We start from the raw sequence: 47,356 nt of genomic DNA, 5'->3' as shown, positions 1-47,356 counted from the left end.
CCCGGGCGACGGCGGGCCGGCCAGTAGATGATAGCCAGGGCACCGACCATGCCGAAAACGGGCACCAGATACTGTGCCACATTCATGGCCGCATCATCGGCGCTGGCTGATTGCATCGCAAAGCCGACCAGTCGCAATGTCAGCCCGGCCGCGACCGCGATCATCACCCGCCGGCCATATCCCATCCGGGAATGGTCGCCGGCGAGGAAGCAGGCAGCGGCGATCAGCGCGAAGGCCAGATTGTAGAGCGGTCCGGACAGGCGGTAATGCGCTTCCGCCCAAGCCCGTTCCGGCCCTCCGGTACGGGCGACTTCGGCGGCTGACGGCCAGAGGAGTTCGTGCAGATAGCGGTCGGACTCCTTGAAGAACATGGCATCCGCCGGTCCGACGAATTCGCCAAGGTCGAATTCATAGCGGTCGAAATTGGCGTAGTAGAGCTCGCCGGCCGAATCGATCTGCTGCAGATTGCCGTCGATCAACACCATCGCCGAGCGATCACCCGAGCGCACCACAACGCCCTCGCGGGCCGAATAGGTCGATGCGCCGTCGGTGCCGCGACTGTCATGGATGAGAATGTCCTGCATGCGGCCGTCCCGACTGCGTTCGCGGGCATAGATGGTCACGCCCTGGCCCAATTGGGAGAACGCCCCCGGGGTGACCAGGCTGGCAGCAACGTCCGAGCGCAGCGTGTGCAGGGATCGACGCATTTCGCGATAGGCGACCGGCTGGACCAGAAGGTTCACGGCGAGGTTGGCGATGAGGACATAAACGCCCAGACGCATCACCGGTGACAGCAGGCCGAAGCGGCTGACGCCGGCGGCCGAGGCGATCACCAGTTCACTGTCCCCGGTCAACCGGTTGAGGCTGGACAGGACGGCGACGAACAGGGCGATGGGGACGAGCAGGGCGGTCAGATGCGGCAGCGCCAGCGCGGTGACCTTGATGAAGGTCAGCGCAGTCTCCGAATAGCCGGACACAAGGTCGACATTCGACAGGCTCTGCGTCAGCAGGGCCAGTCCGGCAAAGGCTGCGATCGCCGTCATGAACGGCCAGAGCAACTGGTTGAAGAAATACCGCTGAACGAGAATCATGAAGCCGGCTTGTGCTGCGCGTTCAGCCTTCTATCTCACGTCGTGATCGGATACCACTTCCGCGACACAAGTTTTCGGCGCCGGGTGCAGACCTGTGGCGCACCGAACAATCACCAATTGCGACTGGATGAGAGGGAATACCATGAAAATCGAATTCGCTGCCGCTCCGAGCGCTGCCGGCGCGATCGCCGTGCCGGTTTATGCCGACGCTGTCTTGTCGCCGGCTGCCGAAGCCATCGACGCGTCCTCGGGCGGTGCCATCAAGCGCGCCATCGCGGCTTCACGCTTTGCCGGCAAGCCGGCCCAGACGCTGGAAATCATGGCCCCGTCGGGCAGCTCGGCCAGCCGCATCGTGCTGTTCGGCCTGGGTGACAAGGCCAAGCGGACCGGCTCGACGCTGGAGAAAGCTGCCGCGGCCGTCGTTTCCAAGCTGCTGATCAGCGGCGAGACCCGCCTGTCGATCCAGTTTGATGGCGAAACCGATGGCGATGGCGCTGCCCGTGCCGGTCTCGGTGCCCGTCTGGCCGCCTACCGTTACGACCAGTTTCGCACCAAGTTGAAGGACGAGCAGAAACCGTCCCTGACCGAGATCGTCATCGCCGTCGCCGATGTCGAGGGCGCCAAGACGGCCTGGGCTGGCTGGGGCGCTGTGGCCGACGGTGTCGACCTGGCCCGCGAGGTTACCAACCTGCCGCCGAACATCCTCAACCCGGAAACCTATGCCAAGAAGATCGAAGGCATGGCCGAGTGCGGGCTCGAGATCGAGATCCTCGACGAGGTGCAGATGACCGAGCTGGGCATGGGTGCCCTTCTGGGTGTCGGCCAGGCGTCGGAATTCGAAAGCAAGATCGCCATCATGAAATGGTCCGGCGGCAAGGAGGGCGAAAAGCCGCTCCTTTTCGTTGGCAAGGGCCTGACTTTCGACAGTGGCGGTATCTCGCTGAAGCCGGGTGCCGGCATGGATGAGATGCGCGGCGACATGGGCGGTTCGGCCGCTGTTGTCGGCCTGATGCGCGCGCTCGCCGGTCGCAAGGCCAATGTCAACGCAATCGGCATTGTCGGCCTGGTCGAGAACATGCCCGACGGCAATGCTCAGCGTCCTGGCGACATCGTCACCGCGATGTCGGGCACCACGATCGAGATCCTCAACACCGACGCCGAAGGCCGCCTCGTGCTGGCCGACGTGCTGTGGTACGCGCAGGACCGTTTCGATCCCAAGCTGATCATCGATCTGGCGACCCTCACCGGCGCCATCCTGATCGGTCTCGGCAATACCCGCGCCGGCATCTTTTCCAATTCCGACGAGATCGCCGCCCAGCTGTCCTCGGCCGGTGATGCTTCCGACGAGCCGGTCTGGCGCATGCCGCTCGGCCCGGATTACGAAAAGCACATCGAGACCAAGAATGCCGACATCAAGAATGTCGGTGAGGGCCGTCTCGCCGGTTCGATCTCGGCGGCGGAATTCCTCAAATGCTTCGTCAATGACAAGCCTTGGTGCCATATCGACATCGCCGGCACGGCGATGGGCGGCATGGGCGGCAAGGATGATCCGCGCCAGCCGAGCTGGGGCACGGGCTGGGGTGTGCGCATCCTCGACCGCTTCGTGCGTGACAATTACGAGGGCTGAGCCCTTTGCTGATCAGGGCGGCCCGCGCGGCCGCCCTTTTCATATCGGCGATCGGAGAGGACGATGAGCGGCGATCTCTGGTTCTACCATCTCGAGCGCTCCTCGCTGGACGAGGTCTTGCCCGAGCTGCTGGAAAAGACGCTGGCGCGCGGCTGGCGGGCGCTGGTGCGCTCTCCTGATGCCAAGCGCCGCGAGGCCATCGACCAGCTGTTGTGGACCTGGCGCGAGGACTCATTCCTGCCGCATGGTCAGGTCGAGGCCGACTCGCCCGAGCGCCAGCCGGTCCTCATTGCCGAGGACGAAGCCAATCCGAACGGGGCGCAATGCCTCTTCCTGCTGGATGGCGCCGAGCCCGAAAAACCGTCATCCTTTGACCGCATGATCGTCATGTTTGACGGGCAGGACGAGATGGCCGTGCAGGACGCGCGCGCGCTGTGGAAGAAAGCCTCGGCTGAGGGCTGTACGGTATCCTACTGGCGCCAGTCGCCGGAAGGTCGATGGGAGAAGAAGGCATGACACGTTATTTGCTGATTGCGCTGGCCGGGCTGTCCGTCGCCGCCTGCACCACCGGTGGCAGCGCCATTGATGGCGGCGAGACCGTCATGCCGACGCCGGATTTCGCGGACGACTCGATGGGCGATAACAGCGTTGATCCCGATGCCTGGTGCGGCGCCAGTGCGATGGGCTATCTCGTCGGCCAATCCATCGAGGAGGTCGATCTGGAGAGCCTGCATGGCAATATCCGGGTCATCCATCCGGGCATGCCGATCACCCGCGATTATCGCCGCGAACGGCTCAATCTTGACCTCGACGAGGCGGGTGTCATCCTGCGGCCTTGGTGTGGTTGAGCGAGTGGTGCCGATGAGAGCTGTTTTGATTGCGCTGAGCTGTTCGCTGGTTGGCGTAAGCCTGACAGGGTGCGGCCTGACCGGACGCGGCAATAGCGCGCCGCCGCAGACCGTCGCCGAACTGCCGCCGTTGGGCGCCGCCGAAGACGTGCAGGACAGTGAGGTTCGCGCGCCGATCACCGGCACATGCGGCATGGAAGACCTGCAACACTATGTCGGCCAGCCGCGCGTCAACGTCCCACGGGGCGCCATGCCCGACACCTATCGCGTCGTCGGTCCCAATTCGGTTGTGACCATGGATTACCGGCCCGACCGGCTGACCATCCGTGTCAATGAAAGCGATGTCGTGGAAAGCATGGCCTGCGGCTGAGCGCCTCGTGCCAATCATGGTCAGCCATCAACCCGCGAACAGGTGCTGCAGCCGGGCGACGTGATGGTCGGTCAGGGACAGCGCATCACGCGCCAGCCAGCTACCCACAGCTTCGGCGGTCGACAGGGCATCCTCTCGGCTCAACAGGTTTTCGTCGTCTTCTGCGTCCAGTGAGGCATCATCATGCGCATCCGCGTCGGTGGGCATGACGACATCAACCCGGATCTCATCAGGACTGTGAAAGCTGTGATCCGGCCGTGACGCGGCCGGGCCCGGCTTCATCGGGCTGGCCTGTTTGCGAAAACCGGCGGGGCGGGGCGGCAGCGATCCTTCGACCTTCATGACCCGCTCCTGCCATTCCGCCCGCGCGAAGCAACAAGTCCGCCGGACCACAAGGGTCCGGCAGGGGGCATATCGACCAGGTTATGTGCCACCGGGCGATCAGACTGTCGGTGAATGACGCCCGGCAGCGCGCCTTCGGATCCCATCGATCCATCCACCTCATTCCAGTGTGCTCATATTATATGAGCGCAAATACGAATGGTTTCTTAATGGGACGAGCTGACTTTGGTGCTTGGGTAAGTGTCAGACAAGGCTAAGCTTTGGCCGTCCCAACGCCCGCAACGCACGAACATCTTCTTCATGGCAGGCGACTTGTCGACAAGCCTTGTTGAAGCGCTTGCGGAGCCGCGCCTTGAGATGCGGGAGCGCAATTGCGGGCGACGATCCGGCGATTGCCATGAATATGGCTAGGGCAAACAGACGCGAGTCTTCAGGCAGACTGCCGTGTTGTTGAGAACTCCACCCGAATTCGAGCGCGCTGTGAAAAGCGGCGCTTTCGAAGGCGCAATTGGCGGAGAAAATGCCAAATCCGAGATAGATGGTAATCAGGTCAGCAATGAGGTGGGCTTCATCCGCCTGGAACTCGTCCGGCCAGTCAGATGATTGCATTAGTTTCCAGGCGATCTGGTGGCTGTAGGACCAGATCATGACCTCGGCTCGCTGCGATGCGACAAATTCAATTGGGATATACGGGCTTTCTGCGTTCGGATCGTCAAGCTCTGCTTGTGTCAGCGGCTGAAGAAGCATGCCCGGGCCAACAGGTTTTGGCTCGTTGATGGTGACTTCCTGAAGCCCAAACTTCCAGTCTTCAACGCCGCAGAAGGTCTGCACGATCCGAAAAAGGTGATGGCTGAGTTCTCTGCCCTCGTCGCCCGGCGGAAAGTGGTCTGCCGTTGGCAGAACGAGTTCGGTCTCCTGAACACTCTTCTCTATTGAAAAGGTTTCGATGACCCAGCCGAAGCGGTCAAAGATCCAGGCTGCGCTGGCCTTGTCGATCAATTTGGGTTTGCCGAACACAATGTCCCCGAAATCGCGTTGGGAGGAGTTTAGCTACCCCGCCTGCGCCGCTTCCAGCTTTTCTTCCGCTTCCAGCCAGCTCAGCTCCGCCGCGTCGAGCAGCTCGACCGCCTTGGCGCGCTTGATCTGGAGGTCGGTGGCGGTCTTGGGGTCTTTTTGATAGAGGCCGGGGGCGGCGAGGGCGGTGTCGATGACGTCGATAATGCCGCGCAGGCGGTCGGCTTCCTTGTCCCAGCGGGCGATTTCGTCGCGCAGGGGTTTGAGCGCCTTGCGCTGGTCGGCGGCGGAGCGGCGGGCGACGCTCTTTTCGTCGGTGGCGGCGGTTTTCTTCTTCGGGCCGTCCTTGGGCGCGCGGCCGAGCAGGGATTGGCGATAGGTCTCGATATCCTCGTCATAGGGTTTGACCGTGCCATCGCCGACCACCCAGAGCCGGTCGACACAACTCTCGATCAGATGGCGGTCGTGCGAGATCAGGACAACGGCGCCTTCATACTCATTGATCGCCTGGATCAGGGCGGCGCGGCTGTCCATGTCGAGATGGTTGGTCGGTTCGTCGAGGATGAGGAGGTGCGGGCCCTCAAAGGTGATCAGGTTGAACAGGAGGCGGGCCTTCTCGCCGCCGGACAGTGTGTCGGCCGGGGTTTCCTGGCGGTCACCGGGCAGGCCGAATGTCGCCAGGCGGGCCCGGCGCTGGGCCTCGGTGGCGTCGGGCATCAGCTCGATAATGTGCTGATAGGCCGACATCTCCGGTGACAGGCTGTCGATCTGGTGCTGGGCGAAATAGGCGATCTGCATCTTCTTGTGCTTGCGCAGATGCCCGTCCAGCGGATCGAGCCGGTCGCACAGGAGTTTCGCCATGGTCGATTTGCCGGCGCCATTGCGGCCGAGAATGCCGATCCGGTCCTCGGTGTCGATATTGAGATTGACGTCGCGCAGGACCGGCTTGCCCGGCGCATAGCCAGCTTGGAGATTGACCATGCGCACGATCGGCGGCGCCATGCGGCGCTGCGGGCTGGGGAAGTTGAAGGGCGCCACCGGGTCCTCGACCTGGGTCGCCACGATTTGCATTTTCTCCAGCCGCTTGACCCGCGACTGGGCCTGTTTGGCCTTGGAGGCCTTGGCCTTGAAGCGGTCGACAAAGGATTGCAGATGGCGCCGCTCGACCTCCTGCTTTTCGACCATCTTCATCTGCAGGCGTTGCCGCTCGGCCAGCGCTTTTTCAAAATCATCATAGCCGCCATCCCAGACGGTCAGCTTCCCCTGTTTGAGATGGGCGATCTTCTGCATGGCGCCGTTCAGGAGGTCGCGGTCGTGCGAGATCACCAGGGCGGCGCCGGGGAAGGTCTTGAGATAGGCCTGCAGCCACATCACCCCTTCCAGATCGAGATAATTGGTCGGCTCGTCGAGCAGCAACAGGTCGGGCCGGGCGAACAGCGTCGCCGCCAGGGCCACCCGCATGCGCCAGCCACCGGAGAACTCCCGGCACGGCCGGCGTTGTTCCTCACCCGTAAAGCCCAGCCCGGCCAGGATGGAGCCGGCGCGGGCTTCGGCGGTGTGGCTGTCGATATCGGCCAGCCGGGTCTGGATCTCGGCAATGCGATTGGGCTCGGTCGCCGTTTCCGCTTCGGCCAGCAGGGCGGCCCGCTCGGTATCAGCGGCCATCACCACATCAATCAGGCTGTCATCCCCGCCCGGCGCTTCCTGGGCGACCGAGCCAACACGGGCCCCCTTTTGCACACTGGTATCACCGCCTTCCGAGCCGATCTCGCCGCGGATCAGCCGGAACAGGGTCGATTTGCCCGTCCCGTTACGCCCCACCAGACCCATCTTGGTCTTGGCCGGCAGGAAGAGCGTCGCCTGATCAAAGAGCATCCGCCCTTCAATGCGATAGGTGAGATCGTTGATGTGCAACATGGTGCATGGCGGTTAGCGCGGGATTTCCCCCGGCGCAACAGATTCGCGCTGAGCTCGGGGGGGGGGCCGGCGGGTGCGGTAGCAGAGAGGCTGGTGTCGACGGGACGCGCCTGGCGCGCACCCCTCCATAAACCGCTTGCCGGGATGTCGCCGTATCCGCGTCTTCAGGTCAAGGGCCGCAGGGCGGGCGCTCCGCGGTTTCACCCTTGAGCTGAAGAAGCGGATACGGCCTGCTGGCTGACAAGCAATCCATGGATCACTCCGCGACAAGTCGCGACTGCCGCCGACATGACTTCCCATCCTCGTCGCTGCCCGCTATAAGCCGCGCGAATCCACAGGCCGGGTATGTGCCCGGACAATCATAGTTTCAGTCTCAAGGACTTCTCCCATGGCGATCCAACGCACCTTCTCCATCATCAAGCCCGACGCCACTGCCCGTAACCTGACCGGCGCCATCAACGCCAAGATCGAGGCTGCCGGCCTGCGCATCATCGCGCAAAAGCGCATCCGTCTGTCGCGTGAGCAGGCTGAGGGTTTCTACGGCGTCCACAAGGAGCGTCCCTTCTTCAACGACCTCGTCACCTTCATGATCTCCGGCCCGGTCGTGGTCCAGGTCCTGGAAGGCGAAGACGCCATCGCCAAATACCGCACCGTGATGGGCGCCACCAACCCTGAGCAGGCTGACGCCGGCACCATCCGCAAGGACTTCGCCGAGTCGATCGAAGCCAACTCGGTGCACGGTTCCGACGCCCCGGAAACCGCAGCAGAAGAAATTCCCTTCTTCTTCTCGGACGACGAAATCGTCGGCTGATCCGAGCCGCAAAATCAGACAAAAAAGGCCCGGTATCCTGCCGGGCCTTTCTTTTTTGTGCATAACGCGTTGCGCGGGCGCGGGGCGCTGCCTAACTGCGCTCGCAGAGTGGTGTGAGGAGACGCGCGATGGACATGGCCTTGTTTGCCAGCCTGGTGACCTTCGTCGTGATCATGTCCGTCACGCCCGGCCCCAATAATATCATGATGATGTCGTCCAGCGCCCTGTTTGGGGTGCGGGCAACGCTGCCGCACTGGCTGGGAGTCAATTTCGGCTTCAACCTGTTGCTGGTCGCCTCGGTATTCGGGCTGGGTGAGTTGATCGAGCGCTTTCCGGTCATGCTCGACATGGTCCGCATTGGCGGTTCGCTCTGGTTGGCCTGGATGGCGTGGAAGTTCGCCCATGCCGGCTGGGCGATAGGGCGTGCTGGCAGTCGTGCCGCGACCGCCAAGGCCGACCGCTCGCGGCCTTTCCGGTCATGGGAGGCGGCCCTGTTCCAGGCGATCAATCCCAAGGCGATCCTGATGACGGTCTCGACGGCGGGCGCCTACGTGGCGCTGGCCGACACGCCGATTGAACGGGTCGGTATTTTTGTGACCGCCTTCGTCCTGTTCGGCGCACCCTGCGGTTTGCTCTGGATCTTCGTCGGAGGTGGTCTGAAGCGCCTGCTGGCCGAAGGCGCCTCGGCGCGCTGGCTGAACTATGCCATTGCCGGCATCCTGATGTTCACGATCTGGTTGATCCTGTCCGCCTGAGCCGCAGGCGGCCCCTTGCGTGGAGCGGTAACGCAGCAGACCATGGCGCTCCCCCAAGCGCCGGAGAGCTGCCATGTCCGATATCGCCCGTCTCGTCAAAGCCCTGCCCAAGGCCGAGCTTCATCTTCACATTGAAGGCTCGCTCGAGCCGGAATTGATGTTCGAGCTGGCCCGTCGCAACGGGATCGAGATCCCGTTCAAGTCGGTCGATGAAATCCGCGCCGCCTACGACTTCTCGAACCTGCAGGACTTTCTGGACGTCTATTATGTCGGCATGAATGTGCTGATCACCGATGCCGATTTCTTTGATCTGACCTGGGCCTATCTGCAGCGCGTCCACGCCGAGAATGTCCGCCATGTCGAGATCTTCTTCGACCCGCAGGGCCATACCGATCGCGGCATCGCCTTCGCCACGGTGGTGGACGGTATCACCCGGGCGCTGGACAGGGCCAAGTCGGAGCTCGGCATCACTTCAAAGCTCATCCTGTGTTTCCTGCGCCACCTGTCCGAGGAAGCGGCTTTTGAAACTCTGGAAATGGCCAAGCCGCACCTGGAGCGGATCGATGGCGTCGGTCTGGACAGCTCTGAACTCGGTCACCCGCCGTCAAAATTCCAGCGCGTCTTCACCGCTGCCGGCGAGCTGGGCCTGCTGCGGGTCGCCCATGCTGGCGAGGAGGGGCCGCCGGAATACATCCATGAAGCGCTGGACCTGCTGAAGGTCGACCGTCTTGATCACGGCAATCGCGCCCTGGAAGACGGCACGCTGGTCGCCCGTCTCGGGCGAGAGCAGATGACCCTCACGGTCTGTCCCCTGTCCAATTTGCGCCTGTGCGGTATCAAGCGGCTGGAAGACCATCCCTTGAAGCGCATGCTGGCACTGGGTCTGCGGGCCACGGTCAATTCCGACGATCCGGCCTATTTCGGCGGCTATGTGAATGACAACTACATCCGCACCGCCGCCGCCATCGACCTGACCGCCGACGAGATCATCGAACTGGCGAAGAATTCCTTCCGGGGGGCTTTCCTGCCAGAAGCGGAGATCGAGCGGCACCTGGCGGAAATTGATGCAGTGGTCGAGGGCGTGGCCTAATCGTCCGACCCGGGCTTGCGCCGCCTCGATTTTACCTGTGACTTCTGGGCCTTGGCCGCTTTGACCCGTTTGATTGACGCCAGGGATGGCCGCGCTTTCTTGCGCGGTTTCGGGGCGATCAGCGCCTGTTCGATCAGCTTGCGCAGGCGGTCGCGGGCGTCGGCGCGGTTGCGCTCGCGTTCGCGGTGAGTGTCGGCTTTCAGGACCAGGCTGCCATCCTTGGTCATGCGTGAGCCGGCCAGCCGCACCAGACGGCGCTTGGCGGCGTCGGGCAGGGTGGTGTTGGCGGCGAGGTCGAAGCGCAGCTGGACGGCGCTCTCGGTCTTGTTGACATGCTGGCCGCCGGGACCGGAGGCGCGGATGAAACGCTCCTCGATCTCGGCCTCGTCGATCAGGATGGTCTGGGCAATCAGCATGACAGGCTCCGCAAGCACGCCTCCTTATTGCCGTGCTTGCGGGTCTGATCGCAAGTGAGCTTGCCCGGTCATGCGAGGGCGGCGAGCAGGAAGCAGACACAGGTGAAGACGGCCCCGGCTGTGCGGACATGGTTCCAGCCGGTCCAGCGCGCGACATATTGCGGCCAGTAGGCGGATGTACCGTCCGGGTCACCGGCGAGGGACTGCAAGCGGTTGTTCATGGGTATGTTGCGCAGCCCGGTGACCAGCAGGACCGGTCCGACATGGCTGGCCATGCCCAGTCCCAGCCAGATGGCCATGCCCGGCCGTCCGAACAGTAAGGCAGCCACGGCCAGGGCCAGGGCGAGCGACACCAGGGCTTTCAACAGCAGCAGGAAAATTGACTTGTAGACGGTCCGGTTGAGGCCGCGCATGGCATCGCCGCCACCGCCCGGCCCGGCCTCATCGAGACCGGGCATGACGAAGTCGGAGAAGGCGAGGAAGATGCCGGCGATGAGGCCGGCACCAAGACCCAACAGCTGGGCCGACAGCGTCAGGGCGATCATGATGCCAGCCCGGCGGCGGGTGTGGCGGCCCAGGCACTTGCCGGAACCGAGGCGGCGTAGTCGGCAAAGCTGCGCGGTGGCCGGCCCAGGGCCCGTTCGACACCGTCCATGACGCGGGCATTGCGACCGTCCAGCACCGTTGTGAACAGGTAGTCGAGCAACCAGACATGATCCTGTGGCAGGCCGGCGGCGCGGGCGCCGTCGATGAAAGCCTGGTGCGGAATGTCGACATGGCGGACCGGACGGCCGGTCCGCTCTGTGATCAGGGCCGCAATATCGGCAAAGCTCAGCAATTGCCGACCGGTCACTTCATAGAGCTGGCCGTCATGCTCGGTGCCGGTCAGCGCCGCGACCGCGATATCGGCAATGTCGCGGATATCGATGAAGGGTTCGGCGGTCTGTCCGACCGGCAGGGCGAGTTCACCGGCCGCGACCATGGGCTGGAAGGCACCCTGGTCGAAATTCTGGAAGAACCAGCTCGAGCGGATCACCGTCCAGCGCAGCCCGCTCTGGCGGATGATGGTCTCACTGGCTTCCGCCTCAGGCTCACCGCGCCCGGACAGCAGGACGAGTTGCTCCACGCCGGCTTTGCGCGCGCGCTCGGTGAACGCGGCGATGTCGGCCGGGGCGCCGGGCACGGCGAGATCCGGCGCATAGACGATATAGACCGAGCGCACACCCTGCAGGGCATGGTCCCAGCCTTCATGGTCCTGCCAGCTGAACGGGCGTTCGGCGTCACGCGAGCCGAGGCGGACAGGGATATTACACGATTGCAGCGCATTGACGATGAGGCGGCCGGTCTTGCCGGTGGCGCCGAGGACGAGGATGTCGGCGGATGGGTCGATGGCGGTCATGGCGGTTTCCTTTTGCTTGACGCGGTGTAAACTTTACATAGCGTCAAGTGGCATCGGCTTGACGTCGTGTCAAGTGCGATCAATCCTGCGTCGGAACCCGTCGATGCGGGTGCACAGGGAAAGGCGAGGGCCATGCTGGATGATGGAGTGTCGACGCGCGAGCGGATTTTGCGGGCCTGCTGGACCCTGCTCGAGCAGGGGCAGGGCGCGCAGACCCGCATGAGCGATATCGCCAGGGCGTCCGGCGTCAGCCGCCAGGCGGTCTATCTGCATTTCAGCACCCGCGCCGAGCTGTTGATCGCGGTGACCCGATTCGTTGATGCCGAGAGCGATATCGATGCCCGCCTGGCCGCCAGTCGGGCCGCGACGTCAGGCCTGGAAAGGCTGGACGCTTTCATTGACGCCTGGGGTAATTACATCCCGGTCGTGCATCCGGTCTGTCGGGCCTTGCTGGACATGGCGCCCGCCGATGAGGCAGCGAAACTGGCCTGGGATGACCGGATGTCAGCCCTTCGCGAAGGGTGTGTTGCGGCGGTTACTGCCCTGAAGGCAGATCGAATTCTGCGCGATGACGCGGATGAGGCTGCGGCGACGGACCTGTTGTGGACCCTGTTATCGGTCCGCAATTGGGAAAGCCTGGTAGAGGACTGCCACTGGCCGCAGGCGCGCTATATCGAAGAGATGAAAAGGCTCGCCCGACGGGCCTTGATGTCGACCGATTGAACCTTTTGCTAGCGACCGTCAGTCGTGCGGGTTCATCAGTAGTTCTGCGCCAAACTCACGCACTTGCAGCCGCACCCGTTCGCCGGCCACACGCGCCTTGCCGGAGCAGGCGAGGGCGACGCACTGGGCGTAGAGGGCATGCTCGGCATGCAGCACACGCTCACCCAGCGTCTCGGCGGTATCGCCGTGCAGGACCGGAACCGCGGCCTGGCCGATGATCGGACCGTCATCCATCTCCGGGCGGACATAGTGGACCGTGCAGCCATGAATGCGGACACCGGCTTCCAGCGCCCGCTCATGCGTATGCAGGCCCTTGAAAGCCGGTAGCAGGGAAGGATGGATATTGATCAGCAGATCACGCCAGCGCTCGGTGAACCAGGGCGTCAGGATGCGCATGAAGCCGGCCAGGCAGACAATGCGGGCGCCATAGAGCTTGATCGTCGAGTCGAGCGCCTCCTCGAAGGCCTCGCGATCATCATATTCGCGATGATCGACGACTTCGGTCTCGATCCCGGCAGCGCGGGCGATATCGAGCCCGGCGGCGTCGGGATTGTTGGACGCAACCAGCACAATCTCGGCCGGGAAGTCTTCGTCCCTCGAGGCCTCGATGAGGGCCTGCATGTTGGATCCGCGCCCGGAGATGAGCACGGCGATCTTTGTTTTCGCCATTGGTTGCCCCTCGCGTCAGGCCGGTTTGAGTTCGCCGATGATCATGGCGGTCTCGCCGGTCAGCGCAAGCGCCTCCATTGTCGCATCGACCTTGTCGGGCGACACCGCCAGCAGCATGCCGATGCCGCAATTGAAGGTGCGGTGCATTTCATGGGCGGAAATACCGCCGGTCTCGGCCAGCCACTGGAAGACCGGCGGCAGGGTCCAGGCATTGTAATCGATGTGGGGAACCAGCGTGTCCGGTGTCATGCGCGGCGGGTTTTCCACCAGGCCGCCACCGGTAATGTGGGCCAGGCCGGTGACCAGGCCGGACTTGATCAGCGGCAGGCAGGCTTTCACATACAGACGGGTCGGTGCCAGGAAGGCTTCGCCCAGCGTCTGGCCGGGTGCGAAGGGCGCCTCGTCCGACCAGTTGAGGCCGGACAGTTCGACCACCTTGCGGACGAGCGAGAAACCGTTCGAGTGCACGCCCGAGGAGGCGAGACCGATCAGCACGTCGCCGGCGGCCATGCGGTCATGATCCGGTAGCAGGCGGCCACGCTCGGCGGCGCCGACCACAAAGCCGGCCAGATCGAAATCATCGCCCTCATACATGCCTGGCATTTCCGCCGTTTCGCCACCGATCAGGGCACAGCCGCTATCCTTGCAGCCAGCCGCGATGCCCGAGACGATGGCCTCGCCGCGCGCCGGGTCGAGCTTGGAACAGGCCAGATAGTCGAGGAAGAATAGCGGTTCGGCGCCCTGGGCCAGCACGTCATTGACGCACATGGCGACCAGGTCGATGCCGACCGTGTCGACCTTGCCGGTGGCGATCGCCAGTTTCAACTTGGTACCGACGCCATCAGTGCCGGAAATCAGGATCGGGTCGGTATAGCCGGCCGCCTTGAGGTCGAAGGCGCCGCCAAACCCGCCCAGGTCCGCCGCCGCACCCGCCCGGCGCGTCATCGCGGCCAGCGGCTTGATGCGGTCGACCAGGGCGTCGCCGGCGTCGATCGAGACGCCGCTATCGGCATAGGTCAGCCCGTTCGGGCGATCTGGGTTTCCGGTTCCGGACATGCCGTTTCCTTACCTCTGCAAAAACAGGTCTGTAAAAACAGGCGCGGTGTATGTCGAAACACGCCCCGGACGCAAGCCGCGGGCTTCACGCCCGGCAGGGTGTGGTTATAGTGCGGGCACAGTCCAAGTAACAGGAGTCGCCACCGTGCGTTTCATTCTAGCTGCGCTCAGCCTGAGCCTCGCCTGCCTGCCGGCAGCCCTGGCCGACGACCCCTACACCATCTCCGGTGTTGCCATTGATGCCACCGCCGACAATGCCCTGCAGGCCCAGACTGCAGCCATGCGCCAAGGGCAATCGGCCGCCGCGCGTCGCCTGATCGAGCGCCTGACCCTGGCTGAAGACCGGGCCGGGACCGAGCTGGAACTGGAAGCCCACCTGTCGCCGACCGGCGAAATGGTGTCCGGCCTGGCACTGGATCCCGCCATCATCGCCGAAATGATCGCCGGCCTGCAGATTTCCGACGAGCAGCGCAGCGCTACCCGCTATCTCGCCGAGCTGGAAGTGACCTTTGATCCACGTACCGTGCGGCGGGTGATGGAAGCTTATGGTGTGCCTTTCGTCGAATCCCAGGCCCGTCCGCTGCTGGTTCTGCCGGTCTATGAGGGTGCGAACGGGTTCAGCCTGTGGGACGACAACCCCTGGCGCTCGGCCTGGGCCAGCCAGGACTTCGACAGTTCGCTGACGCCGGTCCTGGTTCCCGGGCGTCCCTCGCGCTCGGTTTCGGTGCCGATCACACCGCGTCAGGCCTTGCAGCTGGACGAAGGCGCGCTGATCAACACAGCCGCCATGTACGGCATCAACAGGATCGCGATCCTGCGCGCCGGCGAGCGCGATGGCGTGCGTCGTTTCGGCGGCTATCTGGTCACGGTCGAGCCGGGCGGCGAGATCACCACCGATACCTGGGGGCCGCAAGTCGTCTATGGCGGCTGGAGTGACGCGGCACGCGCCTTTGTCACTGACCGCGAGGATGACTGGAAACGTCGCTCGGTGGTGCGTGATTTCGAGACGACCTCGCTCCGTGTGACGGTCATGTATGGTGGTCTGGATGAATGGCTCCGCCTGCAGGAAGCGCTCAGCCGCGCCTCGCTGGTCCAGGGCGCCCAGCTCGATGCGCTGTCACGGGATGGCGCCCGCATGACCGTGGATTATCGCGGCGCCTTCGAACAGCTGGTTTCCGAGCTTGCCGAGCGTGGCGCGACGCTTGAAGAACATCCCGGACTGGGCTGGGTCGTATTGTCGGCCCGCTGATCCGCGCGACGACGATGATGATGCCGATGACACCGCAAATGGCGCTGGACCTGCCGGCGCGACAGGATTTCAGCGCGACCGCCTTTATTGCCGGACCGTCAAATGCGGCTGCGCGCGATGTGCTGGATCGGCCGGATGACTGGCCGCGCAATGTCATGGCGCTGGTCGGGCCGGAAGGGGCCGGCAAGTCACACCTCGCCGCGATCTGGGCCGGGCGCCAGCATGCGCTGGTCCTGTCCGCGTCGTTGTTGGGTGATCGCCTTGCCTCGCTGGAGCCGGATTGCGCCATGGTCATCGAGGATGTTGATCGGGGCGTTGATGATGATGCGCTTTTCCATCTCTTCAACCGGGCTGCCGAGGGCGACATTCCGGCCCTGTTGCTGACCGCCCGAACGCTGCCGGCCCGATGGCCGGCCAGCCTGCCGGACCTGGTGTCGAGGCTGCGGGCGCTGGTCCATGTCGACCTGCACGAGGCCGATGATGTCCTGCTGACGCGGGTGCTGGAAAAACAATTGGCCGACAGGGGCGCGCCGGTGCGCCCGGGCGTGATAGACTACCTCCTGCCTCGCATGGAGCGCTCCGTTGCAGCGGTGCGCGTGATGGCCGAGCGGATGGACAAGCTCGCACTCGTCAAGAAAACACCGATCACCCGCGCCATCGCGCGCGAAATCCTGGACAGCTGGACCGAGACTGGAGACGCGGCATGAACGCTCCCGTGGGAGACTTCGCCGAAACAGAGACCCTGATGGGGTCACCCAAACGCTTCCTCAATCGGGAAATGTCCTGGGTGCGCTTCAACCTGCGTGTTCTGGACGAAGCCGCCAATCCCGATCATCCGGTGTTTGAGCGCCTGCGTTTCCTGTCGATCTCCGCGAGCAATCTGGACGAGTTCTACATGGTCCGTGTCGCCGGCCTTCGCGCCCAGGTCCACAATGGCGTATCCGCGACCAGTATTGACGGGCTGACCCCGGCCGAACAGCTTGAACAGATCCATGCCCTGGCCGGCGAGTTGATGCTCAAGCAACAGACCCTGTGGCGCACCTTGCGGGAGGAGATCGGCAAGGCCGGGGTCAAGGTGCTCGAGCCGAAACAGGTTCCCAAGAGCGACGAGGCCTGGCTGCGCGAGGAGTTTCTCAAGCACACCCTGCCGGTGATCACGCCCTTGGCGATCGACCCGGCGCATCCATTCCCCTTCATCCCCAATCTCGGCTTCGCCTTGGCCCTGCAGCTGCGCAAGAAGGGCAGCGGCAAGCTGATGAATGCCCTGATCCCGCTGCCCAGCGGCGTCAAACGCTTTGTTGAACTGCCCACGCGTCCTCGCAAGGATGGCGAGCGTCCCGACCGCCGCTTCATGACACTGGAGAGCGTGCTGACGATGTTCGTCGATACGCTTTTCCCCGGCCATGAAGTGGTCGGCAAGGGCAGTTTCCGGGTCATCCGCGACAGCGATATCGAGGTCGAGGAAGAGTCCGAAGACCTGATGCTGGAGTTCGAGAACCTGCTCAAACAGCGTCGCCGCGGCGTGGTTGTGCGTCTGACCATCGATGAGGGCATGTCACCGGCACTGCGCGACCTGATCGTGATGCACCTGCATGCCGGACCGCAGGACATCGTTCCGGTCGACGGCCTGCTCGGCTTGGCCCAGGTCAGCCAGCTCATTCCCGACGATCGCAGCGATCTCAGCTTCAAGCCTTATGAGCCGCGGTATCCCGAACGCATTCGCGACCACGGCGGCAATTGCTTTTCGGCGATCCGGGAAAAGGACATCATCGTCCACCATCCCTATGAGAGCTTCGACGTGGTGGTGGAGTTCCTGCGTCAGGCGGCAGCCGATCCCGATGTGGTGGCGATCAAGCAGACCCTCTACCGGACGTCCAAGGACAGTCCCATTGTCGCGGCGCTGATCGAGGCGGCCGAGAGCGGCAAGAATGTCACCGCCCTCGTTGAGCTGAAGGCGCGTTTCGACGAGGAAGCCAATCTGAAATGGGCCCGCGACCTGGAACGGGCCGGGGTTCAGGTCGTCTACGGCTTCATCGAGTACAAGACCCACGCCAAGATCTCGCTGGTTGTGCGCCGCGAAGGCTCGGACCTGCGCACCTATGCCCATTTCGGCACCGGCAACTACCACCCGATCACGGCGCGCATCTATACCGACCTGTCGCTGTTCACCGCTGACCCGGCCTTCGGGCGCGATGCGGGCCGTGTGTTCAACTATGTCACCGGCTATGCCCGGCCCGACAATCTGGAGCGTCTGGAAGTCTCGCCGATCGGGATGAAGGAATCGATCCTCGCCCATATCGAGCAGGAGATCGCCAATGCCGGCGAGGGCAAGCCGGCGGCCGTCTGGGCCAAGCTCAACTCGCTGGTCCATCCGGAGATTATCGACACGCTCTATCGGGCCAGCCAGGCCGGTGTGAAGGTCGAGCTGGTCGTGCGCGGTATCTGCTGCCTGCGTCCGGGCATTCCCGGCCTGTCCGACAATATCCGGGTCAAATCCATCGTCGGCCGCTTCCTGGAACATTCGCGCATCGTCTGCTTTGCCAATGGCAAGGCGATGCCGTCACCGGCCGCGAAGGTTTACATCTCCTCGGCCGACTGGATGCCGCGCAATCTGGACCGCCGGGTCGAGCATCTCTGCCCGATCCAGAACCCGACCGTGCACCGGCAGGTGCTCGACCAGATCATGGTCGCCAATCTCAATGATACCGACCAGTCCTGGTATATGGACGGGCAGGGCGATTATCGCCGGGTCGACACCGCCAATGTCGACAAGCGCTTCAGCGCCCACGCCTATTTCATGACCAATCCGTCCCTGTCAGGCCGGGGTCATGCACTGAAGAATGACCAACCGCCCGTGCTCGTCGATACCAATGGCTGAGCCCGTTTGACCCAGCCTATCCCGCCCTCCGACTTCATGGCCGAGCAGGCCATCCACCGCGATATCGCGGTCATTGATGTCGGCTCCAACTCGGTGCGGCTGGTCCATTTCCGGGTCGAGGGGCGCTCGCTCTGGCCGATCTTCAACGAGAAGGTGATGGCGGGGCTGGGCCGCGGCGTTCATGACACCGGCAAGCTGCATCCGGAGGGGCGCGAGATTGCCCTGCGCGCCCTGAAACGCTTCCAGCGCCTGCTCGATGCCAAGGGCGTCGGCGACCGTCATGTCGTCGCCACGGCTGCGGTCCGCAATGCCAAGGATGGACCCGACTTCATCGCCGAAGTGGCGGAGCGGACCGGCTTTGTGGTTCGGGTGTTGTCCGGCGAGGACGAGGCCCGCCTGTCGGCCATGGGGGTCGGCGCAGGTATTCCCGATGCACAGGGCCTGATGGGGGATCTCGGCGGGTCCAGCCTCGAGCTGACAGCGATGCATGACGGCCTGCCCGGGCGCGGTGTGACAACCGCGCTGGGCCCGCAGGAAATGCTGGATGACGGTCCGATGGACGAGGCCGTCACCATCGCCGCGATTGACGCGCAGCTTTCGGCGACCGGTCAACTGACCGGGCAGGGCGGTGCCTTTTATGCCGTCGGCGGTGCCTGGCGGGCGCTGGGACAGCTGGCCTTTGCCCGTTTTGGCTATCCGCTCAATGTGGTCCATGAATTTGCCCTGACCGCCAAGCGGGCCGACGAGCTGACGCGCCTCGCGACCCGGCTCAGTCCGGCCTCCTTGCGCGGCACGCCCGGTGTCTCCTCGCGCCGTGTTGCGACCCTGCCCTATGCGGCCTTGCTGTTGGGCCGGATCATGAAGCATGGCGGCTTCGAGCGCCTGGTCTTCTCGGCCTTTGGTGTGCGCGAAGGCGTTCTGGCCTCCGGCCTGCCGCCGGCGCTGCTGGCCCAGGACCCGTTGATCGCCGGGGCCGAGGCGATGGCCCGGCCCAATGCGCCCACGCCCGATTTCGGCCGCGCCCTGGCGCGCTGGCTGGTGCCAGCCTTCGGAGCCCTGGAAACCGCCTTCGGTGATGTCCGTGACCAGATCCTGCACGAGACCGCCACGCGGCTCACCGATCTGGGCGCCCGCCAACACCCGGACCACCGCGCTGATCTTGCTCGCAACATCGTGCTCTACGCCCCCTTTGCCGGCGTCAGCCATGCCGAACGGGTCTTCCTCGCCGCCGCCATCCATTATCGCTATGCCGGCAAGCGGGCCGTGTTGGAGGATGACCCGATCTTCCACCTGATCACCGAAGACCAGCACAATCTGGCCCAGATGCTGGGCCTGTCACTGCGCCTCGGCGCCAAATTGTCCGGCCGCTCACCGGCCTTGCTGGACCGCTACTCACTCACCGTCGGGCCAGACGTGATCCGGCTGGAAGTCGATGAAAGCGTCCGGGATCTTTATGTGGAACGCTCCGTCGCCCTGCTCGACCAGCTCGCGGCTGCTGTGGGGCGGACGGGCGAGGTGGTTTATGTGACCGGGCTTGGCCGGTAGCGCCGCGGTGAAGTGAGGGGCGGCGCGGTGAAGTGAGGTGAGGGGCGTCGGGAGTAAATGGTGTGTGCCCCAAGCAATTGGGGAATTTTTACCCATTTTTCCTTGCAGGCTTCGCCGAAAAAAAAAGGCTACATGTTGAAAGTAAACATGGCTTCAGTTACCCGCCCGCGTGCCGAAGACGGTCCCGCAATTTTACTGGACCTTCCGACCGTCTTGTAGATGGCCCCATAATCTTGATATAATTCTCGAACACTCTTGTGATCCGCGTTGGTGACCATGACTTGCACGCCTCGGTCGGACGCTCTCTTCACTGACGCCGCAAGCCTTACTTGGTCATTCCAAGAGAAGATCTTTTCATTGTAGCGCACGAAGCCGTTGAGGTTGTGTTTCACGGTGTAAGGCGGATCTACAAAAAGAAAATCTCCCTCGCGCGCTCGACCTATTGTTTTAGAAAAATCGTCGTTCAGGATTCTGGCCTTCTTCAGTACGTCAGACAAGGCGACGAAATCATCTTCATCGAACAAGACTGTCTCTTTGGATCCGATCGGCACATTGAATTTTCCTTGTTGGTTGACTCTAAATATGCCGTTGAAGCAAGTCCTGTTGAGATACAAAAAGCGCGAAGCAGTTTCAAAATCGCTCTGAGGAACCGCCTCACGAATGGCGTAATAGTGCGCATAGTTGTGCAATGCCTGATGCTCAGACATAGCGGTTTGAAGTTCAACGGGTGAATCGCGCATCACCTTATAAGTCGTGATGAGATCTGAATTTATGTCGGATAATACGGCTCGCTTTGGCGCGAGATGAAAAAATACCGCTCCGCCGCCGAGGAATGGCTCAACATACTTTTTGAATTCCTTTGGGGGGGCAAAGCTTGCATTGCTTGCAAGCCAGCGTTTTCCGCCGGCCCACTTGAGAAACGGAGTGTGGGTCCCAGTCATTGGGGCACCTTGGGTGAAACTTCGGTGCGGAGCCAATCCACAAACTCAAGGTCTTCGTCCGAGTATGTTTTTAGCTGGTTCTTGTGAGCCGCTATACGTCTGACATCATTAAATTTTTGCATCCAGTCTAAGTAGTACTTTTGACCTTTTCGATCTCCTGGCATCGGGTTTTTAAAGATGTGCTCGAAGTGCGCCCAGTTGTTAGTTTGCTTTACAATGTCACGCAGATCGAGCACGTCCAAGTATGCTTCTTTTGGCTTTCGGCGTTCTGATGTATCCGCTTGTTGTTTGTCGTACGCGTTTTTACGCACTCGATTGTTTTCAACACCCTTTTCCCAGAACGCCGGGTCTCCCGATGCGAGCCGATGAGTTCCGTGAACCTGTTTGAGGGTTTCAATCACTGTATCTGTGAGCCGTTCAGCAAGTTTCATCACGAAGTGATTCACGCTATCGATTTCATCGGAAGCATTTTGTGTGACCCATTTTTTGAATCCTTCGGGGCCAAAATCGGAATGAGTTTCCGCCAGCACGGTCATCAAGTGGTATGTGTATTCTTTGACACCGGCTTCACCGAAGCGTCGAGAAAACTTCTCTTTGATCTCGGCGTCCGTTGCAGATTGTAGATAATCCACGAGTGGGGCGACAAAACCTATCATCTCGCTGGCGAATTTTTCAGGAGACAGGGCAATGAAGTCGATGCTCTTCTTGTGAGAAAGATACGAAACTACTTCACCCATAACCGCCAGATGAGAGCGAATTCCAGGATTGGTCGAGACATAGGCGGCTTTGCCTTCCTCCCAACGACTCGGATGAGCGTCCCGGATCGCGTCGAAGTAGGCGCTCAGGACTTTTGAGGCACGCTCGATTGTCTGCTCATCGGTCGGGCCTGAGAGGGGGCCTGGTGCTATCTTGTTTCCAATCACTCGCCCGATCAGGCCAGATTTTTTGAGGCCGTTCACGGCTTCGGATACCGTGAGGTTTTGAGAAGCTTCTGGGGGGACGCCGTGTACGGCGAAGCGTCGCGAAAGTGGGCTGGATTTGCTGATGTTGAGATTGCGGAAAATTCCTGATGCGAGAGCCGTCAATGCGGTGTTTGGGTTTGAATCGCCCATTCGAATGTCGGCCAGCAGTGAAACGAGCAAACTTCGCGGAACACTTTTCTGCTCGTGATTGATAGTTATGAACAGGTCTGCTTCCTTTTCGACGGCCATGCCCTCGAAAGCCAAAATGAACAGGCTTTGGTCAAGAAACTGATCATCTAGGTGTGAGAACCCGTAAAGCCGATGTTGTCCGTCTATCACCCAAGCGGATCGATACTTTGCTGGCAGCGTCAACCAGCCAAATTTCAATGATGGGTCGGTGTTTTCCTTATTCGATATGCGGTCGAACCTTGGCTTGTCCGTGAAGTTTACCAACAAGTTAGTAGGGAAATAACCGCCTTTGGAGATGAACTCGCCAATCTTTCGGATGCGAGATGACGAAATCATGCGTTGATAGGCGGGCTTGCCGTCAGGATGGTTTAGAGCTTGGTGATTGACGAAAGCTATCTTCAACAAATGTCGAGGCGTGCAGACGAAGCTGTAGAAGGTCTCGCCCCCAATGCTGCCACGAATCGCGGGGATCCGAACGTCTGCTAGGCCTGGAACTTTTTGCCCTTTGAGGAACTCTCCCAAGATTTGGTACCTGCCAGCAGGCCCCATGTGCTTGGAAAACGTCTCGAAGTACTGAATCTCGTTTTCTGTGATAACATGCACATCGGCGTCGGAAGCCCGCTCGAGGTCAGAATCTGACCATATGATGTTTTGGGTAGCATAAACCCAAAGTACTTTAGGGCGTGGCTCACTACGCTCATCGTACTGTTGATATATAGAGTTGCGGATGTAGTTTTGCAGAGCGACAGTTTCTAAGATGTCCTTTTGAAGCGAACGCCGTCGGCGCGTAGCCGAAGACTTGCATTCCACCACAAGGGCGGTTTCTTGATCCTCCGCATAGGCATCAATCTGTTTTTTGCCTTGGGTTCCATTGCTCCGTTCGAACGCTATGTGAAATCGCTCGGAATTAAGGCGCTGATATCCCATTGAATTGAGAAGGCACCAAATGCGGTCTTCAAGCGCCTTGTCGTGGCTCTTTTCCTTTTTTATTCGGGTCGAACGCTTGCCTGGACGTTGCACCGTCCAGCCATCCGCCTCGAATTCTGGCACGTCAGCGCTATGGACGCTTCTTTCGACGGAGGCCTTTTTCTTTACCCGAGCTAGGCTGCGAAGCTCCTCTTGGGATGTCGCAAGTTCAGGTAAAAATTTGTGTCCTACGACCTGTAAAGGCTGGACTTCGGCTTCGTCCGCAGCAGCATGATTCATCTACAGTCCCCTCAGCTTTGCGCTGAGTTGAACTTGATCGCGTTGTGCGTGTCAATTTTTGGCTCGCAGTAGTGTAAGTTGTAGTATTCGATGGTTCTCGCGGGCAAGTTGGGAATCAATAGGCCCTGCACAAAACGAAGGCGTTTCAGCCCTTCGTGTCCACCACGACGACCTTGCCGTCTTTCAAAGCCAGCGCCATCTCGCCGCGCTTGAGCTTGAGGGCGGGTTCTCCGAAGACCTCGCGGCGCCAGCCGCTGAGGGCCTGGACGTCGGCCTTGTCGTCGGCGGCGATCTTTTCCAGGTCGGCGGCATTGGCGATCAGGCGCGGGGCGACGTCTTTTTCGTCGGCGACCAGCTTGAGGAAGACCTTCAGCAATTCGACCGTCGGGCCGACACCCTGCGGCGGCGGGGCGGGCTTTTCGACCTTGGGGGCATAGGCTTCGGCATTGGCCAGGGCTTCGCTCATCTTGTCGAACAGGCGTTTGGCGGCGCTGGAGCGCTCGAAGCCCTTGGGCACGGCGCGCAGGCCGGTCAGCTGTTCCGGTGCGGTCGGGGCGACATTGGCGATCTCGTAGATCGCGTCATCCTTCATCACGCGCTGGCGCGGCATGTCGCGGGTCTGTGCCTCGGTTTCGCGCCAGGCGGCGGCGGCGCGCAGGGCAGCGACCCATTTGGTCGTCGTCTTGCGCAGCTTCATCCGGCGCCAGCTTTCCTCGGGGTCGAGGCGATAGGTCGACGGGCTGGTCAGGGTCTTCATCTCGCCGGCGAGCCACTCGGTGCGGCCTTTCTTTTCCAGCCGCTCGACCATCATCGGGTAGAGATCGCGCAGATGGGTGACGTCGGCGATGGCGTATTTGGTCTGGGCATCAGACAGCGGGCGGCGCGACCAGTCGGTGAAGCGCGGGCCTTTATCGATCGGGCGATTGAGCAGGGTGCGGACCAGCGCGTCATAGGCGATCGAGTCGCCCAGGCCGAGCGCCATGGCGGCGACCTGGCTGTCGAACATCGGATGCGGGATCAGTGCGTCGCCGCCCTGGTGGAAGAAGATTTCCAGATCCTGGCGGGCAGCGTGGAAGACCTTGATGATGCGTTCGTCCGCCATCAGCTCCCAGAAGGGCTCCAGATCGATGCCCTCGGCGAGCGGGTCGATGATGACCTCGGTGTCGCCGGCGGCGGCCTGGATCAGGCACAGCTGGGGCCAGTAGACCGTCTCCCGCATGAACTCGGTGTCCACAGCCACATAGGGGTGCTGCAGGAGGGCGTCACAGGCCGCTTCGAGGGCCTTCGTCGTCGTAATCATTGTCATGAAACGGCCCTTTAGCGCGGACCGCCGCCTTTGGCTATCGATTCGGCCAGCCGGAGCGTGATTTCCCGGCTGGCCGAAGCACGTCCGAGCTATGCCTTGGCGCCGCGGCGCAGGTTGAGACGCCACAGGATGAACAGCACGGCCAGAGCCGAGATGAAGGCGATCATCAGGAAGGCCATCTGGATCGGCAGCTGCATCAGGGCGATCCCGGCCAGGGTGAACTGACCCAGCGTCGCCGTGGCGGCATTCATGATCCCGCCAGCCGCCAGCAGGCGCCCGCGCAGTTCTGCCGGCGCCCGGCGCTGGGCCATGGCCTGCAGCGGAACGACGAACAGACCGGCCGAGACGGCGGCGAGGCCGAGATCGATCAGGATCCGCCAATTGGACTTGTCGGCCAGGAAGGCATCGGCGGAGATCAAGGCTGCGCCCTCGGTAATGAGCGGGTTGGACCAGGTGATCAGGGCCACATCGGTGGTGAAGACCACCAGGCCGATCGCGCCAACAATCGAGAAAGCCAGGGCATCGCCCTTGCCCGACAGGGCGCCACACAAGAGGGCACCGATCGCGGCGCCGATTGTGAACAGGGCGCTGAACAACAGGACCACGCTCTCGTCGGCTCCCAGCACCGAGGCCGTGAAGACCGGCATCAGGGTGATGATCGAGGCCGCCAGCATCCAGAACCAGGCTGCGCCGAGGAGCGGTCTGAGGACCTGGGGCGCCTTGAAGGCAAAGCGAAGGACCCGGACGGTTTCCCAGATGAAATTGAAGCTCAGCGGCATATCGGGCTGTGACGCCTTGGCTTCGGGCAGCTGGCGGCTGGCCAGCCAGCCAAGGACCGCCATCACGATCAGCCCCATTCCGACGAACTCGGGGCCGAAGGACTGCATCACCAGCCAGGTTCCGAGCCCGATCCCGACCAGAACCGAGACGTTCAGCAGGCCCGACATCATGGCATTGGCCGGGACCAGTTCCTCAGGCTTCAGCAGGGTCGGCAGGGCCGAATTCTTGGCCGGCGTGAAAAAGGCCGACTGGGTGCCCATCAGGAAAAGGGCGACCATCAACAGGAGCGGTTGCTCCAGGAAGAAGCCGAGCGCGACGATCACCATCAGCCAGATCTCGGCAAACTTGGCGAAGCGCATGATGCGGGTGCGGTCGAACTTGTCGGCCATGCGCCCGGCGATGGCCGAGAACAGGAAGATCGGCACGGTGAACAGCGATGCGGCAATGGGCACCATCATTGAGCGGTCGAGGTCGAACAGGGTCAGTCCGCCGAAGGTGACGAGCGTGACCAGCGAATAGCGGAAGAAATTGTCGTTGAAGGCGCCGAGCGACTGGGCGAGCAGAAGCGGCAGGAAGCGGCGCTGGGTGACCAGCTGGGCGGCGATCTTGGCACTCATGAGCGGGCCTCCTTGGCGGCCTGGCCCTCGGCTTCGAGGGCGCGGGTGCGGGTTTCGATGGTCAGTTTCAGGCGCGGCAGGAAATCGTCACGCGGCAGGCCGGGCGGGATCGGCTCGAGAAACTCGATGACGGCCGGGCCGGGGTGCTTGGTCCAGCGGTTCTGGGGCCAGCGCAGCCCGGTATTGGTCGCGACCGGGATCACCGGACGGTTGAGCGTCTCGTACAGGACATGGACGCCCTTGCGGTAACGGAAGCTCTCGCCGACCGGAGGAAGGCGGCCTTCCGGATAGATCAGCAGGGGTCTGGGGTCGTCGACGGCACGCTTGATGGCATCTTCCAGCGCGCCTTGGGCGCCGGTCAGGCCGGGCGAGTTGACCATGGTGGCACCGGCAACGCGGACGATCCGGCCGATCAGGGGGAATTTCCCGGTTTCGCTGCCGATCACGAAATTGATGTCGCCCATGATGGCCATCATCAAGAAACCATCGGCCCAGGACTGGTGTTTGGCGGCGATGATGACCGGTCGGCCATGCGGCGGTGTTCCGCGCACTTCGACCGGAGCGCCGAGGATGTATCGCATCTGGCCACGGACGGTGCGGCAGGCAGCGCGCATAAGTCCGCGAACGCCAGACTGCCAACCGGTCAGGCTGATCCCCCAGGCAATGAGGGCGAAGACAAGCAGGGTCGGCCAGAAGATGATGTTGAAGATGAAAGAGCGCATCGGATCCTCCCCGGATCGACAGGCGGGTCCGCGTCTTACGCGCAGATCACCGATTGTCCGGATGGAAGGTGCGACGGAATGGCGGTCGGCGCAAACTCGGCCTCAAGGGCGCGTGAGCGGGTCTCGACACGGGTCTGCAGCTCGGCCAGGTCGGCATCGCGGTTGGCGCTCGGCTGGATCGGATCGAGGAAATCGATCACCGCCGTGCCCTTGAATTTCGACCATTTCTGTTGCGGCCAGCACTGGCCCAGATTGGTGGCAACGGGCACGATCGGACGCTCCAGGGCACGCGCCATGTGCCAGACGCCGGAGCGAAAGCGCATGCCGGTACCAACCTCGGTCAGATGGCCTTCCGGATAGATCAGGACCGGGCGAGGACGGCCTTCGCCCTGCGAGCGGACGATCCCGTCCATCAGGCTGTCGCGAGCGGCGGGGCCGCCCTGGTTCGACAGGACGATGGCGCCGCAACGTTTCAGCACCCAGCCGATCAGCGGGAATTTCAGCATGTGGTCGCCGCAAACGAAGTTCACGTCGCCGCACTTGGCCATCATCACGATGCCATCGCCCCAGGACTGGTGCTTGGCGCCGATCACCACCGGCTGGTCCTTGGGCGGCGTGCCGCGAACCTCGACCTTGATGCCGCAGATCCAGCGCATCAGATGCACGGTGAGGCGCGAATAGGAGCGCAGACCGTGCATCAGCACGCTGCGGCCGGGGAACAGGGCCAGGATGGCGCAGATGACGGCGTAAACGCCGGAAATGGTCCAGTAGGCGATGTTGAAGATGAAAGAGCGCATGAGAATCTCTCCGTAAAACCTTGGGGCGCGCGCCTAGGAGCGCAGCACGGCCATGATGCCGCGGGTAAACTGGTCGATATGTTGCGAGAGCGGGCGGTCGATGCGGCCATAAAGGCTGTATTCAGCCGCCTGCATCACCACGCCCAGCGCCATCGCCGAGCGCAGTTCCGGATCACCTTTCGGGATCTCGCCGCGCTCCATCGCCTTTGCGATGCAATCGGTCATCAAATCCGATGGGTCGGCACCGCCATCACCGGAGGCGGCGATGAAATAGTTGCGATGGGTGAGGTGGTAGGTGAATTGCGCCGGGTCTTCATCGGCCAGATTGCAATAGGCCGTGACGAGGGCGCGGCTGATGTCCTCCAGCGAGGCATCCGGGGTCAGGTGGCCGGCGACCATGTCCAGCAGCTTCTTGTGGATGGCCTCGAACATCAGTCGGGCGAGGGCGTCCTTCGACTTGAAATGGCGATACATGGCGCCATCGGAAATCGTGCAGGCCTCGGCGATCTGCTTGATCGAAACCCCGTCCATGCCGTGGCTGGCAAACAGCTGCAGCGCCGCCCGCTCGATCCGCGCCTTGGTGGTGCCGGTCTTGGCCGTCACACCGACATTCGGGTTGGAGCCGTCAAACAGGCCGTCTCTCAGCATCCCGGTCATATCAAGTCCCCCTCAGGGCTGTAAGTGAATGGTCATTTACACATCCTATATCGAGACGTTTCGAAGGACGCAAGTGAATAGTTACTTACATCAAGAATAGTCTGCGATCGGCGGTACTGGCCCACGGGTTGCGGCCCTCGTGAACGGCGGATACTCCGCAGCGCTTGTCCGTGACACGCAACGCTGCCCGGCTCGGGACATCACCCCGCCAATCATCCAACAGTCGCCTGTCAGGCGTGGCCGGCAGGCCCTCCCGTAGCCCCGAATATCAATATGCAAAGCGTTGGAATCGTGCCCGAAAATGCGAAATTGCCTTGCCTGCAAGGGAATATCGCCATGCCCGTTAGCGAATATTTTATGAGTCCCGGGTAGCTTTATCGTACCGAACGGCATTCGAGACCGACCGAAAACAGGTTGGCCAGGCCGGATCCGGTGGTGGAATAAAACTGTGTGGGGGAGCCAAGAAATGGCGACTATCAACACCAATGCGGGCGCGATGGTCGCCCTGCAGAGTCTGAACAAGACCAATCGTGACCTGGAGACCGTTCAGGCCCGGATCAATACGGGACTGACTGTCGGATCCGCCAAGGATAATGGTGGCGTCTACGCCATCGCCCAATCAATGCGCGCCGATGTCCGAAGCTATGTCGCCGTTGCCCAGTCTCTGGACCTGTCAGCCTCGACAGTGGATGTTGCGCTGGCCGGTGGTGAAGCGATTTCCGATACGCTGGTCGAGATGAAGGAAAAGGCACTTGCTGCTTCCGACACCTCGCTAGACCAGGCCTCGCGCGATGCCCTGAACGAAGATTTCAAGGCGTTGCGCGACCAGGTCGGCAAGATCGTCGAGACAGCCGAGTTCAACGGCACCAATCTGGTTGATGGCTCGAAGTCGCAGATTGCCTCGCTTGCCAGTGCCAGCGGTTCGTCCTCGATCACGATCGCCGCGGAAGACCTGTCACTCGGGGGCGGGGTGGTGACCCTGTCCGCAACCGCATCCTTCGCGTCGGCCGGTGATGCCAGCACGCTGGTCGCCACGATCGAGACATCGCTGGACAATCTCAATGGCTCGCTGGCGCGACTCGGTACCGGCTCCAAGTCGCTGGGTGTCCACAAGGCCTTCATCGGCAAGCTGAGCGATGCGCTCGAAAAAGGGATCGGCAATCTTGTTGATGCCGACCTGGCCAAGGAAAGCGCCAATCTGCAATCACTTCAGGTCAAACAACAATTGGGTGTGCAGGCGCTGTCGATCGCCAATGCGGCCCCGTCGACGGTCCTGGGATATTTCCGCTGACCGGCGACCCCAACCAAAGATAACCAATCTGGTGGCGCGGCCCGCAAGGGCGTGCAACTGGGGGCGCTCCGGCGCCCCCTCTTTTTGGTGTGGGGCCTCCTGCTTCCTCCCCTCTCAATTTTTGCGGAAACGCGCAGCGCCTCCGGGACCGACGGGAGACTCATCGCTGGCCGGGAATTTCGGTAGGTCCCGGCTCTCCGCCCCGCTTTTGCGGGGCTGCGGCCGGGAAAAATATGATGTGTTCTGACAGGGGGAGTTTGCGGTGCGGTGGGACGCTGCTGACGACGCCGGTACACACTTGTCATCCTGAGCATATGCCCGGGGTGACAAAGTTTTGTGTCCTTATCCCACACTGTGCACCCCACACACCGTCATCCTGACGAAAGTCAGGACCCAGCCTCGCACACTCGATTTCGCCATACTTGGCAATAGCTTGCGTCGCAAGCTGGGTCCCGGCCTGCGCCGGGATGACGGTGTGTGGGGCGGATGTTTGAAGAAAACTTATCCCCACCCCTCCCCACCCAGCGCATAATGCCCTCGGTTTTCGGGACGGGAGGCGCGAGCTCAGTCACTTGTGCCCGGAAGCGAGCGGAGCCTGTCCGCGCCTTGGATGTGACACTCCAAAGCTCCGGCAGGGCGTGCGACCAGGTCGCGGGGCACTAAACGACCGACCCCATCTACCTGACGCATTGGAAACGGTCGCGAGAGCGTCCGGGAAATCTCCGAGAACGGGATGTCGAGGACATCACGGACACCGCAGACGACCACCAGGACACCCCGGTGTCCAACGACATCCCGTTCCCTCCCTCACTTCGGCGCAAATGCGCACGGAGACGAAGATGTGTGCCGTGGTTCCAGCCTCTGCGGACCCACACCGGCGTCATCCCACGGTCGCGGCAATGCCGCGATCCGGGGGACCTGCGCTTCCCCGTCGAGCGGGTGGACGAGGTCCCCCGGACAAGCCGGGGGATGACGGTGGTGAGATGTTGGAGGAAATAAAGGCTGGCGTAATGCGCCCACCCCGCCATACATCCCTTGCCGGGAGAAAGCCGTATCCGGTTCTTGAGCTCAAGGGTAAAACCGCGAAGCGGCGCTCACGCGCCCTTGACCTCAAGAACCGGATACGGCCCGCTGGCTGACAAGGATTTATGGATCAGGCTGCGCCAGGCGCGAAAGTCGTAAGCGCGAGACTTCATTGTAGATCGGGTACCTCCTCCTTGGCCGAGGTTGCCGACGCCTCTAGGCCTTGACGAACTCCACCCATCCTGTGCCGTCAGCTTGCACAACCGATTGCACTCGGAAGCCTTGGCTCATCCATGCATAAGCTTGGGGGCGATTGTCAGTGTTAGTTTGGTTAGCCCACCACTCGGGATACCGCGTCGCCGATGGCGGAAGCTTCGCCTGAATTATCTGCTCAACCTCTTTAAACCGAAGCGTAACAACGCCCTTAGAACGGCGAGCACAAAGATACTCTGACAGCGCGTGATATTTTCCGGTTCGAACAGCTGAGGCGATCATTTGTTTCTCCTCTTAAAAAGAAGAGCGTGCGACGTAAACGGTAAGAGGTAAACTCAACTATTCAATGTATCATGACAACTATCATGACATCTGAATCCACGGCGCCCTGACCTTCAGCATGCTCCTTGAAACGGAATTTGGTCGCGCACAGAATTGGAGATGACGAGTTGCTACGAAAAATCATAAAAATTGGGCTACTTTGCCCGCTAGTGGTTGGCTGTAACGAAACAGGCATTCGTGACCTCTACGTCGATGAATACACATTCATTCAGTACTCTGAGGGAACCGACAAATTTCGAATTTGTCGTAGGCGCTCAGAATTTGTCGGCGAGGCAGGCCGTATTAGCTGCACAGCTTGGCATCGCGATCAAGAGTTTGAAGGCACGCAATAGATTGGACTGCCTGGCCCCGCTGGCGTTCCTTTTACACTTCGCCACATAATTCAATCACCCGGCACCGCGGGTCTAGCTATGTGGCTGCGGCCCACCGATTGCATGTTTCAGCCTGTACTACCGCAGAATTTTTCCGGGCAAGTTCCCATACGGAGAACAAGTCAGCCCCCCCGGCGCCACACGCGCCGAGCCACCACTCTCTTGAAAACATGGAATAAAAGGAATGGTGAGCCGACAGGGGCTCGAACCCTGGACCTACTGATTAAAAGTCAGTTGCTCTACCAGCTGAGCTATCGGCTCCCCGAACGAGGAGCGCGGAACCTATACGGGCGATTCCGGAGGGTCAATCGGGGTTTGACTGCGGATTTCAGCATTTTTGATGAGATTTCGCCGCAATCGCGGATTAAAATGCAGCTCATGAGGGGAAGATTGAGTCTGTTGGCATGTGTCGTCGTGGCGTTGAGCGCGAGCGCATGCAGTTCGACACGACAATCCGCAAGCAGTGCCGGCAATTTTGCCCGCGAGGAAACCGCCGAAGCATTCGAGGATGCCGTCGGCCTGCCGCGCGAGCGTCCGGGCCGGGTCATGGTCGATGAGGGTGAGGACACCGTGCCGACGCCCTATGGCGGTGAAGGCTCGCGTCGGCGTTGCTCGACGGTCGCCCAGGACGTCGCCCGACTGACCGTCGTGCTGGGTCCGGACATCGAGGAAGAGCGGCGGATCGCGGAAGAGGAATCCCACGATCACGATACCTGGATGGGCCAAGGTGCGCATATCGTCTCGCAGGCACCCGATGCAGCCGCTGACGGTGCGCGTGGCCTCTACCATTCGACCATTGTCGGCCTGAACCCGGTCCGCCCGGTGGTTCGCTTCCTGGGCCGCGCCGGCCGCATTGAACGCGAGGCACGCGAGCAACAGGAAATGGCCCAGCGCCGACGCGCCTATCTGCGCGGCCTGTATGACGGGTTTGGCTGTCCGCCAGCCCAGATGCGACGGGCCTTCGAAGCCTATGGCCTGGTCGAGGAAGATCACCACTAGGCCCGCCTTGCGAAATTGTCATGTCGGACGCGGGAAGAAACCGCCCGCCCCCTGCGTTGTCCTCCTGAATGCCGGTGATCCCATCGTCATTCCCGGCCCGAAACGGCCGGACTTTGGACAACCAAGGAGGTCTACATGACACGCCTTTCCAAACTGACCCGCGCTTTTGCCGTGACGACCGTCGCCGGTGGCAGCCTGGCCCTTGCCGGCGCCGCCGCCCTGGCACAGCAGGACCAGACCCCGTCCGAGGACGTGATCGAGGTCGAGGGCCAGGCCAATGCGCCCCAGCGCTCGAGCTTCATCCAGGACAATGACCTGTTCCGGGCCGCCGCCGAGGCCTGGGACAATTCCGACCTCGACCGCGCGCCCTATACCGATGACCACCACTGGGTCGGCCTGCGTGTGCACACCCGTGACGGCGGCCGCCTGGGCGAGATCGAACGGGTCCGTCTGACCGCCGAGGGCGATGTCGAGGCCATTGTGGTCGAGGCCGGTGGCTGGATGGATATCGGCGGCCATGAGGTCCAGATCGACCAGTCACAGGTCACCTTTGCCCCGGATGGTCGTCGCCCGATCGCGGTGATCAACTATACCCGCGCCGAATACGAAGCCCTGCCCCGCTTCAACGAGGATGCGGCCAGCGAGTTTCCGCTGTCGGACCGCGACTATGGTGACAATGAGAACACCGAGGAGCTCGACGACGGACCGTCCGGCTCCAACCGGTAAGGGCGCCCCTGCCCCGAACGGGCTTCAGGCCCCTTGTTCCCAACTGAAGCCCTTCAGCCCCCGGGTCCCCCAACCCGGGGGCACCTTTTTGGCCGGGAGTCAGGCGAGGGGCCAGGCTGAAAACACGGGGACGCGGTGGCGCGATGCGCGCCACACCGCCTCATTCATCACTTGCCGAGAGACCGCCTCAGCCAGGGTTTCAGCTCAAGGGGCATGCCCGCGGAGCGGCGCCTGCGGCGCCCTTGACCTGAAACCCTGGCTGAGGCCCGCTGGCCGACAAGTGATCAATGGATCATTCCGCGCCGGCACGTGCGGGTCTGACGCGTGGCGGCAAGAGATCAACCAACTCTGTGTGCCCGACGGAAGCGTCAAAGCGCCTTGTAGAAGAAGGTCGTCGAGCAGGGGCTGCCATCCGGAAACAGCGCATAGTCCGGCACCGGCCCGACCTCGATCCAGCCGCGCTGGCGGTAGAGCGTATCGGCCGGCGAACCGGTCACGGTGTCAAGGACCAGCGTGCGCAACCCGGTCTCGCGGGCATGGTCTTCCAGCACCGCCATCAACTGCCCGGCAATACCGCGGCGCCGGGCCGAGGGCGAGACCATCAGCTTGGCGACATCGCCGCGATGGGGCTGGTTGTCCGGCAGGCCGGTGATCAGCTGGACGGTGCCGAGGAGCGTGCCGGTGGCGCTGTCGAGGGCGCACCAGAGCGTGCGGTCGCCGCGCTCGATTTGATCAGCCGCGCCGCCCCAGAAGGCCGCGGCCCGCGCCGGTGTGATGTCCGCCATGAAGCCGATGGAGGCACCGGCTCCAACGCAATCGATCAGAAGCTCGGCGAACTCTCCGCGCCTGGATCGCAACGCCTCAGGGCCACAGGTTGAGATGGTGACCGACATGTCAGCCGGCCCGCGCAGCCGCTTCGGCCTGGCCCTGCTCCCACTTGCCCCGGAAGTCCCGCCGGAACGCCTCGAACTCACCTGCCGCAATGGCCGCGCGCATGCGCGCCGTCAGGTGCTGGAAGTAGGCGATATTATGCCAGGAGAGCAGCATGGCCGAGAGATATTCTCCGGCCCGGAAGAGGTGGTGGAGATAGGCTTTCGAATAATCCCGGCTGGCCGGGCAATCGATGTCCGGATTGAGCGGGCTGTCATCCTCGGCGAACTCGGCGCGCTTGATATTGATCGGGCCATGATCCGACCAGGCCTGGCCATGACGCCCCGAACGGGTCGGCAGGACGCAGTCGAACATGTCGACCCCGCGGGCGACGGCCTCGACGAGATCGATCGGCTTGCCGACACCCATCAGATAGCGTGGGCGTTCCGTGGGCAGGTGCGGCGTGGTGAAGTCGAGCACGTCGCACATTTTCTCAAAGCCCTCACCGACCGCGAGGCCGCCAATGGCATAGCCGTCATAGCCGGTCTCGATCAGGCGCTCGGCGCTCTCGCGGCGCAGGATTTCGAACACCGAACCCTGGACGATGCCGAACAAGGCTTGGCTGTCGCGCGTTCCGAAGGCCGCCTTGGAGCGCTGCCCCCAGCGGATGGAAAGCTCCATGCTGGTTCGGGCTTCTTTTTCCGAACAGCCAAAGGGCGTGCATTCGTCCAGCTGCATGGAGATGTCGGCACCCAAAAGGTCAGCCTGGATCTCGATCGAGCGCTCCGGCGTGAGATTGTGCTCGGAGCCGTCGATATGGGAGCGGAACTTCACCCCCTCCTCGGTCATCTTGCGCAGCTTGGACAGGGACCAGACCTGGAAGCCGCCACTATCGGTCAGCATCGGGCCTTTCCAGGTAGAAAACTTGTGCAGCCCTCCAAGGCGTTTCACCCGCTCGGCGCCGGGGCGCAGCATGAGGTGATAGGTATTGCCCAGGATGATATCGGCCCCGGTCTCGCGGACCTGGTCCATGTAGAGCGCCTTGACCGTCGCCGCCGTGCCGACCGGCATGAAGGCGGGCGTGCGGATATCGCCGCGGCTGGTCTTCAGCACGCCGGTGCGGGCCGCGCCATCGGTGGCGTGGATCTCATAGGGAAAGGTCGTCATGTGCGGCGCTCCAGCAGGCAGGCATCGCCATAGGAGTAGAAACGATACTCCGCCGCAATGGCATGGGCATAGGCGCGCTGCATGACGTCCAGCCCCGACAGGGCGCTGACCAGCATGAAGAGCGTCGATTTGGGCAGGTGGAAATTGGTCATCAGCATGTCGGTGATGGCAAACTCCGAACCCGGCGTAAGGAAGATATCGGTGTCGCGGCTGCCCGCCTTGATGACGCCCGGCCCTGAGGCCAGGCTCTCAATGGTGCGCAGCGCCGTGGTACCGACCGGGATGACCCGGCGCCCCTCGGCCTTGGCGGCATTGATGGCGTCGGCGGCATCGGGCGAGACCGTGCACCATTCCGAATGCATCTGGTGATCATCGGTATCGTCGGACTTCACCGGCAGGAAAGTCCCCGCCCCGACATGCAAGGTGACGCGGGTCTGCTCGACACCGCGCGCCTCCAGCGCCGCCATCAGCTCCGGTGTGAAATGGAGGCCGGCGGTCGGCGCTGCGACCGATCCTTCATGGGTGGCGAACAGGGTCTGGTAGTCGGCCTCGTCCTGCTCGTCGACACCGCGCTTTCGGGCGATATAGGGCGGCAGCGGCATCTCGCCGGCCACCGCGATGGCCGCATCCAGCGCCGCACCGGTGGCGTTGAAGGCCAGACGGACATCGCCGCCTTCCGACTTGCCGGTCACTTCGGCCTTGAGCGTTTCGCCAAAGGCGATCTCGTCACCCATGCGCAGCCGCTTGGCCGGGCGCACGAAGGCGCGCCAGGCCGAGGCATCGATCCGCTTGTGCAGATTGACCTCGACCTCAACCGGACCGCCTCCGCCCACCGCCCGCGCCGGGCGAATGCCCTTCAGCGCGGCAGGGATGACGCGGGTGTCGTTGAACACCATCAGATCACCGGGCTGCAACAGGTCTGGCAGGTCGCGCACACCGCGATCGGCGAACACGCCATTGGAGGCAATATGAAGCATCCGCGCCGCATCACGCGGGCGGGCGGGCCGCAGGGCGATCCGCTCCTCGGGGAGGTGGAAGTCAAAGTCGGAAACACGCATGGCTGCGGGGTCTATATTCGGACACACCGGTTCGCAATCTTTGGCGTGTAGAAAGCCTGACAAACAAACCGGAAGCCCTCATCCTTGCGTCACACGATTACCGCCTTCCTCGCCTTGTGCGCGGTCCTCAGCTTGGCCGCCTTCATCACGCTGGCCCCGTTGTGGCGCGGTTTCGATGCCTGGCGCCAGATCTGGCCAATGGTCGCGCTCTTAGTGCTGGCGGTGACCCTGTTCTCGCTACGCAACCGGCATCGCTGGGTCCCGATGGCCCTGGCATTGGGGTGTGCGCTGGTGCTTTTGCCGGCCGGACCGGAAGTCCTGCGACGTCTCAACCAATCAGCGCCGGGTGCGATCGGCGATGACGCCACCGAACTCACCATCGTCACCCACAATCTTTGGGGACTCAGCACCAATCCAGTCGAAGCGCCTGCCGTCCTGTCTTCGCTGGCACCGGACATCCTCGCCTTGCAGGAAGCCACACGGCAGGCCAAGCCGGTGGTCGACCAGCTGGAAGCCGCCTTCCCGCATATCGCCCGCTGTCGCTCGGCACGCGTGCTCAGCCGACTGCCGATGCTGGACAGCGGCTGCGTGCGTCATCCGCCGGAGATCTCGTTCGAGAACGCCGTACCGTGTGACTGGGAATTACCGCCGGCGGTCTGGGCCCGCATCGAACTGCCGGACGGTCGTCAGGCGATGATCGTCTCGGTCCATCTGACCTGGCCCTTCCCCTCAGCCGCACAGGACTGCCAGCGCCGAAATCTGGCCCGCGCCCTCGCCCGTGAGCCGCAGGACACGCTGATCGTGATGGGCGATTTCAACGCCGCCGCGCCCTCGCGCGCCCTGGCACGAATCGAACGGGATCTGGGCCTGGAACGCCGCTCCATCGCCCTGCCGAGCTGGCCATCGGAAGGCCTGTTCACGCGCGATGGCGGCATCGCCCCGCCGCTGCCGCCGATGCTGGTGGGCATAGACCACATTTTTGCCGGCGAGGCCTGGGAAACAGGATCGATCGACGCCGGGCCCGATACCGGGTCGGATCATCGGCCGCTGATCGCGCGGCTGCGATTGCGCGCGCCCGTGGATCAGTCGTGAGACCAGTTATCCGGGTCATCCGACGTGTTCGGTGACAGGCCCAGCGCCTCGCCGGCCGGGTTCACGCCGAGCCCCAGGACAGTCCGGTTGGCATAGGCGAAATAGGCCGTAACCTGATTGATCTCGAGAATTTCGCCATCCTCGAAACCGGCCTCGCGCAAGGCCATCACATGCATCTGGGTCAGCTTGTCCGGTGCACAGGTCAGCAGCTCGGCATAGCGCAGGCCGGCCAGCTCGCGGCCCGAGAAGGCGCGCTCCGGGATACCCGCGTCGATGGCATCGCGGATCTCGTTCGACCGCGCATCGTCATTCAACAGGCGCTTGAGCCCGGCGAAATGGTGTTCGACGCAATAGGCGCACTTGTTCAGCGACGAGACCCAGGTGCCGATGGCTTCCAGATAGGCCTTGTCGAGAGTGTTGCCGTAATGGTGCAGCACCGCCTTGTAGAGGGCCATGTGCCCTTCAAGCGTATGCGGGCGCAGCGAATGGGCGGCAAGGATATTGTCGATCTGGCCGGTCTTGCCGGCGACCCGGTCATAGATAGTCGAAAGGCGGCCATCGGCCGCCTTTCGATCGAGTGTCTTGATCCAGCTCAAGGCCTTACGCCTCGACGACCGATGCCTTGATGATCTTGCCCGGATTGGCTGGCGGCTCGCCCTTGGGCAGCGCGTCGACATGTTCCATGCCGGAGATCACTTCGCCCCATACCGTGTACTGGTTGTTGAGGTAAGGCACGTCATCCAGGCAGATGAAGAACTGGCTCGATGCGCTGTCCGGATCGGAAGCGCGCGCCATCGACATTGTGCCACGCACATGCGGCTCGGCAGAGAACTCGGCCGGGATGTGCTGGCCGGAACCGCCCATGCCATTGCCGTTCGGGCAACCGCCCTGGGCCACGAAACCGTCAATCACGCGGTGGAAGTTCAGCCCGTCATAAAAGCCTTCCTTTGCCATCTCGGTGATCCGCGCCACATGCTTGGGCGCGAGGTCGGGACGCAGCTTGATCGTGACGTCACCGCCTTCAAGCGTGAATACGAGTTGTTCTTCAGCCATGGGTCTTCCTATTCCACAATTCGTGTCGGCACGGTGATATCGCAAATGTCGGGCAGATTGCCAGACGGGCTGCGCAGCGTGTCCAGATAGGCGGCAAAGGCCGCTGAATCGGTATCGGCGACCTGGATGGTCACCTGCTCGTCGGCCGGCAATTCGTCACCGATCCGCATCGAACGGATATTGTCCGGCCGGAAACCGGGGTCTTCCATGGCGGAGCCCACCGCCAGGGCATCAACAGCCGCCTGGCCGACGCGAACCCGGCCCCAGGCCGTGTATTGCGCGTTGAGATGCTCGGCATTGCCGCGGGTAATGAAGAACTGGCTGCGGGCCGAGTTGGGATCGCTGGTACGGGCCGCAGCGGCAGACCCGGCGCAATGCAGCAGCCAGGACTGGACCTGTCCGTCACCGGTGATCGCCGCGAGGGCCGAGGTCTGGGTCCCGGCATGGAAGCCGTCCCAGAAGCCGGCCTTGGCCATTTGCGGCAAAGCGCGCGGATTGATGATCCGGTCCATCAGCTCGGTCACCACCGGCTCGCCGGAGCGGCGGACTGTGAATTCGGCCTCCAGGCCTTCCACCTCGGCAGCATGCCCTGGATTGGTGCGAGCTCCGCCACCCTGGGCCATGAAGCCGTCGATCACCCGGTGCCAGACCAGGAAATCATAGAAGCGCTCATGAACCAGGCGGCGCATGCGAGCGACATGGTTGGGCGCGAATTCCGGTGCCATCTCGACAATGACCATGCCGTGGTCGGTTTCGATATAGAGCAGGTCTTCCTGGTCCGCGGTCCGCCAGGCATCGTCCGGCAGATCCCATTGTGGTGCCGCACCCTCAGCTTGGGCAGCCGTGGCCAGCGCCATTGGTGCCGCCGCGTTCCGGTCGGTCTCCGAGACTTCAGCTTCGCGGGCGCAGGCCCCGGCGGTCAGGGCCAGGGCGAGAGTGGCGGAAAGGGTAAAACGCATGATCACGCAAGACGCTCCTTCAATCGGCGTTCAATATTGGGCGTCACGAAGGCGGAGATATTGCCGCCCAGCTTGGCGATTTCCTTGACCAGGCGCGACGCGATCGCCTGGTGACGGGGGTCGGCCATCAGGAATACGGTCTCAATGTCATCATTGAGTTGCTGGTTCATGGCGACCATCTGGAATTCATACTCGAAATCGGACACAGCCCGAAGCCCTCGCACGATCGACTGGGCGCCGATCTCCTCGGCGAAATGCATCAGCAGGCCGTCGAAGGGCCGCACCTCGATCTGCGCGCCATCGGCGAATTGCGCGACTTCCTCGCGTACCATGTCGACGCGCTCGTCGAGGCTGAAAAGCGGCTTCTTGCCCTCATTGATCGCGACACCGATGACCAGATGATCAACCAGTTTCACGGCCCGGCCGATAATGTCGATATGACCATTGGTCAGGGGATCAAATGTGCCCGGATAGAGCGCAGTACGGGTCATGGCCAATCTCTCCCGGGCTTGGCGCCCCTATGGCACCTCCCCGGCACCAGGCTCCTGTCTGGCAGATGGGCGAGGCGAGATCAACAATCCCGCCTCGCCGGTCGCACTATTCGGACGGGCTGTCGCCGGCTTCCGGAGCCGGCCCCGCATCGACGACAGTCTCGCCGTCGCCGTCTTCATCGGCCTCATCTCCGGCATCCTGGATACGAACCACCGCGACGACATTCTCGCCTTCATTGAGGCGGATCAGGCGCACACCGCGCGATGAGCGGCTGGCGATGCGGACGGTATCGACCGGGAAGCGGATCAGCTGACCGCCATCGGTGACGGCCATGATCTGGTCGGCATCCTCGACCGGGAAGCTGGCCGAAAGCGGAATGTCGCGTTTGATATCGGTTGCGGCGACGCCGTTATTGCCACGCCCCATCACCCGGAAATCATAGGCCGATGAGCGTTTGCCCATGCCGTCCGATGCGACCGTGAGGAGGAATTCCTCGGCGGCGCCCAGCTCGGCCAGGCGCTCGGTCGACAGGGCGGCTTCATCATCACCGTCTTCGTCGGCGTCATTGCTGACGGTTTCGATCTCTTCATCATCGCCCAGCGCCCGGCGCATGGCGGTGGCGTGTTTGAGATAGGTGCGCGCCTCCGGCGAGGTGACATCGATATGGCGCAGGATCGCCATCGAGATCAGCTCGTCGCCCTCGGCCAGGCGGATGCCGCGAACGCCAACCGAATTGCGGCCGGCAAAGACGCGGACATCGGTCGCCGGGAAGCGGATGGCGCGACCCTTGTGGGTGGTCAGGAAGACGTCATCCTGCTCGGTGCACAGCACCACATTGACGATCTGGTCGTCCTCTTCCTCCAGCTTCATCGCAATCTTGCCATTGCGGTTGACCTGGACGAAGTCGGACAGCCTGTTGCGGCGGACGGTGCCCTTATTGGTGGCGAACATGACATTCATGTCGGCCCAGCTGCTCTCGTCTTCCGGCAGAGCCATGATCGAGGTGATGGTCTCGCCCTGCTCCAATGGCAGGAGGTTGATCAGCGCCTTGCCGCGCGTATTCGGCGCGCCCAACGGCAGACGCCAGGTCTTGGTCTTGTAGACCATGCCGCGATTGGAGAAGAACAAGAGCGGCGCGTGGGTCGAGGCGACAAACAGCGTGGCGATGAAATCCTCATCCTTGGTCGCCATGCCCGAACGGCCCTTGCCGCCGCGGCGCTGGGCCCGGTAATCGGACAGCGCGGTGCGTTTGGCATAACCGCCATGGGTGACGGTGACGACCATCTCGTCACGCGGGATGAGATCCTCATCCTCGAAATCAAGCTCGGCATCGACGAATTCCGAGCGCCGCGGCGTGGCGTAGTTCTCGCGCACCTCGGTCAGCTCGTCGCGAATGATGTCGAGCACGCGCTGACGCGAGCGCAGCAGATCCAGGAGATCGGCGATCTGGTCGGCCAGCGTCTTGGCCTCATTGCCCAGTTCTTCACGACCCAGACCGGTCAGGCGGTTGAGGCGCAGCTCCAGGATCGCCCTCGCCTGCTCCTCGGTCAGCCGCAGCGTATTGTCGTCGCGCAGCATGGAGCGCGGATCGGCGACCAGTTCGACCAGCGGCGCCACATCCATGGCCGGCCAGTCGCGTGCCATCAATTGCTCACGCGCAGTGGCCGGATTGGGCGCCTTGCGGATGAGGGCGATGACCTCGTCGATATTGGCCACGGCCAGCGCCAGGCCAATGATGACATGGGCCCGATCGCGCGCCTTGTTGAGCTCGAACTTGGCCCGACGCGCCACCACTTCCTCGCGGAAGCGCAGGAATTCCTTGAGGATATCCAGCGCGCCCAGCAATTGCGGGCGACCGCCGACCAAGGAGAGCATATTGGCACCGAAACTCGTCTGCATCGGCGACCAGCGGAACAGCTGGTTGAGGATGACATCGGCATTGGCGTCGCGCTTCAGCTCGATCACCACGCGCATGCCATTGCGGTCACTTTCATCGCGCAGGTCGGCAATGCCCTCGATCTTCTTGTCGCGCACCAAGTCGGCGATCTTCTCGATCATCGACGCCTTGTTCACCTGGTAGGGGATCTCGTGGACGATGATCGCCATGCGGTCCTTGCGCACTTCCTCGATCGAGGTGCGCGAGCGCATCACGATCGAGCCACGCCCGGTCAGCACCGCATTGCGGGCGCCGGTGCGGCCGAGGATCAGGCCACCGGTCGGGAAGTCCGGTCCCGGGATATAATCCAGCAGCTCGCCTTCGGTCAGTGAGGGGTTTTCCAGCAGGGCCAGCGTGCCATCAATCACCTCGCCCAGATTGTGCGGCGGGACATTGGTCGCCATGCCGACGGCGATACCGCCAGCGCCATTGACCAGCAGGTTGGGATAGCGCGCCGGCAGCACCACCGGCTCCTGGCGCTCAGCCGAGTAATTATCGACGAAATTGACCGTGTCCTTGTCGATATCGGCCAGCAGGGATTGCGCCACCTTCTGCATCCGCGCCTCGGTATAACGATAGGCGGCAGGCGGATCGCCATCGACCGAGCCGAAATTGCCCTGCCCGTCGATCAGCGGCACCCGCATCGACCAGGACTGGGCGAGGCGCACCAGCGAGTCATAGACCGCCTGGTCACCATGCGGGTGATAGCGACCCATCACATCACCGACGGCGGTCGCACATTTGCGGTAGGACTTTTCGTGCGTCTGCCCGTTCTCATGCATCGTATAGAGGATGCGGCGGTGCACCGGCTTCAGCCCGTCACGGGCATCGGGAATGGCGCGAGACACGATCACGCTCATCGCATAATCGAGATAGGACGACTTCATCTCGTCCTCGATGGCGATATTGCCAATCCCGTCCGGCAGGGCTGGCGGCTGGCCACCAGAGTTTTCGGGTCCGTCTTCCGGGGTGTTCGGCGTGTCGTCGTGATCGCTCAAGGCGGCCCTCTTTTCATTGTGTCGCAATGGCGGTCACGATTGCCCCGACCGCACCCTCACGAAAATCGCCGCCGATCCCACACCCTCGCGCGCGGGCGCGAATCATCAGTGTGAATCAGGCGGCTTTCCTGTCGCAGAGTCTTAACAATCGCGAGGGGGGAGAGCAAATGCGGGGGGCGGTTGGGGGATAGTTGGTTTGGCCTATCAGATTCTTCGTGCCGATATTTCAGAGCCACTTTTCTAGCGACACAATAAAACCGGCCAAAAAACCGGCCATTTTTGTGGCCCGGAATTTTCACACAAAATGTGAAACCTCATGTTATGATTGAAAGTATGAGTAAAGTTGAACTGGCCAAGAAACCGGCCAAAAAACCGGCCAAAAAATGACCCTTGAAGATCGCGGCGAAACAATCGGCCTTATGGAGCCGCTCCTGATTTCCGAGACATCGCGCCATCGTGGCGCGCTGAACGACCTCGCACTGGAGCTTGCAACCAAATCCGCCGCTTTCAAAAGCAGCCTGCCAAAAGAGATCGTTTCGGCCCTGGCGGACCTCGTTCGCTCAATGAATTGCTATTATAGCAATCTCATCGAGGGGCACGAAACCCACCCGATTGATATCGAAAGGGCGCTGCAGGAAGACTATAGCGCCGACCCCGAGAAGCGGGATCTGCAGCTCGAAGCCAAAGCGCACATCACCGTGCAATCCTGGATCGATACCGGAAGTATCGCTGGTACGGAAAGCTCCGCAGCCTCCTTGTGCGAGATTCATCGACGGTTTTGCGACGCACTGCCGGACAGCCTGCTATGGGTCGAAAATCCCGATACAAAAGAAAAAGAGAGGGTCATTCCCGGGGAATACCGCACCGGTTATGTGCAGGTGGGCAGGCATGTTCCAGTCAGCCCCGGAGCGATACCACGCTTCATGGATCGCTTCGATCGGGCTTATGGCGCGCTCGGAAAATCCAGCGCCATAATTGCAGCGGCCGGAGCCCACCACCGTCTTTTATGGATACACCCCTTTGCCGACGGCAATGGCCGCGTTGCCCGCCTGATGTCTCATGCCATGCTGCTTCGCTCGCTCGATACCGGCGGGCTCTGGTCGGTGGCGCGTGGTCTCGCTCGAAAAGTTGATGCTTACAAAAGCCATTTGGCATCGTGCGATGCTGACCGTCGAAATGATCTGGATGGGCGCGGCACACTGAGTGAAGCAGCCCTCTCCGCCTTCACCGGGTTTTTTCTGGAAACCTGTATTGATCAGGTCGACTTCATGGCGGGCCTGATGCAGCCGGCAGCACTCCGGGAGCGCGTCCTGCTATGGACGAAGAATGAGCATGATGCCGGTCGTCTACCCGCAAAGGCCGGACGCCTTATGGAGGCCATTCTCTATCGGGGTTCGCTTCCGCGCGGAGAGCTGGAAAACACACTTGGCATGGCTGACCGCTCTGGCCGACGGGTTGCTGCCGAACTCACCAAAGCCGGCGTGCTGACATCGCAAACCCACAAATCCGATCTCAAGCTGGCGTTTCCGGCCAGGCTGGCATCCGCATGGATGCCGGGCCTGTTTCCGGAGAAACAAGCGTGATCGGACGGCGCTTTTCGCAGCATTGACGATGACGCCCCCTACCCCGCCTCATCCGGCAAGGTCAGCCCCGCTTCGGCCGGCTCCCCGCCAAACACCTCGAACTCCTGCTCCAGCGTTCTCGGCCAGAACACACTCGCCAGCAGCGCCGTGACAAGCACGCCGACAGCGAGCCCGGTGAGGAAGGGGCGTTTTATGAAGCCCAGGCCGGTGCGCAGCCAGGTCTGGAAGGGTGAGGTCGGGGCCGGGCTTGGCAGGGTGTCGGCGCGCTCGACCGGGGCGCTGAGGCTGTAGCCGATGCGCGGCAGGGTGCGGATCAGGCTGGCATCGCCGAGCAGGCGCCGCAGGCGGGAAATGGCCTGGTTGAGCGCTTCATCACTGCCATCCTCCTCCCACACCGTCTCCAGGAATTCATCGCGGGTGACCGGGCTGATACCGCGGCGGGCGAGCAGGTGCAACACACCGGCCAGGCGCGGTTCGAGGCGATGGGTCTCGCCCTCGCGCACCAGCACGCAGGCGATGAGGTCACAATGGGCCGTGCCGATCCGGAAACGCGTCGCGTCGGCGACGTCCCCGCCGGGTGAGGAAAATGTCATGTCAGCCTATCCAACAGGTTTTCGTCAGGACGCCGAAGCGCCGCCATCCTAGCCAGTCAGGGCTAACATGAGCAAGGAGAGCCAAAACCATGAAAGCTTTGTCATTCCTCAGCCGCACGCCCGGCCAGCTTGCTGCTGCGTTGAGCCTGGCTCTGGCTATCACCTCCGCGGCGACCTCCGCGGCGACCGCACAGGCGGCCGAACAGGCGGCCGAACAGATTGTCGACCATGGCGCCGCCAGTGACCGCCTGTCAGAGGCCTTTGACGCGCTCGAGGCTGCCGGCTTCACCGGTATTGTCGGCCTGTCACTGGAAGGCGAAACGGTTTTGATGCGAGGGGCCGGTGAGGCCGACCCGCAGACCGGTCGCCTCTTCGGCCCCGACACCCAGGTCGATATCGCATCGATCACCAAGAGCTATACCGGCATGCTGGCGGCCCAGCTGATCAGCGACGGCACGCTGTCGGCCGATCTGCGCCTGGCCGATATGTTCGACGATGTCCCCGCCGACAAGGCCGACATCACCTTGCACCAGCTCCTGACCCATGCGGCCGGCCTGCCCGGCGGGGTCGGAGATGATTTGGCGGAAGAGGATTTCGACACCTTCCGGGCCAATGCCTTTGCCGCTCCGCTGCGCTTCGAGCCGGGCACGGCGTATTATTATTCCAATGTCGGCTTCTCCCTCGCCGCCGCCATGATCGAGCGGGCGACGGGCCAGACCTATGAAAGCCTGCTGCGCGACCGGCTGGCCGCTGCCGGCATCCAGGATACCGGCTATCAGACCGCCCATGACACCCAGCGCTCCGTCCATTTGCGCGACGGGCGCGACGTATCCGAGGCCTCCTGGGGCGGCCATCCGCCGAACTGGAATTTGATCGGCAATGGCGGGCTGGTCTCGACCGCGCCGGACATGCTGGCCTGGCGTCAGGCCTGGTCAGCGGGTGAGCTGATCTCGCCGGAGGCGCGCGATCTCGGCCAGACGCCGTTCCAGGATGAAGGCGGCGGCGCCTCCTATTACGGCTATGGGCTGGTGGTCGAGGATGACCCGGAACTCGGCCGCATCTACTGGCATAATGGCGGGTCGGCGCACTTCAACGCCCATTGGCGCGAGCTGGCCGATCACGGTCTGATCCTGTTCGTCGCCACCAATCAGCGCCATCTCAATGCCGACCGGGTTGTCGACGTATTGACGGCCGCCTGGTTTGACCGGCCCTGGCAGGTCGCGCCCGCAACCCCGCCAGCCGATGCGAGTCTCAAGCTTCCGGACACGCCAGCCGCTCGGCTGGTGCACGACTATCTCGCCGCGCTCGACGCCGATGCGGCAGCGCGCCAGGCCTTCATCGAAGCCCGCTTCACGCCCGCCTTGCTGGCCGCTGCGCCGCTGCAGGAACACCTGGCCCTCTTCGAGCAGGTCGCTGCTGACCTGACCGACCACCGACTGGCCGCGCTTCAGGCAGACGAAGCGCAGGTCCGCATTGCAGTCTACGCACCCGCCCTCGGACGGTCGGTTGAGCTGATCTTCGACACACCGGACCCACAGACACGGCAGATCGCCGGTCTGCAAATCGGTTGAGCATCGGGACCCGGCCGCCAGGCGGCCGGGTCCCGCGCCTGCGATCGATCAGTCGATGCTGTACGTCATGAATTCCGCGCGCGTGACCCGGCCATCACCATCGGCGTCGATCCGGTGGAAAACGGCCGTCACACTGGTCACGGCACTCTCCTCGGCATTGGCAATGACGCGGTTGAGGAAGTCGGGCGACGCCACACCGGCCTGGGCATTCATGCCGAGCTCGGCCAGGGCCGTCTGGACCGAGCCGGTCACTTCAGCGCGCAAATCCGGACCGAGCTGCCCGTCCGGGGTGAGTCCGGCTTCAACGAAGAGCTCGGCGAGGTCGAAATCATCGCTGCCATCCCGGTCGACCGCGGCGAAGCTGGCCTCCGGGTCATCGCGGTCGGCAATGGCGGGGGCCGAGGTCTGCAATCCGGTGCTCAGGGCAACAGCGGTAACGAGGGCAAGAAAACTGGCGGGCATGGTGAACTCCTTGATATTGATTTGGGGGAGCACCCGGCGGCGATGGCGCGAAGCGGGGTAGGTTTCGACATAGGCACGAAGCACTTCGCTGGCCGTCACGCCATGCGATTGGCACGCCTCCATGAAGTCCTGCTTGGTCTGGTGACCAATGCGGATTTCCAGGAACTCGCTCTGCTTTTCACGCCGTTTCATCGCAAACTCCGCTGCACGCCATCTGCGTGGTGCCGCTCCAATCGGCCACGCCCACACTGATAATCGGAACCCATTTGCCGTCCCGACGCACGCATTATAGCGTCCGGACACTGAATTCATTGATGAAATTTCGGTCATACGGGGTGCGAAAAGACCGTTCTGTGAATACACCGTCATCCCCCGGGTGACCGCGCAGCGGGCATCCGGGGGATGACGGTGGCTGTGGGGAATTGTGCGCTCGGGTTGGAATCATGCCGCGCCGTCACAAATCCTTGCCTTGTCGCAACAGGCCTGCCTCACTAGGCCCGAGCTGTTGACCCACACCGCCTATCGGGGGCTTTCATGACGTTACGTCTTCTCGCCATCGCCATGCTGACGGGCCTTGTGG

44 protein-coding genes and 1 tRNA gene are annotated in these 47,356 nt (G+C 62.6%); 18 read left to right on the top strand and 27 right to left on the bottom strand.

The annotated features are described in order from the left end of the window. A partial coding sequence (locus ACN0X9_RS13300; RefSeq protein ID WP_417488050.1) for an LptF/LptG family permease occupies positions 1-1,091 on the bottom strand: 1,091 nt, incomplete at its 3' end. Between the two features lie 142 nt (positions 1,092-1,233). On the opposite strand from ACN0X9_RS13300, the gene ACN0X9_RS13295 reads away from it, so the two are divergent. The 4 genes from ACN0X9_RS13295 (at position 1,234) to ACN0X9_RS13280 (ending at position 3,936) form a co-directional block, all read left to right on the top strand. After that, positions 1,234-2,718, top strand: a complete 1,485-nt coding sequence (locus ACN0X9_RS13295) for a leucyl aminopeptidase (RefSeq protein WP_417488049.1) — start codon at positions 1,234-1,236, stop codon at positions 2,716-2,718. 63 nt (positions 2,719-2,781) lie between these two features. Further along, the gene (locus tag ACN0X9_RS13290; protein WP_417488048.1) at positions 2,782-3,234 is read left to right on the top strand and encodes a DNA polymerase III subunit chi; all 453 of its coding nucleotides are present in this window, start codon (positions 2,782-2,784) and stop codon (positions 3,232-3,234) included. Further along, on the top strand, positions 3,231-3,566 hold the full coding sequence (locus ACN0X9_RS13285; protein WP_417488047.1) for an I78 family peptidase inhibitor: 336 nt from the start codon (positions 3,231-3,233) through the stop codon (positions 3,564-3,566). The genes ACN0X9_RS13290 and ACN0X9_RS13285 overlap by 4 nt, the downstream gene beginning before the upstream one ends. Before the next feature lie 13 nt (positions 3,567-3,579). Next, positions 3,580-3,936: an I78 family peptidase inhibitor gene (locus ACN0X9_RS13280; protein WP_417488046.1), complete on the top strand. Its 357-nt coding sequence runs from the start codon at positions 3,580-3,582 to the stop codon at positions 3,934-3,936. A 27-nt stretch (positions 3,937-3,963) separates the two neighbouring features. On the opposite strand, the gene ACN0X9_RS13275 is transcribed toward ACN0X9_RS13280, so the two are convergent. From ACN0X9_RS13275 to ACN0X9_RS13265, 3 genes are all read right to left on the bottom strand, one after another. Continuing rightward, a complete protein-coding gene (locus tag ACN0X9_RS13275) occupies positions 3,964-4,278 on the bottom strand; it encodes a hypothetical protein (RefSeq protein WP_417488045.1) in 315 nt (104 codons plus the stop codon). Between the two features lie 243 nt (positions 4,279-4,521). Further along, positions 4,522-5,295, bottom strand: coding sequence for a hypothetical protein (locus ACN0X9_RS13270; protein ID WP_417488044.1), 774 nt, complete (start codon positions 5,293-5,295; stop codon positions 4,522-4,524). Positions 5,296-5,328: 33 nt separating this feature from the next. Further along, positions 5,329-7,209, bottom strand: a complete 1,881-nt coding sequence (locus ACN0X9_RS13265; protein WP_417488043.1) for an ABC-F family ATP-binding cassette domain-containing protein — start codon at positions 7,207-7,209, stop codon at positions 5,329-5,331. 388 nt (positions 7,210-7,597) lie between these two features. On the opposite strand from ACN0X9_RS13265, the gene ndk reads away from it, so the two are divergent. From ndk to ACN0X9_RS13250, 3 genes are all read left to right on the top strand, one after another. After that, positions 7,598-8,020 (top strand): nucleoside-diphosphate kinase, encoded by a 423-nt coding sequence (ndk, locus tag ACN0X9_RS13260; protein WP_011643174.1) that lies wholly within the window; start codon positions 7,598-7,600, stop codon positions 8,018-8,020. A 128-nt stretch (positions 8,021-8,148) separates the two neighbouring features. Beyond that, the gene (locus ACN0X9_RS13255; protein WP_417488042.1) at positions 8,149-8,775 is read left to right on the top strand and encodes a LysE family translocator; all 627 of its coding nucleotides are present in this window, start codon (positions 8,149-8,151) and stop codon (positions 8,773-8,775) included. 73 nt (positions 8,776-8,848) lie between these two features. Then, the gene (locus ACN0X9_RS13250; RefSeq protein WP_417488041.1) at positions 8,849-9,865 is read left to right on the top strand and encodes an adenosine deaminase; all 1,017 of its coding nucleotides are present in this window, start codon (positions 8,849-8,851) and stop codon (positions 9,863-9,865) included. On the opposite strand, the gene arfB is transcribed toward ACN0X9_RS13250, so the two are convergent. The 3 genes from arfB to ACN0X9_RS13235 form a co-directional block, all read right to left on the bottom strand. Then, positions 9,862-10,281 (bottom strand): alternative ribosome rescue aminoacyl-tRNA hydrolase ArfB, encoded by a 420-nt coding sequence (gene arfB, locus ACN0X9_RS13245; protein ID WP_417488040.1) that lies wholly within the window; start codon positions 10,279-10,281, stop codon positions 9,862-9,864. The two genes, ACN0X9_RS13250 and arfB, sit on opposite strands and share 4 nt — an antisense overlap. A 68-nt stretch (positions 10,282-10,349) precedes the next feature. Next, complete coding sequence (locus ACN0X9_RS13240) at positions 10,350-10,826, bottom strand: DUF1772 domain-containing protein (protein ID WP_417488039.1); 477 nt, start codon at positions 10,824-10,826, stop codon at positions 10,350-10,352. Further along, positions 10,823-11,680 (bottom strand): NAD(P)H-binding protein, encoded by an 858-nt coding sequence (locus ACN0X9_RS13235; protein ID WP_417488038.1) that lies wholly within the window; start codon positions 11,678-11,680, stop codon positions 10,823-10,825. The genes ACN0X9_RS13240 and ACN0X9_RS13235 overlap by 4 nt, the downstream gene beginning before the upstream one ends. Before the next feature lie 132 nt (positions 11,681-11,812). Between ACN0X9_RS13235 and ACN0X9_RS13230 the strand changes: the two genes are divergently transcribed. Further along, positions 11,813-12,403 (top strand): TetR/AcrR family transcriptional regulator, encoded by a 591-nt coding sequence (locus ACN0X9_RS13230; RefSeq protein WP_417488037.1) that lies wholly within the window; start codon positions 11,813-11,815, stop codon positions 12,401-12,403. A gap of 18 nt (positions 12,404-12,421) precedes the next feature. On the opposite strand, the gene purN is transcribed toward ACN0X9_RS13230, so the two are convergent. Together purN and purM are read right to left on the bottom strand one after the other, a co-directional pair. Then, on the bottom strand, positions 12,422-13,072 hold the full coding sequence (purN, locus tag ACN0X9_RS13225; protein WP_417488036.1) for a phosphoribosylglycinamide formyltransferase: 651 nt from the start codon (positions 13,070-13,072) through the stop codon (positions 12,422-12,424). Positions 13,073-13,087: 15 nt separating this feature from the next. Further along, a complete protein-coding gene (gene purM / locus ACN0X9_RS13220) occupies positions 13,088-14,128 on the bottom strand; it encodes a phosphoribosylformylglycinamidine cyclo-ligase (protein WP_417488035.1) in 1,041 nt (346 codons plus the stop codon). A 145-nt stretch (positions 14,129-14,273) separates the two neighbouring features. On the opposite strand from purM, the gene ACN0X9_RS13215 reads away from it, so the two are divergent. From ACN0X9_RS13215 to ACN0X9_RS13200, 4 genes are read left to right on the top strand one after another with little or no spacing between them, the layout of a single operon-like run. Further along, positions 14,274-15,377, top strand: a complete 1,104-nt coding sequence (locus ACN0X9_RS13215) for a DUF2066 domain-containing protein (RefSeq protein WP_417488034.1) — start codon at positions 14,274-14,276, stop codon at positions 15,375-15,377. A 26-nt stretch (positions 15,378-15,403) separates the two neighbouring features. Then, positions 15,404-16,084 (top strand): hypothetical protein, encoded by a 681-nt coding sequence (locus tag ACN0X9_RS13210; protein ID WP_417488033.1) that lies wholly within the window; start codon positions 15,404-15,406, stop codon positions 16,082-16,084. Beyond that, on the top strand, positions 16,081-18,255 hold the full coding sequence (locus ACN0X9_RS13205) for an RNA degradosome polyphosphate kinase (protein WP_417488032.1): 2,175 nt from the start codon (positions 16,081-16,083) through the stop codon (positions 18,253-18,255). Before ACN0X9_RS13210 ends, ACN0X9_RS13205 begins: the two co-directional genes overlap by 4 nt. Before the next feature lie 6 nt (positions 18,256-18,261). Further along, positions 18,262-19,800, top strand: coding sequence for a Ppx/GppA family phosphatase (locus ACN0X9_RS13200; protein ID WP_417488031.1), 1,539 nt, complete (start codon positions 18,262-18,264; stop codon positions 19,798-19,800). Between the two features lie 128 nt (positions 19,801-19,928). Here the strand turns inward: ACN0X9_RS13200 and ACN0X9_RS13195 are convergent, their stop codons facing one another. The 7 genes from ACN0X9_RS13195 to ACN0X9_RS13165 all read right to left on the bottom strand — a co-directional run bounded on the left by ACN0X9_RS13195 (position 19,929) and on the right by ACN0X9_RS13165 (position 27,977). Further along, a complete protein-coding gene (locus ACN0X9_RS13195; protein WP_417488030.1) occupies positions 19,929-20,741 on the bottom strand; it encodes a DNA adenine methylase in 813 nt (270 codons plus the stop codon). Continuing rightward, positions 20,738-23,098, bottom strand: a complete 2,361-nt coding sequence (locus ACN0X9_RS13190) for a DGQHR domain-containing protein (protein ID WP_417488029.1) — start codon at positions 23,096-23,098, stop codon at positions 20,738-20,740. Before ACN0X9_RS13190 ends, ACN0X9_RS13195 begins: the two co-directional genes overlap by 4 nt. Before the next feature lie 145 nt (positions 23,099-23,243). Then, positions 23,244-24,404, bottom strand: a complete 1,161-nt coding sequence (rnd, locus tag ACN0X9_RS13185) for a ribonuclease D (protein ID WP_417488028.1) — start codon at positions 24,402-24,404, stop codon at positions 23,244-23,246. 89 nt (positions 24,405-24,493) lie between these two features. After that, positions 24,494-25,801: an MFS transporter gene (locus tag ACN0X9_RS13180; RefSeq protein WP_417488027.1), complete on the bottom strand. Its 1,308-nt coding sequence runs from the start codon at positions 25,799-25,801 to the stop codon at positions 24,494-24,496. Then, the gene (locus ACN0X9_RS13175; RefSeq protein ID WP_417488026.1) at positions 25,798-26,523 is read right to left on the bottom strand and encodes a lysophospholipid acyltransferase family protein; all 726 of its coding nucleotides are present in this window, start codon (positions 26,521-26,523) and stop codon (positions 25,798-25,800) included. Before ACN0X9_RS13175 ends, ACN0X9_RS13180 begins: the two co-directional genes overlap by 4 nt. Before the next feature lie 35 nt (positions 26,524-26,558). Next, positions 26,559-27,320, bottom strand: coding sequence for a lysophospholipid acyltransferase family protein (locus tag ACN0X9_RS13170; protein ID WP_417488025.1), 762 nt, complete (start codon positions 27,318-27,320; stop codon positions 26,559-26,561). 33 nt (positions 27,321-27,353) lie between these two features. Further along, entirely contained in the window at positions 27,354-27,977 is a 624-nt protein-coding gene (locus tag ACN0X9_RS13165; protein WP_417488024.1) for a TetR/AcrR family transcriptional regulator, read from the bottom strand. Positions 27,978-28,443: 466 nt separating this feature from the next. On the opposite strand from ACN0X9_RS13165, the gene ACN0X9_RS13160 reads away from it, so the two are divergent. Further along, positions 28,444-29,268, top strand: a complete 825-nt coding sequence (locus tag ACN0X9_RS13160; RefSeq protein WP_417488023.1) for a flagellin — start codon at positions 28,444-28,446, stop codon at positions 29,266-29,268. 2,134 nt (positions 29,269-31,402) lie between these two features. On the opposite strand, the gene ACN0X9_RS13155 is transcribed toward ACN0X9_RS13160, so the two are convergent. Continuing rightward, positions 31,403-31,478: transfer RNA gene (locus ACN0X9_RS13155), tRNA-Lys, on the bottom strand. 129 nt (positions 31,479-31,607) lie between these two features. Here ACN0X9_RS13155 and ACN0X9_RS13150 point away from each other — a divergent pair. Both ACN0X9_RS13150 and ACN0X9_RS13145 read left to right on the top strand, forming a co-directional pair. Continuing rightward, a complete protein-coding gene (locus ACN0X9_RS13150; RefSeq protein WP_417488022.1) occupies positions 31,608-32,216 on the top strand; it encodes a hypothetical protein in 609 nt (202 codons plus the stop codon). A gap of 135 nt (positions 32,217-32,351) precedes the next feature. Beyond that, a complete protein-coding gene (locus tag ACN0X9_RS13145; RefSeq protein ID WP_417488021.1) occupies positions 32,352-32,942 on the top strand; it encodes a PRC-barrel domain-containing protein in 591 nt (196 codons plus the stop codon). A 368-nt stretch (positions 32,943-33,310) separates the two neighbouring features. On the opposite strand, the gene ACN0X9_RS13140 is transcribed toward ACN0X9_RS13145, so the two are convergent. Genes ACN0X9_RS13140 through queA form a run of 3 tightly spaced genes read right to left on the bottom strand, consistent with a single transcriptional unit; the run spans position 33,311 to position 36,037 of the window. Next, positions 33,311-33,835, bottom strand: coding sequence for a GNAT family N-acetyltransferase (locus ACN0X9_RS13140; protein ID WP_417488020.1), 525 nt, complete (start codon positions 33,833-33,835; stop codon positions 33,311-33,313). A gap of 1 nt (position 33,836) precedes the next feature. Further along, positions 33,837-34,979, bottom strand: a complete 1,143-nt coding sequence (gene tgt, locus ACN0X9_RS13135) for a tRNA guanosine(34) transglycosylase Tgt (RefSeq protein WP_417488019.1) — start codon at positions 34,977-34,979, stop codon at positions 33,837-33,839. Continuing rightward, entirely contained in the window at positions 34,976-36,037 is a 1,062-nt protein-coding gene (gene queA, locus ACN0X9_RS13130) for a tRNA preQ1(34) S-adenosylmethionine ribosyltransferase-isomerase QueA (RefSeq protein ID WP_417488018.1), read from the bottom strand. Before queA ends, tgt begins: the two co-directional genes overlap by 4 nt. An 84-nt stretch (positions 36,038-36,121) precedes the next feature. Here queA and ACN0X9_RS13125 point away from each other — a divergent pair, with 84 nt between their 5' ends. Next, complete coding sequence (locus ACN0X9_RS13125) at positions 36,122-37,129, top strand: endonuclease/exonuclease/phosphatase family protein (RefSeq protein WP_417488017.1); 1,008 nt, start codon at positions 36,122-36,124, stop codon at positions 37,127-37,129. Here ACN0X9_RS13125 and ACN0X9_RS13120 read toward each other — a convergent pair. From ACN0X9_RS13120 to gyrA, 5 genes are all read right to left on the bottom strand, one after another. Then, the gene (locus ACN0X9_RS13120; RefSeq protein WP_417488016.1) at positions 37,120-37,725 is read right to left on the bottom strand and encodes a carboxymuconolactone decarboxylase family protein; all 606 of its coding nucleotides are present in this window, start codon (positions 37,723-37,725) and stop codon (positions 37,120-37,122) included. The two genes, ACN0X9_RS13125 and ACN0X9_RS13120, sit on opposite strands and share 10 nt — an antisense overlap. A gap of 4 nt (positions 37,726-37,729) precedes the next feature. Next, complete coding sequence (locus tag ACN0X9_RS13115; protein ID WP_417488015.1) at positions 37,730-38,182, bottom strand: peptidylprolyl isomerase; 453 nt, start codon at positions 38,180-38,182, stop codon at positions 37,730-37,732. 8 nt (positions 38,183-38,190) lie between these two features. Further along, positions 38,191-39,141: a peptidylprolyl isomerase gene (locus ACN0X9_RS13110; protein ID WP_417488014.1), complete on the bottom strand. Its 951-nt coding sequence runs from the start codon at positions 39,139-39,141 to the stop codon at positions 38,191-38,193. Positions 39,142-39,143: 2 nt separating this feature from the next. After that, complete coding sequence (gene coaD / locus ACN0X9_RS13105; RefSeq protein ID WP_417488013.1) at positions 39,144-39,632, bottom strand: pantetheine-phosphate adenylyltransferase; 489 nt, start codon at positions 39,630-39,632, stop codon at positions 39,144-39,146. Between the two features lie 106 nt (positions 39,633-39,738). Further along, the gene (gene gyrA, locus ACN0X9_RS13100; RefSeq protein ID WP_417488012.1) at positions 39,739-42,567 is read right to left on the bottom strand and encodes a DNA gyrase subunit A; all 2,829 of its coding nucleotides are present in this window, start codon (positions 42,565-42,567) and stop codon (positions 39,739-39,741) included. Between the two features lie 383 nt (positions 42,568-42,950). On the opposite strand from gyrA, the gene ACN0X9_RS13095 reads away from it, so the two are divergent. Next, on the top strand, positions 42,951-44,150 hold the full coding sequence (locus ACN0X9_RS13095) for a Fic family protein (RefSeq protein WP_417488011.1): 1,200 nt from the start codon (positions 42,951-42,953) through the stop codon (positions 44,148-44,150). A gap of 38 nt (positions 44,151-44,188) precedes the next feature. On the opposite strand, the gene ACN0X9_RS13090 is transcribed toward ACN0X9_RS13095, so the two are convergent. Continuing rightward, positions 44,189-44,743 carry a winged helix-turn-helix domain-containing protein gene (locus ACN0X9_RS13090; protein ID WP_417488010.1) on the bottom strand — a complete coding sequence of 185 codons (555 nt, stop codon included), beginning with the start codon at positions 44,741-44,743 and terminating at the stop codon, positions 44,189-44,191. An 89-nt stretch (positions 44,744-44,832) separates the two neighbouring features. Here ACN0X9_RS13090 and ACN0X9_RS13085 point away from each other — a divergent pair, with 89 nt between their 5' ends. Further along, complete coding sequence (locus ACN0X9_RS13085) at positions 44,833-46,314, top strand: serine hydrolase domain-containing protein (protein ID WP_417488009.1); 1,482 nt, start codon at positions 44,833-44,835, stop codon at positions 46,312-46,314. Between the two features lie 48 nt (positions 46,315-46,362). Here the strand turns inward: ACN0X9_RS13085 and ACN0X9_RS13080 are convergent, their stop codons facing one another. Then, the gene (locus tag ACN0X9_RS13080) at positions 46,363-46,968 is read right to left on the bottom strand and encodes a type II toxin-antitoxin system RelB/DinJ family antitoxin (RefSeq protein WP_417488008.1); all 606 of its coding nucleotides are present in this window, start codon (positions 46,966-46,968) and stop codon (positions 46,363-46,365) included. Positions 46,969-47,356: the final 388 nt, after the last annotated feature.

Origin of the sequence: Maricaulis sp. (assembly GCF_048268525.1) — a bacterium.
In the GTDB taxonomy this organism is placed as follows: domain Bacteria; phylum Pseudomonadota; class Alphaproteobacteria; order Caulobacterales; family Maricaulaceae; genus Maricaulis.
This window is presented reverse-complemented; position numbering and strand designations above follow the sequence as displayed.

Excerpts from the sequence above, each read along its gene's own strand:
- ACN0X9_RS13295 (WP_417488049.1), top strand. The coding sequence starts at position 1,234 with ATGAAAATCGAATTCGCTGCCGCTCCGAGCGCTGCCGGCGCGATCGCC.
- ACN0X9_RS13290 (WP_417488048.1), top strand. The coding sequence starts at position 2,782 with ATGAGCGGCGATCTCTGGTTCTACCATCTCGAGCGCTCCTCGCTGGAC.
- ACN0X9_RS13285 (WP_417488047.1), top strand. The coding sequence starts at position 3,231 with ATGACACGTTATTTGCTGATTGCGCTGGCCGGGCTGTCCGTCGCCGCC.
- ACN0X9_RS13280 (WP_417488046.1), top strand. The coding sequence starts at position 3,580 with ATGAGAGCTGTTTTGATTGCGCTGAGCTGTTCGCTGGTTGGCGTAAGC.
- ACN0X9_RS13275 (WP_417488045.1), bottom strand. The coding sequence starts at position 4,278 with ATGAAGGTCGAAGGATCGCTGCCGCCCCGCCCCGCCGGTTTTCGCAAA.
- ACN0X9_RS13265 (WP_417488043.1), bottom strand. The coding sequence starts at position 7,209 with ATGTTGCACATCAACGATCTCACCTATCGCATTGAAGGGCGGATGCTC.
- ndk (WP_011643174.1), top strand. The coding sequence starts at position 7,598 with ATGGCGATCCAACGCACCTTCTCCATCATCAAGCCCGACGCCACTGCC.
- ACN0X9_RS13255 (WP_417488042.1), top strand. The coding sequence starts at position 8,149 with ATGGACATGGCCTTGTTTGCCAGCCTGGTGACCTTCGTCGTGATCATG.
- ACN0X9_RS13250 (WP_417488041.1), top strand. The coding sequence starts at position 8,849 with ATGTCCGATATCGCCCGTCTCGTCAAAGCCCTGCCCAAGGCCGAGCTT.
- arfB (WP_417488040.1), bottom strand. The coding sequence starts at position 10,281 with ATGCTGATTGCCCAGACCATCCTGATCGACGAGGCCGAGATCGAGGAG.
- ACN0X9_RS13240 (WP_417488039.1), bottom strand. The coding sequence starts at position 10,826 with ATGATCGCCCTGACGCTGTCGGCCCAGCTGTTGGGTCTTGGTGCCGGC.
- ACN0X9_RS13235 (WP_417488038.1), bottom strand. The coding sequence starts at position 11,680 with ATGACCGCCATCGACCCATCCGCCGACATCCTCGTCCTCGGCGCCACC.
- ACN0X9_RS13230 (WP_417488037.1), top strand. The coding sequence starts at position 11,813 with ATGCTGGATGATGGAGTGTCGACGCGCGAGCGGATTTTGCGGGCCTGC.
- purN (WP_417488036.1), bottom strand. The coding sequence starts at position 13,072 with ATGGCGAAAACAAAGATCGCCGTGCTCATCTCCGGGCGCGGATCCAAC.
- purM (WP_417488035.1), bottom strand. The coding sequence starts at position 14,128 with ATGTCCGGAACCGGAAACCCAGATCGCCCGAACGGGCTGACCTATGCC.
- ACN0X9_RS13210 (WP_417488033.1), top strand. The coding sequence starts at position 15,404 with ATGACACCGCAAATGGCGCTGGACCTGCCGGCGCGACAGGATTTCAGC.
- ACN0X9_RS13205 (WP_417488032.1), top strand. The coding sequence starts at position 16,081 with ATGAACGCTCCCGTGGGAGACTTCGCCGAAACAGAGACCCTGATGGGG.
- ACN0X9_RS13195 (WP_417488030.1), bottom strand. The coding sequence starts at position 20,741 with ATGACTGGGACCCACACTCCGTTTCTCAAGTGGGCCGGCGGAAAACGC.
- ACN0X9_RS13190 (WP_417488029.1), bottom strand. The coding sequence starts at position 23,098 with ATGAATCATGCTGCTGCGGACGAAGCCGAAGTCCAGCCTTTACAGGTC.
- rnd (WP_417488028.1), bottom strand. The coding sequence starts at position 24,404 with ATGACAATGATTACGACGACGAAGGCCCTCGAAGCGGCCTGTGACGCC.
- ACN0X9_RS13180 (WP_417488027.1), bottom strand. The coding sequence starts at position 25,801 with ATGAGTGCCAAGATCGCCGCCCAGCTGGTCACCCAGCGCCGCTTCCTG.
- ACN0X9_RS13175 (WP_417488026.1), bottom strand. The coding sequence starts at position 26,523 with ATGCGCTCTTTCATCTTCAACATCATCTTCTGGCCGACCCTGCTTGTC.
- ACN0X9_RS13170 (WP_417488025.1), bottom strand. The coding sequence starts at position 27,320 with ATGCGCTCTTTCATCTTCAACATCGCCTACTGGACCATTTCCGGCGTT.
- ACN0X9_RS13165 (WP_417488024.1), bottom strand. The coding sequence starts at position 27,977 with ATGACCGGGATGCTGAGAGACGGCCTGTTTGACGGCTCCAACCCGAAT.
- ACN0X9_RS13160 (WP_417488023.1), top strand. The coding sequence starts at position 28,444 with ATGGCGACTATCAACACCAATGCGGGCGCGATGGTCGCCCTGCAGAGT.
- ACN0X9_RS13145 (WP_417488021.1), top strand. The coding sequence starts at position 32,352 with ATGACACGCCTTTCCAAACTGACCCGCGCTTTTGCCGTGACGACCGTC.
- ACN0X9_RS13140 (WP_417488020.1), bottom strand. The coding sequence starts at position 33,835 with ATGTCGGTCACCATCTCAACCTGTGGCCCTGAGGCGTTGCGATCCAGG.
- tgt (WP_417488019.1), bottom strand. The coding sequence starts at position 34,979 with ATGACGACCTTTCCCTATGAGATCCACGCCACCGATGGCGCGGCCCGC.
- queA (WP_417488018.1), bottom strand. The coding sequence starts at position 36,037 with ATGCGTGTTTCCGACTTTGACTTCCACCTCCCCGAGGAGCGGATCGCC.
- ACN0X9_RS13115 (WP_417488015.1), bottom strand. The coding sequence starts at position 38,182 with ATGGCTGAAGAACAACTCGTATTCACGCTTGAAGGCGGTGACGTCACG.
- ACN0X9_RS13110 (WP_417488014.1), bottom strand. The coding sequence starts at position 39,141 with ATGCGTTTTACCCTTTCCGCCACTCTCGCCCTGGCCCTGACCGCCGGG.
- coaD (WP_417488013.1), bottom strand. The coding sequence starts at position 39,632 with ATGACCCGTACTGCGCTCTATCCGGGCACATTTGATCCCCTGACCAAT.
- ACN0X9_RS13095 (WP_417488011.1), top strand. The coding sequence starts at position 42,951 with ATGACCCTTGAAGATCGCGGCGAAACAATCGGCCTTATGGAGCCGCTC.
- ACN0X9_RS13090 (WP_417488010.1), bottom strand. The coding sequence starts at position 44,743 with ATGACATTTTCCTCACCCGGCGGGGACGTCGCCGACGCGACGCGTTTC.
- ACN0X9_RS13085 (WP_417488009.1), top strand. The coding sequence starts at position 44,833 with ATGAAAGCTTTGTCATTCCTCAGCCGCACGCCCGGCCAGCTTGCTGCT.
- ACN0X9_RS13080 (WP_417488008.1), bottom strand. The coding sequence starts at position 46,968 with ATGAAACGGCGTGAAAAGCAGAGCGAGTTCCTGGAAATCCGCATTGGT.